At 71.3% G+C, this 57032-nt stretch carries 51 protein-coding genes, 1 tRNA gene and 1 pseudogene (2 of these 53 only partly in view); 20 read left to right on the top strand and 33 right to left on the bottom strand.

All coding sequences use genetic code 11. From position 1 onward, the window contains the following. Positions 1–899 carry the 5' end (the start) of a (Fe-S)-binding protein gene (locus tag FB453_RS19085; RefSeq protein ID WP_145792012.1) on the bottom strand. Its footprint begins 1300 nt before the window's first position, so the window shows 899 of its 2199 coding nt (coding positions 1–899); it begins with the start codon at positions 897–899; the stop codon falls past the left edge of the window. A gap of 206 nt (positions 900–1105) precedes the next feature. Then, positions 1106–1369 carry a cell division protein CrgA gene (locus tag FB453_RS19080; protein WP_112583988.1) on the bottom strand — a complete coding sequence of 88 codons (264 nt, stop codon included), beginning with the start codon at positions 1367–1369 and terminating at the stop codon, positions 1106–1108. A gap of 221 nt (positions 1370–1590) precedes the next feature. Between FB453_RS19080 and FB453_RS19075 the strand changes: the two genes are divergently transcribed. The 5 genes from FB453_RS19075 to FB453_RS19055 all read left to right on the top strand — a co-directional run bounded on the left by FB453_RS19075 (position 1591) and on the right by FB453_RS19055 (position 5385). Further along, entirely contained in the window at positions 1591–2391 is an 801-nt protein-coding gene (locus FB453_RS19075; protein WP_091396339.1) for a DUF881 domain-containing protein, read from the top strand. Further along, positions 2388–4094, top strand: coding sequence for a class E sortase (locus FB453_RS19070; RefSeq protein ID WP_145792009.1), 1707 nt, complete (start codon positions 2388–2390; stop codon positions 4092–4094). The genes FB453_RS19075 and FB453_RS19070 overlap by 4 nt, the downstream gene beginning before the upstream one ends. 4 nt (positions 4095–4098) lie before the next feature. Then, a complete protein-coding gene (locus FB453_RS19065; RefSeq protein ID WP_112583986.1) occupies positions 4099–4380 on the top strand; it encodes a hypothetical protein in 282 nt (93 codons plus the stop codon). A gap of 2 nt (positions 4381–4382) precedes the next feature. Further along, complete coding sequence (locus FB453_RS19060; protein WP_145792007.1) at positions 4383–5033, top strand: aminodeoxychorismate/anthranilate synthase component II; 651 nt, start codon at positions 4383–4385, stop codon at positions 5031–5033. 85 nt (positions 5034–5118) lie between these two features. Then, a complete protein-coding gene (locus tag FB453_RS19055; protein ID WP_145792005.1) occupies positions 5119–5385 on the top strand; it encodes a hypothetical protein in 267 nt (88 codons plus the stop codon). Between the two features lie 620 nt (positions 5386–6005). Here FB453_RS19055 and FB453_RS19050 read toward each other — a convergent pair. Genes FB453_RS19050 through FB453_RS19015 form a run of 8 tightly spaced genes read right to left on the bottom strand, consistent with a single transcriptional unit; the run spans position 6006 to position 15723 of the window. Continuing rightward, on the bottom strand, positions 6006–6701 hold the full coding sequence (locus FB453_RS19050) for an ElyC/SanA/YdcF family protein (protein ID WP_145792002.1): 696 nt from the start codon (positions 6699–6701) through the stop codon (positions 6006–6008). A gap of 18 nt (positions 6702–6719) precedes the next feature. Then, a complete protein-coding gene (gene pknB, locus FB453_RS19045; RefSeq protein ID WP_145792000.1) occupies positions 6720–8537 on the bottom strand; it encodes a Stk1 family PASTA domain-containing Ser/Thr kinase in 1818 nt (605 codons plus the stop codon). Then, positions 8534–9943, bottom strand: a complete 1410-nt coding sequence (locus FB453_RS19040; protein WP_145791997.1) for a serine/threonine protein kinase — start codon at positions 9941–9943, stop codon at positions 8534–8536. Before FB453_RS19040 ends, pknB begins: the two co-directional genes overlap by 4 nt. Position 9944: 1 nt before the next feature. After that, complete coding sequence (locus FB453_RS19035; protein ID WP_145791995.1) at positions 9945–11450, bottom strand: peptidoglycan D,D-transpeptidase FtsI family protein; 1506 nt, start codon at positions 11448–11450, stop codon at positions 9945–9947. Beyond that, entirely contained in the window at positions 11447–12940 is a 1494-nt protein-coding gene (locus FB453_RS19030) for an FtsW/RodA/SpoVE family cell cycle protein (protein WP_112601214.1), read from the bottom strand. Before FB453_RS19030 ends, FB453_RS19035 begins: the two co-directional genes overlap by 4 nt. Positions 12941–12970: 30 nt before the next feature. Then, positions 12971–14446 carry a protein phosphatase 2C domain-containing protein gene (locus tag FB453_RS19025; protein WP_145791993.1) on the bottom strand — a complete coding sequence of 492 codons (1476 nt, stop codon included), beginning with the start codon at positions 14444–14446 and terminating at the stop codon, positions 12971–12973. Then, positions 14443–14928 (bottom strand): FHA domain-containing protein FhaB/FipA, encoded by a 486-nt coding sequence (locus tag FB453_RS19020; protein ID WP_030487599.1) that lies wholly within the window; start codon positions 14926–14928, stop codon positions 14443–14445. The genes FB453_RS19025 and FB453_RS19020 overlap by 4 nt, the downstream gene beginning before the upstream one ends. 6 nt (positions 14929–14934) lie before the next feature. Beyond that, positions 14935–15723: an FHA domain-containing protein gene (locus FB453_RS19015; protein WP_007454122.1), complete on the bottom strand. Its 789-nt coding sequence runs from the start codon at positions 15721–15723 to the stop codon at positions 14935–14937. A gap of 207 nt (positions 15724–15930) precedes the next feature. On the opposite strand from FB453_RS19015, the gene FB453_RS19010 reads away from it, so the two are divergent. The 3 genes from FB453_RS19010 (at position 15931) to FB453_RS19000 (ending at position 17999) form a co-directional block, all read left to right on the top strand. Continuing rightward, positions 15931–16016: transfer RNA gene (locus FB453_RS19010), tRNA-Leu, on the top strand. A 64-nt stretch (positions 16017–16080) separates the two neighbouring features. After that, complete coding sequence (locus FB453_RS19005) at positions 16081–17196, top strand: NAD-dependent epimerase/dehydratase family protein (RefSeq protein ID WP_181518397.1); 1116 nt, start codon at positions 16081–16083, stop codon at positions 17194–17196. Beyond that, positions 17193–17999 (top strand): WecB/TagA/CpsF family glycosyltransferase, encoded by an 807-nt coding sequence (locus FB453_RS19000; RefSeq protein WP_145791990.1) that lies wholly within the window; start codon positions 17193–17195, stop codon positions 17997–17999. The genes FB453_RS19005 and FB453_RS19000 overlap by 4 nt, the downstream gene beginning before the upstream one ends. A 66-nt stretch (positions 18000–18065) precedes the next feature. On the opposite strand, the gene FB453_RS18995 is transcribed toward FB453_RS19000, so the two are convergent. Further along, a complete protein-coding gene (locus FB453_RS18995; RefSeq protein ID WP_145791988.1) occupies positions 18066–19622 on the bottom strand; it encodes a S8 family peptidase in 1557 nt (518 codons plus the stop codon). Positions 19623–19839: 217 nt separating this feature from the next. Here FB453_RS18995 and FB453_RS18990 point away from each other — a divergent pair, with 217 nt between their 5' ends. Then, positions 19840–20439 carry a hypothetical protein gene (locus tag FB453_RS18990; RefSeq protein ID WP_145791985.1) on the top strand — a complete coding sequence of 200 codons (600 nt, stop codon included), beginning with the start codon at positions 19840–19842 and terminating at the stop codon, positions 20437–20439. On the opposite strand, the gene FB453_RS18985 is transcribed toward FB453_RS18990, so the two are convergent. The 3 genes from FB453_RS18985 to FB453_RS18975 all read right to left on the bottom strand — a co-directional run bounded on the left by FB453_RS18985 (position 20407) and on the right by FB453_RS18975 (position 22090). Further along, positions 20407–20805 (bottom strand): hypothetical protein, encoded by a 399-nt coding sequence (locus FB453_RS18985; protein ID WP_112583975.1) that lies wholly within the window; start codon positions 20803–20805, stop codon positions 20407–20409. The two genes, FB453_RS18990 and FB453_RS18985, sit on opposite strands and share 33 nt — an antisense overlap. 212 nt (positions 20806–21017) lie before the next feature. Next, positions 21018–21239 carry a DUF397 domain-containing protein gene (locus FB453_RS18980; protein WP_091396369.1) on the bottom strand — a complete coding sequence of 74 codons (222 nt, stop codon included), beginning with the start codon at positions 21237–21239 and terminating at the stop codon, positions 21018–21020. Continuing rightward, positions 21209–22090: a helix-turn-helix domain-containing protein gene (locus FB453_RS18975; RefSeq protein WP_091396372.1), complete on the bottom strand. Its 882-nt coding sequence runs from the start codon at positions 22088–22090 to the stop codon at positions 21209–21211. The genes FB453_RS18980 and FB453_RS18975 overlap by 31 nt, the downstream gene beginning before the upstream one ends. A gap of 625 nt (positions 22091–22715) precedes the next feature. Here FB453_RS18975 and FB453_RS18970 point away from each other — a divergent pair. Both FB453_RS18970 and FB453_RS18965 read left to right on the top strand, forming a co-directional pair. Continuing rightward, positions 22716–23000, top strand: a complete 285-nt coding sequence (locus tag FB453_RS18970) for a hypothetical protein (protein ID WP_091396374.1) — start codon at positions 22716–22718, stop codon at positions 22998–23000. Between the two features lie 98 nt (positions 23001–23098). Next, complete coding sequence (locus FB453_RS18965) at positions 23099–23560, top strand: hypothetical protein (RefSeq protein ID WP_145791983.1); 462 nt, start codon at positions 23099–23101, stop codon at positions 23558–23560. A 7-nt stretch (positions 23561–23567) separates the two neighbouring features. Here FB453_RS18965 and FB453_RS18960 read toward each other — a convergent pair whose 3' ends face one another. Both FB453_RS18960 and FB453_RS18955 read right to left on the bottom strand, forming a co-directional pair. Next, positions 23568–24443, bottom strand: a complete 876-nt coding sequence (locus tag FB453_RS18960) for a PASTA domain-containing protein (RefSeq protein WP_145791980.1) — start codon at positions 24441–24443, stop codon at positions 23568–23570. 160 nt (positions 24444–24603) lie between these two features. Continuing rightward, positions 24604–25290, bottom strand: coding sequence for a PASTA domain-containing protein (locus tag FB453_RS18955; protein ID WP_145791977.1), 687 nt, complete (start codon positions 25288–25290; stop codon positions 24604–24606). A 122-nt stretch (positions 25291–25412) separates the two neighbouring features. Between FB453_RS18955 and FB453_RS18950 the strand changes: the two genes are divergently transcribed. Then, positions 25413–26879, top strand: coding sequence for a hypothetical protein (locus FB453_RS18950; protein ID WP_486480333.1), 1467 nt, complete (start codon positions 25413–25415; stop codon positions 26877–26879). Between the two features lie 129 nt (positions 26880–27008). Here the strand turns inward: FB453_RS18950 and FB453_RS18945 are convergent, their stop codons facing one another. After that, positions 27009–28487, bottom strand: coding sequence for a glutamate-cysteine ligase family protein (locus FB453_RS18945; RefSeq protein ID WP_112583970.1), 1479 nt, complete (start codon positions 28485–28487; stop codon positions 27009–27011). A 310-nt stretch (positions 28488–28797) separates the two neighbouring features. Then, positions 28798–29379 carry a YceI family protein gene (locus tag FB453_RS18940; protein WP_091396394.1) on the bottom strand — a complete coding sequence of 194 codons (582 nt, stop codon included), beginning with the start codon at positions 29377–29379 and terminating at the stop codon, positions 28798–28800. 99 nt (positions 29380–29478) lie between these two features. On the opposite strand from FB453_RS18940, the gene FB453_RS18935 reads away from it, so the two are divergent. Beyond that, positions 29479–29997, top strand: a complete 519-nt coding sequence (locus FB453_RS18935; RefSeq protein WP_145791975.1) for a MarR family transcriptional regulator — start codon at positions 29479–29481, stop codon at positions 29995–29997. Positions 29998–30226: 229 nt separating this feature from the next. Here FB453_RS18935 and FB453_RS18930 read toward each other — a convergent pair whose 3' ends face one another. The 3 genes from FB453_RS18930 to FB453_RS18920 all read right to left on the bottom strand — a co-directional run bounded on the left by FB453_RS18930 (position 30227) and on the right by FB453_RS18920 (position 35774). Further along, positions 30227–32881, bottom strand: a complete 2655-nt coding sequence (locus FB453_RS18930) for a helix-turn-helix domain-containing protein (protein WP_145791972.1) — start codon at positions 32879–32881, stop codon at positions 30227–30229. A 133-nt stretch (positions 32882–33014) separates the two neighbouring features. Next, the gene (locus FB453_RS18925; protein WP_145791970.1) at positions 33015–34163 is read right to left on the bottom strand and encodes an acyl-CoA dehydrogenase family protein; all 1149 of its coding nucleotides are present in this window, start codon (positions 34161–34163) and stop codon (positions 33015–33017) included. Positions 34164–34241: 78 nt separating this feature from the next. Beyond that, on the bottom strand, positions 34242–35774 hold the full coding sequence (locus FB453_RS18920) for an acyl-CoA carboxylase subunit beta (protein WP_145791968.1): 1533 nt from the start codon (positions 35772–35774) through the stop codon (positions 34242–34244). 168 nt (positions 35775–35942) lie between these two features. Between FB453_RS18920 and FB453_RS18915 the strand changes: the two genes are divergently transcribed. Beyond that, positions 35943–36503, top strand: coding sequence for a snapalysin family zinc-dependent metalloprotease (locus FB453_RS18915; protein WP_112583964.1), 561 nt, complete (start codon positions 35943–35945; stop codon positions 36501–36503). Positions 36504–36558: 55 nt separating this feature from the next. Here the strand turns inward: FB453_RS18915 and FB453_RS18910 are convergent, their stop codons facing one another. The 5 genes from FB453_RS18910 to FB453_RS18890 all read right to left on the bottom strand — a co-directional run bounded on the left by FB453_RS18910 (position 36559) and on the right by FB453_RS18890 (position 44436). Further along, a complete protein-coding gene (locus FB453_RS18910) occupies positions 36559–37479 on the bottom strand; it encodes a hydroxymethylglutaryl-CoA lyase (RefSeq protein ID WP_145791965.1) in 921 nt (306 codons plus the stop codon). A gap of 142 nt (positions 37480–37621) precedes the next feature. After that, positions 37622–38989: an ATP-binding protein gene (locus FB453_RS18905; RefSeq protein ID WP_145791963.1), complete on the bottom strand. Its 1368-nt coding sequence runs from the start codon at positions 38987–38989 to the stop codon at positions 37622–37624. Positions 38990–39060: 71 nt separating this feature from the next. Further along, entirely contained in the window at positions 39061–39660 is a 600-nt protein-coding gene (locus FB453_RS18900; protein ID WP_030331931.1) for a TetR/AcrR family transcriptional regulator, read from the bottom strand. Between the two features lie 100 nt (positions 39661–39760). After that, entirely contained in the window at positions 39761–42646 is a 2886-nt protein-coding gene (locus FB453_RS18895) for a hypothetical protein (protein WP_145791961.1), read from the bottom strand. A 2-nt stretch (positions 42647–42648) separates the two neighbouring features. Beyond that, positions 42649–44436, bottom strand: coding sequence for an HSP90 family protein (locus FB453_RS18890; RefSeq protein WP_145791959.1), 1788 nt, complete (start codon positions 44434–44436; stop codon positions 42649–42651). A 120-nt stretch (positions 44437–44556) separates the two neighbouring features. Here FB453_RS18890 and FB453_RS18885 point away from each other — a divergent pair, with 120 nt between their 5' ends. Further along, positions 44557–45780 carry an MFS transporter gene (locus FB453_RS18885; RefSeq protein WP_145791957.1) on the top strand — a complete coding sequence of 408 codons (1224 nt, stop codon included), beginning with the start codon at positions 44557–44559 and terminating at the stop codon, positions 45778–45780. On the opposite strand, the gene FB453_RS18880 is transcribed toward FB453_RS18885, so the two are convergent. Then, entirely contained in the window at positions 45777–46934 is a 1158-nt protein-coding gene (locus FB453_RS18880; protein ID WP_145791955.1) for an FAD-dependent oxidoreductase, read from the bottom strand. The two genes, FB453_RS18885 and FB453_RS18880, sit on opposite strands and share 4 nt — an antisense overlap. Positions 46935–47039: 105 nt before the next feature. On the opposite strand from FB453_RS18880, the gene FB453_RS18875 reads away from it, so the two are divergent. The 3 genes from FB453_RS18875 to FB453_RS18865 all read left to right on the top strand — a co-directional run bounded on the left by FB453_RS18875 (position 47040) and on the right by FB453_RS18865 (position 49432). Further along, positions 47040–47621, top strand: a complete 582-nt coding sequence (locus tag FB453_RS18875; protein WP_112583959.1) for a TetR/AcrR family transcriptional regulator — start codon at positions 47040–47042, stop codon at positions 47619–47621. A gap of 72 nt (positions 47622–47693) precedes the next feature. After that, positions 47694–48242, top strand: coding sequence for a SigE family RNA polymerase sigma factor (locus tag FB453_RS18870; protein WP_145791953.1), 549 nt, complete (start codon positions 47694–47696; stop codon positions 48240–48242). Next, on the top strand, positions 48239–49432 hold the full coding sequence (locus FB453_RS18865; protein WP_145791951.1) for a hypothetical protein: 1194 nt from the start codon (positions 48239–48241) through the stop codon (positions 49430–49432). Before FB453_RS18870 ends, FB453_RS18865 begins: the two co-directional genes overlap by 4 nt. A 127-nt stretch (positions 49433–49559) precedes the next feature. Here FB453_RS18865 and FB453_RS18860 read toward each other — a convergent pair whose 3' ends face one another. The 6 genes from FB453_RS18860 to FB453_RS18835 all read right to left on the bottom strand — a co-directional run bounded on the left by FB453_RS18860 (position 49560) and on the right by FB453_RS18835 (position 54926). Next, complete coding sequence (locus FB453_RS18860; protein WP_112699498.1) at positions 49560–50462, bottom strand: sulfurtransferase; 903 nt, start codon at positions 50460–50462, stop codon at positions 49560–49562. 19 nt (positions 50463–50481) lie between these two features. Further along, positions 50482–50928 carry an imidazolonepropionase-like domain-containing protein gene (locus FB453_RS18855; protein ID WP_145791949.1) on the bottom strand — a complete coding sequence of 149 codons (447 nt, stop codon included), beginning with the start codon at positions 50926–50928 and terminating at the stop codon, positions 50482–50484. 2 nt (positions 50929–50930) lie between these two features. Further along, a complete protein-coding gene (locus FB453_RS18850) occupies positions 50931–51698 on the bottom strand; it encodes an SGNH/GDSL hydrolase family protein (protein WP_112583954.1) in 768 nt (255 codons plus the stop codon). A 173-nt stretch (positions 51699–51871) separates the two neighbouring features. Continuing rightward, entirely contained in the window at positions 51872–53002 is a 1131-nt protein-coding gene (locus tag FB453_RS18845) for an LpqB family beta-propeller domain-containing protein (protein ID WP_145791946.1), read from the bottom strand. A 227-nt stretch (positions 53003–53229) separates the two neighbouring features. Then, positions 53230–54399, bottom strand: coding sequence for a tolB family protein (locus FB453_RS18840; protein WP_145791944.1), 1170 nt, complete (start codon positions 54397–54399; stop codon positions 53230–53232). Then, positions 54396–54926 (bottom strand): SigE family RNA polymerase sigma factor, encoded by a 531-nt coding sequence (locus FB453_RS18835; RefSeq protein ID WP_112583951.1) that lies wholly within the window; start codon positions 54924–54926, stop codon positions 54396–54398. The genes FB453_RS18840 and FB453_RS18835 overlap by 4 nt, the downstream gene beginning before the upstream one ends. Before the next feature lie 141 nt (positions 54927–55067). Between FB453_RS18835 and FB453_RS18830 the strand changes: the two are divergent. Further along, positions 55068–56836: pseudogene (locus tag FB453_RS18830) on the top strand (proline--tRNA ligase). Positions 56837–56893: 57 nt separating this feature from the next. Beyond that, positions 56894–57032, top strand: the beginning of a protein-coding gene (locus tag FB453_RS18825) for a CBS domain-containing protein (RefSeq protein ID WP_145791941.1). Its footprint extends 287 nt past the window's final position; 139 of the gene's 426 nt are visible here — the first part of the coding sequence; it begins with the start codon at positions 56894–56896; the stop codon falls past the right edge of the window.

Raw genomic sequence — 57032 nt, 5'->3', positions numbered from 1 at the left:
GTGCTGAAGTCCAGGAGGCCCTTCCAGCTGAACTGCTCGACGTGGGCAACGCCGAACTGGTCCTTCTCCGGGTCGGCCTCCTCGAAGTCGAGCGGCTTGCCCTGGCTCGTCATCGGGCGCAGCGCGCCGAGACCGGAGCCGGCCGGCTTGGCCGGCTCCCGCTTGAAGAAGATGTTGGGGAACGCCAGGAAGCGGTGCCAGGCGACGCCCATCGTGACGTTCAGGGAGATGACGATCAGCCACGTCATCGAAATAATGATCTTGATGGCCGCGGCGACGCTGACGCCGTCCGCCCAGTCGGGCAGCACCGCACCGACCGCGTGGCTGACCGGGGTGGCCCAGAACGGGAACTCGAAGTGGTCGGTGGCGACCTTGAAGCCCCGGATCACGAAGCCGAAAATCAGGACCAGCAGCACGATCCACTCGACGAAGTAGCCCTGCCACATTGTCGAGCCGGTGAACCGGGACCGCCCGCCCGGGCGGGTCGGCCGGTTGCGCAGCCGGATCGCCATCAGCACCAGGATGCCGACCAGACTCAGCACCCCGATGATCTCGGTGACCAGACCGAAGATCGTCCAGTGCCCGATGATCGGCAGACCGCCGTCGGTGGTGCCGACCTCGAAGTACGCCTCGAGCACCAGCAGCGACAGCACGACGAAGCCGACCATCACGAACCAGTGCGCGGCGCCCACCACGCCCCACTTGAGCATCCGGGTGTGGCCGGCCGTCTCCACCAGCATCGTCCTGGCGCGGGCGACCTTGTCGGAGAACCGCTCCGGCGCGGGTTGCCCGAGCCGGATGACTGCCACCATCTTCAGGACCGCACGCACCGCAAGCCACACCGCCACGGCGGTGATGGCGGCCGCGAGGATCGTGGTGACGATCTGGACGCTGCCCATCGAGTTGGCCTCCCCGGTCTGCTGCCTGATGACCTCGCTCTGCTAGGTCATGCAGTGCAGCCTACGCGAAGGTTACCCAGCGGTAACGTGAGTCATCTCGCAGTAGGCCGCGCTGCCTGCGCACACCATAGGGGGCCCCACCCGATCCTGCTGGGCAGGGGCTCGACGGGGTGACGTGGGACCGCCGACGCGACGGTCTCCTCGGATCAGCGCCAGCGAGAGAGCAACGCCAGCGAGGCGACCATCGCACCGAAGCCGACGGCGAGGTTCCAGTAACCCCACGCCATGACCGGGTACTCCTGCTCGGACAGGTAGTAGAGCACCAGCCAGCCGATCCCGACGACGATCAAGGCGACCGCGGTGATCGGCAACCACACCGGGCTAGGCTTGCGCGACGACGACGTCGTCGTCGGACGGACGTCCGTCGGCGGGGTGTACACCTTCTTCTTACGGACCTGAGACTTGGGCACGGCGCTCTCCAGAGGGGTGACGACCTCGTCCGGCCTGACAACCGGGCGCGGGGGCGACGGTCCATGGCCAATAATGTTCGAGAGCTAGCGTAGTCCCGATTGGCCGCCTGGACCACGAATGGGGTCAGGCCGGTGCACGGAGTGACCGAAAGAGGCGGGACTGTTCGCATCGCCGGCCCAGCCGGCACGAACCGATCCCCGACACGCGGAAGGAACGCTCGGTGGAGTACACATCCGGCGCAACCTCCTGGCAGAAGGTCCTCCGACGGGCCGCCGCCGGGCTGCTGCCCCGGCGACCGCGCCAACGCCGTCCGGGCTGGTCGATCGGGGTGCCCCTGATCGCCGCGGCGGCCGGGTTGCTCTTCACCACCACTGCGACCACCGCGGGCGGCACCGCTCTCCGGGAGGACCGGCGCCCCCAGCTCAACCAGCTCATCGAGGACCGCCGCGAACAGGTCGCCGCCAGCGAGCGTCGCGCCGCCACACTGCGCGGCGAGGTCGAGCAACGGACCAACACCCTGGCCGGCTCGGACGCCCCGATCAAGGCTCAGCAGAATCGCGCCCAGGGCAGCCTCCAGGACGCCGGGTTCACCGCCCTCAGCGGGCCCGGGGTAACCGTCGAGCTGAACGACGCGCCCCAGCTGGACCAGACGCAGTCGGACGCGAGCAACGACGACCTGGTGGTGCATCAGGGGGACGTACAGGCGGTGGTCAACGCGCTCTGGGCCGGTGGAGCCGAGGCGATGTCAATCATGAATGTCCGCGTGCTCACCACCAGCGCGGTACGCTGCGTCGGTAACACCCTGCTACTTCACGGCCGGGTGTACTCCCCACCGTTCAAGATCGTAGCAATCGGCGATCCCGCTGCCCTCCAGCAGGCCCTCGCCAGCTCTCAGGGAGTCCGGTTGTTCAAGGACGCGGTCGACGACTACCAGCTTGGCTACAAGGAGACGGCCTCCACGGTGCGAGTTCCCGCATTCGAGGATTCCACCGCCCTGCGCTCGGCTACGGTGCCCAAGTGAGCGGGCCGGACGAGCGACGCGACGGGCGACACCGGGACCAGACCGACGAGCCGACCGCCTTCCTGCCCAAGTTCGACCGGCCCGAGTCGGCACCGGTCCGACCCACCCCGGCCAGCAACTGGCCCGAGCCGGTGCTGCAGCCGCCGCGAGCCGAGCAGCCGCAGCGAGCCGAGCAGCCGCCGCCGAGCGCCACTCGGCCCGAGCCGACCGGGACCCCGGGCCGCCCGGGTGCCGAAGCGCCTCCGCCCTGGCCGGGCAGCGCAACTGCCGGGCCGGGCTCACACGGCGGCGCCGGGCTTCCCCCCGCGACCACCCCCGGTCGACCGACCGCCAGCAACCAGGGCACGGTTCGGCCCGCTGCCCCCGGCAACGCCCCGACCCGCCCCCCCGCGCCCAGCGCCGCGTCCACCCGACCGACCGCGCCCAGCGCCGCACCGACCCGACCGCCGGGCACCGGCAACCCACCGGGTGCCACACCGACCCGACCGCCGGGTGCCGCGCCGACCCGCCCGGCCGCACCCGGCGGGATGCCGATGCCGACCCGGCCGGCGGTCTCCGGCACGCCGAGCCGGCCTGTCTCCTCCGGGCCCTCGACGCCGCCGCTGGCCGACTCGCCGACCGCATACATTCCGCAGGTCACCGACCGGTCCGCCCGATCCACCGGCTCCCCGGCCACCCCGGTCTCCCCGGCCGCCCCCGACCGCGTCGCAGCGGCCGGGTCGGAAGGCTTCCCGTCCACCGGGCCGGGCCGGGTCCCGCCGAGCGCCGGCGGGGATCGCGGCGCCGACCCGGCAGCCACCGCGTTGATTCCGGCCGTGCCCGCCACTCCGGCCACCAGGCCGCCGACCATGGACTCGACCGCGTTGATGGGTGCCGTCCCCCGCACCGCCGTCCCGGATGAGCCGGCCAGCGCCAACCCCGCCGACCCTCCCCAACCCCGACGCGGCGAGCGGGTGGTGCAACTCCGGCCGCACCAGACCGGCGAGGGCTACAAGAGCGTCTACTCCGAGCTGACCCGCCCGTCGTTCGGCTCGCGACTGCGCACCGGCGTCCGCGTCACCGGCGAAATCCTGATCACCTTCGGCCTGGTGGTCCTGCTCTTCGCCGGCTACGAGGTCTGGGGCAAGTCGGCCATCGTCGACGCCCACCAGAACGACCTCAACAACGAGTTGGCCCAGGCGTGGGGCCCGACCGACGACCCCACCGTCGCCCCGTCGGTGGGCCCGAGCGTCAAACCCTCCCCACCGGTACGCGGTAAGCCGCTCGCGGGCCTCTACATCCCCAAGCTCGACAAGAACTGGGTCGTCGTCGAGGGGGTCACCCAACAGGACATCCGCTTCGCCCCCGGCCACTACCCGACCAGCGCGCTCCCCGGTCAGGTGGGCAACTTCTCCGTCGCCGGCCACCGCAACCGGGCCACCTTCTGGCGGTTGGACGAGCTGGACGAGGGCGACCCGATCGTGGTCGAGAGCAAGACCGACTGGTACGTCTACCGGGTGTCGCAGTCCCGGATCGTCCGGCCGACCCAGGTCGAGGTGGTGGCGCCGGTGCCCGGCGAGCCGGACAAGAAGGCGACCAAACGGATGCTCACCCTCACCACATGCAACCCGAAGTTCGACAACTACCAGCGCCTGATCATCCATGCCGAACTGGACCGCACCCAACCCAAGTCCGCGGGCCGGCCGGCGGAGCTGGGAGGCTGACCCGATGTACGCGTTCATCTGGCGCAAGCTGCCGTTCGGCGTGGTCGGGAAGTTGACCGGCTCGGTGCTGCTGGTGGCCGCCACAGTGGCCCTGCTGTGGTACGTCGCCTTCCCGTGGGCCGAGCCCCTGCTGCCCTTCGACGACGTGCAGGTCGAGTCCGGCGTACCCGCCGAGACGGGTGGCGGCGGCGACCCGGTGACCGGGGAGACGCCGGCCGGCGACGAGCACGAACTGCCGTACGACACCGACCAGAACAACTCCGCGCCTCCCTCCCCGAGCAGGTGACCATGCGCGTCCTGGTGATCGACAACTATGACTCCTTCGTCTTCAACCTCGTGCAGTATCTGGGCCAGCTCGGCGTGGACTGCGAGGTCCGCCGCAACGACGAGATTGACGTCGCCGAGGTGGGCACGGTTGGCGCCGACGGCATCCTGCTGTCGCCCGGGCCGGGCAGCCCGGACCGGGCCGGCATCTGCCTGGACGTCATCCGGGAGTACGCAGGCAAGCTGCCGATCTTCGGCGTCTGCCTCGGCCACCAGGCGATCGGCGAAGCCTTCGGGGCGACCGTGACACGCGCCCCCGAACTGCTGCACGGCAAGACCTCCGAGGTGCGACACCACTCGGTCGGCGTACTCGCCGGTCTGCCCGACCCGTTCACCGCCACCCGGTACCACTCGCTCGCCGTGCTGCCCGAGACTCTCCCCGACGAGCTGGAGGTCACCGGCTGGACCGGCTCCGGCGTGGTGATGGCGATGCGGCACCGGACGCTGCCCATCGAGGGCGTGCAGTTCCACCCGGAGTCGGTGCTCACCGAGGGCGGTCACCTGATGCTGGCCAACTGGCTGGCCAGTTGCGGTCACCCCGAGGCGCTGGAGCGGGCACCCGTGCTGGCCGCCGAGGTCGACGCCCGTCGTCGGGCGGCCTTCGCCACCGCCTGAGGCAGACGCCGATTCTTCAGAGCCCGTCGTCATCACGGCGAGAATGGGCCTGTGAGGCGGGGCTGCCCAAGCCGCCGGCAGCTGCGTGCAACAGGGAGATGACAGGGGCTGCATTGCGCCTGTCAACGGCCTGCACCAGGTGTCGGCGTGCGACAACGAGGCCGACGGGCATGGCGTGTACGTGGAGGTCGACTGGACCGACGCTGCGCAGAACGAGACGGTCGGGGACGGGAACGGCTCGGCCGCCGGGTGCGGCACCGTGCGCTACCTCGATGCGCCATACCGGTATCGCGTCTGCGAATCGGTCACTGGCCCCGACTACTGTTCAAGCTGGGTCAACTACTACGGATGACACCTGCGAGAATGGGCCATCCCCTCGCCGTAGCTTTGTTGCAACCGAATACAGCCTGTGTTGAAGTCGGCAGCAGTGTCTGAACTGATGTGACTTGTCAGTGTCGAAGATCGAGGTGTAGCGAGGTCTCCGGTAGACGGTTCAGCGACGGTGTTGAATCCAAACCAGGAGGCCTCGCGCACACCATCAGGCCATGTCCTCAAAGGTCCACAACCATTGCAGTAGCGGGGCAATGGCGACGGCAGCCTTGCACGAGGTCGCGGTCTTGTCGTAGCAGGTTCCGCAAGCATCCGGTCGAATGTGCCATTGAAAGCCCACTTGCGGAAACGGGTACAGGTCGACTGCCACAATCCGTAACGGGCAGGCACGCCACGCCGCCCCGGCCCGGCCCGGATCTTTTACACGATCCCCGTTGAGCACCCGCCGGTCATCGAACCGAGGCCAACCACCAGTCACCACGGGTGATCAGTCGGAGGCCGTGAACGAACACCCGGGCTGCCGGTGCCGCCGACGCCAAGCGGCACGGCGACCACGCGCCCGGCCGCCTCCGCCCCTGCCTGAGGCCAGGCCCTCGAGTCCCGCTACCCGCTGACCGGGCGCGGGACCCCACACCGGACTGTTCAGCCACGCAACGCGTTCTGGACCGCCGGATTCGCAGGCGAGCGCACCGCAGGCGGTCGGTCGCGTACCGCGTCCCAGGCCGCCTTGCCACTGGCGAAGTAGTCCCGAACCGACTTCTCGGCGAGCAGGGCAGCGCTGCAACCGTCGCAGCGGGCGGTCACTCCGTCGACGTCGAGCCCCAGCTGCCGGCACAGCGTCACCGCCCGGGACAGGTGGTACGACTGGGTGACGATCAGGGCCCGCTCGACGCCGTACACCTCGCGCGCTCTCGCGCAGCTGTCGTAGGTGTCCAGGCCGAACGGGTCGGCCACCACCCGACGCCTGTCGACACCGCGCTCGGCGAGGTACGTCGTCATCACCGCCGGCTCGTCGCCGGACGCGCCGCCACCGTCGCCCGACACCAGGACGACAGTGGCCCGCCCGCTGGTCACCAGTTCGGCGGCGGTGTCCAGGCGGCCGGCGAGACGGTCACCCGGCCGCTGACGGTCGGCTGCCACCTCGGTGCCGAGCACGATCACCACGTCGGCGGCGGGCGCGTCGGCGGCGGCGTACAGGTGGCCGCGTGCGGCGAGCGTCGTCCACAGCCACGGGGAACTGGCGAGCACCAGCACGACGAGGCCCGCGACGGCCAGCCGGCGCAGGCGTCGAGGCCACCGCCGTACCGCCCCGACCGGGGACGCTGCCGCCTCGGTCATGCCGATGCCCGCAGTGGCCTAGTCCTGGGGTCGGCCCGGCGGGGGCGGGAACGGCAGACCGATGCCGCCCCCGTTGCCGGGAGTGGTCGGCGTGCCCGTCGGCGTGGTCGTCGGCGTGATTGTCGGCGTCGGGTCGGTCTCCGGCTCGGGCTGACTCACCTTGATGATCACCCTCGTGCCGGTGGGCTTCTTCTCCTTGCCGTTCGGGCTCTGGTCGGTGACCTTCCCCGCCTGGTCGGCGGGAACCTCCGGCCCCTTCTGCACGTCGACAGTGAAGCCGTCGTTCCGGAGGACGCGGGTGGCCTCCTCCTGGCTCAACCCGACGACGTCCGGCACCTCGCGGATGTTGCCCCTCGAGACCGTGAGCTTCACCTGCGTACCTTCGGGAACGCTCTCACCCTCAGGCGGGTCGACGCTGAGAACCTCGTCCTGGCTCGCCTCGTCGTTCACCGTCTTGACCTCGTACTTGAGCTTCGCCTCGGTGAGCCGGGCGATGGCGCTCTCCTGCTTGCTGCCCTTGAGCCCGGCGGGAACGCGCACCTCGGGAACGCCACCACAGACCTGAATGGTGACAGTGCCGTTCTCCTTCAGCTTGGTGCCCGCCGCCGGATTCTGATTGACGACGTTGCCCTTCGTGCAGTCACTCGCCAGCTTCGGGTCGAGCACCTGCGGGGAAAGTCCGGCGTCGCGGATCTCGGTGATCGCGGCGACCTGGCTCTTGCCGGTGAGGGTGGGCACCGACTTCAGGTCATTGTCCTTCTGCTGGTCCCAGAGCAGGGCGGCGACCAGGGCGATCACCGCCAGTACGCCGACCGCGCTGAACATCGCGATCAGCCAGGAAGACGCCTTGCGCTGACGGGGGTCGCCCACCCGGGCCGGGATCTGCCCGGTCTGCGGCCCACGGCCCGAAGCCGGATAACCGCCCCCACCGCCGGCCGGGGCCATCGCCACCGTCTCCGCCTCGCGCAGCACCGGGGTGGCCAGCACGGGCCGGCCGGCGGCGGCGCGGAGCAGGTCGGCCCGCATCTCGCCAGCGCTCTGGTAGCGGTTCAGCGGGTTCTTCGACAGCGCCTTCAGCACGATCGCGTCGACGGCCGGGGTGACGTCCGGGTTGATGTCGCTCGGCGTAGGCGGCGTCTCCCGTACGTGCTGGTACGCGACGCTGACCGGGCTGTCCCCGACGAACGGCGGGTGCCCGCAGACCAGCTCGAAGAGCACGCAGCCGGCCGCGTACACGTCGGAGCGCGCGTCGACGGCCTCGCCGCGTGCCTGCTCCGGGGAGAGATACTGCGCCGTGCCGATGACCGCACTGGTCTGGGTCATGGTGGTCGCACCGCTGGCCAGCGCCCGGGCGATGCCGAAGTCCATCACCTTGACCTGGCCGGTCTGGGTGAGCATCACGTTGCCGGGCTTGATGTCCCGGTGGATGATGCCGTGCCGGTGGCTGAACTCCAGTGCGGCGCACATGTCGGCGCAGATCTCCAGCGCGCGGCGCGGTTGCAGTCGCCCCTCGGCGCCGAGGACCTCCTTCAAGGTCCGTCCGTTGACGAACTCCATGACGATGAACGGCAGCGTCTCACCGGTCGGCGCGGTCTCCTCGCCGGTGTCGTAGACCGCCACGATGGCCGGGTGGTTGAGCGACGCGGCGTTCTGCGCCTCCCGACGGAACCGCATCTGGAACGTCGCGTCCCGGGCGAGGTCGGTGCGGAGCATCTTGATCGCGACGTCCCGACCGAGCCGGAGATCGCGACCACGGTGCACCTCGGCCATGCCGCCATAGCCGAGCAGCTCGCCGACCTGGTACCTGCCACCGAGCAGGCGGGCCTGCGCTGTCATCGCGTCTGTCGTCCTTCGCTCGTCGTCGTCCCGCCGTCGTCCGGCTGGAGTCGTACCTCTCGACGGTACGACGTCCGGGTCGGATCGTCGCGCCCGTCGAGTCGTAGCGCGCCGGACGCCACGGTGCGCGGCGCCAGCCCGGCGGATACACCGGCCTGCGACTGCTTCCGCAGGTTGTAGGAAATCACGCCAGAGCAGAGCAGGACCAGCACGGCCAGCAGGATGGCGAGAAGCACCATTCCAGGCCGGGACCGCTGGGGCTGGGGTGACGGCGTCGCCGGGCCGGCCTGCCGGACGTACGCCGGCGGGTGTTCCTGCCGGGGTGGTCCGGACGGCACCGCTGCCGCACCGCGTGGGTAGCCGTTCGGTGCGCCCTGCGGCCGGGCGGGCTGAACGGCCGGCGCGACGGCGGTGGGGCGTGGCTGTTGGGCGGGTGCGACAGCGGTCGGCCTCGCTCCGGCCACCGGCGGGCGGGCAGTCGGCGGTCGCATCTGGTGCGCCTGCGGCACCTGGGCCCGGCCGGGTGCGGCGGGTGAGGCGGGCGCCGCGGAGACCGGCCCGGAGTTGCCGGCGGCCCGGGCCTGCTGGGAGAGCGCGGCCTTGAGCTGACGGGCGACCCCGGCGAGTGCGGCGGCGCTCGGCCAGCGGGCGGCCGGGTCCTTTGCCAACGCCCGTTCGACAAGGGCGCGCACCTGCGGTGGGATGTCGGCCGGCAGTGGCCGGGGCGTCTCCCGGACGTGCCGCATCGCGATGTCGAGGGGGTTGTCGCCCTCGAACGGCCGCCGACCGGCCAGGCACTGGTAGGCGACCACGCCGAGGGCGTACACGTCGGACGCCGGGGTGGCCACGCCGCCGGTGGCCTGCTCCGGTGAGATGTACGAGGCGGTGCCGAGCACCGAACCGGCGGCGGTGAGCTGGCCGACCATGTCGGAGCGGGCGATGCCGAAGTCGGTGAGCACCAGCGTGCCGTTCGGCCGGACCAGCAGGTTGCCCGGCTTCACGTCGCGGTGCACGATGCCCTTCTCGTGGGCGGCGTGCAGCGCGTCGGCGGCCTGCGCGACGAGGGCCATCGTCCGCGCCGGGGTGAGCCGGCCGACCCGGCTCAACGTGGACGACAGGGCGTCACCCTCGACGTACTCCATGACCAGGAAGGCGATCTGCTGGTCGTTGCCGAAGTCGTAGACGTCCACCACGCCGGGATGGTTGATGGTGGCCATGGTGCGAGCCTCGCCGCGGAACCGCTCACCGAAGTCCGGGTCGTCGAGCAGGGCGGGGAGCAGGCTCTTCACCGCGACCGTCCGGCCGAGCACCTGGTCGGTGCCGCGCCAGACGTCGCCCATGCCGCCGCTGGCGATCCGCTCGTCGAGACGGTAGCGGTTGCCGAGCCGCACACCGGGGCTGAGCATGTCAGCGACCCCCTGGGTCGGCGATGGCGGCCTTCATGATCTGGCCGGCGATCCGAGCGGCCTCGCCGCTACCGCCGGGGCCGGCCTGCTCCAGGACGACGCAGACAGCGGAGACCGGGTTGCCGTTCTTGTCCATTGCGAAGCCGATGAACCAGCCGTGGTCGGGCCGATCCGGGGCGGACTGGGCGGTGCCGGTCTTGCCGCCGACCGTGTAGCCGTTGATCGCGGCCTTCCGCCCGGTGCCGTTCTGCACCACGCTGACCATCATCTCGCGCAGGTCGGTGGCGACCTGCGGCTCGACGGGCTGGCGCAGCTTCCGCGCATCGGCAGTGTAGTAGCTGGTGGTCCGGTCGGGAGCGAGCAGCTGCCGCACCAGGTACGGCCGCATCTGGCTGCCGTTGTTGGCGATCGAACCGGCGATCATGGCGCCTTCGAGGGGCGTCATCCGAACGTTGTTCTGGCCGATCGAGGACTGGGCCAGTGCGGCCGGGTCGGTGCTGCCGTCCTGGTTCTGCATGGTCCCGGTCCGACTGGCAGCCGTGGGCAGGCCGCCCTCGCCGAGCTGGCCGACGGTCAGGTCTTCCTGCTCAAAGCCGAACTGCCGGGCCTTCTCCTTGACAGTCTCGGCGCCGAGCCGCACGCCGAGCTGGGCGAAGCCGGTGTTGCACGACTCGGTGACCGCCTCCAGCAGGGTGACCTGCCGGGTCGGGCAGATCGACGGATCGGCGTTGCGGATCGGAGTGCCCGAGGTCGGCGCGGTGTAGCTGGGACCGGCCGGGATCTGGGTGGACTTGGTGACGCCATTCTCCAGCGCCGCCGCCGCCACCACGATCTTGAAGGTGGAGCCCGGCGGCAGCGTCTCGGCCAGCGCGCGGTTCTTCAGCGGTTCGGCCGGGTCCTTCTCCAGCTTGTTGTACGCCGCCGCTGCCTCGTTGGTGTCGTGGCTGGCCAGCGGGTTCGGGTCGAAGCTCGGCATGGAGACCAGCGCCTGGATGGCACCGCTGCGCGGGTCGATGGCGATCGCCGCGCCCCGCTTCGCACCCACCTCGTTGTTGCGCAGCTGGTCGTACGCCACGTCCTGGGCCCGCTTGGAGAGTGTGAGCAGCACGTTGCCGCCGCCGGTGTCGTCGCCGGTGAACATGTCCTTCAACCGGTCGCCGATCAGCTGGTCGCTGGTGCCGGCCAGGAAGTCGTTCTCCACCTGCTCGATGCCCTGGTCGGCCAGGTTGACCGGCTTGTAGCCGAGCACGTGGGCGTACTTGGCGCCGCTGGGATAGGTGCGCCGGAACTTCAGGTTGCCGGTGGTCTCCTTGCTCGTGGCCACGGCCGTGCCGCCAGCCTCGATGTTGCCGCGCTTGCGGTCGTACTCGGCGACCTGGACCCGACCGTTGTAGTCGCTGGTCCGGTATTCGTCCGCCTTGTAGGCCTGGATCCAGTTGAGGTTGGCGAAGAGCAGACCGAACAGGACCATGACGACGACGCCAACGCGGCGCAGGGGTGCGTTCACGGCTTGATCACCTCCGTGGGAGCACCGTGCAGCTGCTCGGGCGGGCCGCCGCTGGGACGAGCCGCCTTGCCGCCGCCTCCTCCGGTCACCGGTCGACGGGCGCCGTCGGAGACCCGCAGCAGCACTGCGATGAGCAGCCAGTTGGCCATCAGCGACGACCCGCCGGCGGACAGGAACGGGGTGGTCTGACCGGTCAGCGGGATGAGCTTGCTGATCCCACCGACGATCACGAAGACCTGGAGGCCGAGGGTGAACGCGAGACCGCCGGCGAGCAGCTTGCCGAACGAGTCCCGTACCGCCAGCGCGGCGCGCAGCCCGCGCTCCACGATGAGCAGGTAGACGACCAGCAGCGCGGACAGGCCGAAGAGGCCGATCTCCTCACCGATGCCGGCGAAGATGAAGTCGTTCTGCACCTCGGGCAGGATCTCCGGCTGGCCGCCGCCCGGCCCCGCACCGAAAAGCCCGCCAGTGCCCAGGGCGAGCAGGCCCTGCACGAGTTGGTAGCCCTTGTTGGTCGGGTCGGCGAACGGGTCGAGCCAGATCTCCGCCCGCACGTAGAAGTTGGCGAACGGCCCGCCGACCGTCGAGCCGAGGACGTAGGCGAGGTACGCGCCGCCGAAGAAGAGGACCAGGCCGATCAGCAGCCAGCTGACCCGTTCGGTGGCGATGTAGAGCGTCACCACGAACATGCCGAAGTAGAGCAGCGAGGTGCCCAGGTCCTTCTCGAAGACCAGCACCAGGACGCTGATCAGCCAGACGCCGACCACCGGCCCGAGGTCGCGGCCGCGCGGGAAGTCGATGCCGAGGAAGCGCCGGCTGGCCAGCGACAGCACCTCACGCTTGCGCACCAGGTAGTAGGCGAAGAAGACCAGCAGCGCCAGCTTGGCGAACTCACCCGGCTGGATGGAGAAGCTGCCGACCCGGACCCACAGCTTCGCGCCGTTGATCTCGGAGATGCTCGACGGCAGCACCGCCGGAATCATCACCAGCACGATGCCGGCCAGCCCCAGGGTGTACGCGTACCGCGAGATCGACCGGTGGTCGCGCATGATCGCGAGCAGGGCGGCGGCGAGGATCACCGCACCGAGCGTCCAGGCCAGCTGACGCCCGCCCTGCCCCGCGAAGACGGCCAGGCTCTCCCGCTCGGCCACCGGGGCGTCGCCCAGGTCGATCCGGCGCAGGAAGCCCACCCCGAGCCCGTTGAGCAGGGCCACCGCCGGCAGCAGCGCCGGGTCGGCGAACGGGGCGAGGAACCGGATGACCAGGTGCAGGCCGAGGAAGACCGCGCCGAGCGCGGCGGCCGGCATCCAGAAGTCCGGGGTGACCGTGTCCAGCAGGTTCGCCTCGACGGTCGCCCCGTACGCGGCCACCAGCACCATCGCGAGCAACAGCAGGTACAGCTCGGCGTTGCGGCGCGACCGCGCCAGGCGTACGCCGGATTGCTCGCCCGCGGTGGCGGGCGAGGGTGCCGGTGTGGCCGCTACGGTCACGGGTGGGGTCCTCAGGATCTCAGCCGACGCTCACTCAGGAGACCGGCAGCCGGCCGGGTCGAGCGCCGGCGTGGCCGAGTCGGAGGGCGTGACGTCGGGTGTGGTGGTCGCGCCGGCCCCACCGAGAGCGGTGGTGGCACCGGCGGTCGGGCTTGCGCTGACGACCCCGTTGGGGGTCGGCGACGCGTTGGCGCTCGGGCTGCCGTTCGGGGTCGGCGTCGAACCGACCGGGGTCGGCGTCGGCGTCGGCGTGTTGACCCCGGCCGCGGTCGGGTCGAGCGGGCAGAGCGGCTTCAGGTTGGGGTTGCTCGGCGTGTCGCTGGTCAGCTCGGCGAGCTGACGCTCGGCGTCCGGCTCACTCTTGGCCCTGATGCCGACCTTGACGGTGTCCTGTGCGGCGACCGTGAGGTCGTCCAGGCGGGTGCCGCTGCGGCGGTGCACGCTGGACAGGTCCATCCCGGCGATCTGACCCTGGACACCGCGGAAGACGGCAACCTGGCCCTCTTCGGTGGCTCCCACGTAGTACTGCCGCTGGGTGTAGGTCCAACCACCGAACGCCGCACCGCCGACGATCACCAGCAGGGCCAGCGCCATGGCGGCGGTCCGGACCGGGCGTCGCTTGGGCCGGTCGGCGTCATCGTCGGAGACCGCCGGCTCCTCGGGCGCGGCCGGACGCGGCGCGGAGAGCGCCGAGGCTCGGGCGGCTGGAGTCGAGTCGTCGGCGGAGGTCGCCATGCCCCGGTCCCGGGCGGCGGCGCCGCCCACGATCGGGGTCGCCTCGACGATGTCCTGGTCCGTTGCGTCGGCGATGATCACCGTGATGTTGTCCGGCCCACCGCCGCGCAGCGCGAGCTGCACCAGCCGTTCGACGCACTGCTGCGGGTCGGTGTACTCCCGCAGGGTCTCGCCGATGGTTTCGGCGCTGACCACGCCCGAGAGGCCGTCGCTGCAGATCAGGTACCGGTCGCCGGGCATGACCTGGCGGACCGAGTATTCCGGGTCGATGTCCCGACCGTCGAGGGCGCGGGTGAGCAGCGACCGCTGCGGGTGACTGCTCGCCTCCTCGGCGCTGATCCGGCCTTCGTCGACCAGCATCTGGACGTAGGTGTCGTCCTTGGTGATCTGCGCGAACTCGCCATTGCGCAGCAGGTAGGCCCGCGAGTCGCCAATGTGGACCATCCCCAGCTTGCTGCCGGTGAAGAGGGTCGCCGTCAGCGTGGTGCCCATCCCCTCCAGCTGTGGGTTGGCGTCCACCGTGTCGCGGAGTTGTTGGTTGGCGGTGCCCACGGCCGAACGCAACGCATCGACGAGAGCGTCCCCCGGGACGTCCTCGTCGAGCGGCGCCATGGCACCGATGACGATGTTGCTGGCGACGTCACCGGCGGCCATACCGCCCATGCCGTCGGCAACGGCGAGTAACCGCGGCCCGGCGTAGACGGAGTCTTGATTGCCGTCTCGGATCAGACCGCGGTCGCTGTGGGCCGCATAGCGCAGGGTCAGAGTCATGGCCGTAATTCGAGGGAAGTGCGGCCGATCCGGATCGGCACGCCGAGGGGGACGGGGGTTGGTCCGGAGACCTTAGCGCGATCGAGGTACGTGCCGTTAGTCGAGCCGAGGTCCTCGACGTACCACTGCCCTTCACGCGGCACGAGCCGGGCGTGTCGCGCGGAGGCGTAGTCGTCGGTGATGACCAGGGTGGAGTCCTCAGCCCGACCGATGGTGATCTGCGCTTCACCGAGAGTGATTTTGGTGCCGGCCAACTGACCGGCCGTCACCACCAGTTGATGCGCCGCTCTGCCCCGTTTCACCTTCGCTGGCTTGGCCGCCTGCCCCGTCGAGGCGCCCACGGCGCGCGGCGCGGCCACCAGACGACCGGACCGGGCGCCCGCGAAGAGGTCCCTGCGGATCACACCGACCACCGTGAACACGAAGATCCACAGCAGGATCAGGAACCCGAACCGGGCAACGGTGATGACCAGTTCCGGCAAGGCGGGTCAGCCGTCCACGCGGAAGGTCAGCGTCGTCGTCCCGAGCTGGACCATGTCACCGGGGTTGAGCGCGACGGCGGAGACCCGCTGCCCGTTCACCATGGTGCCGTTGGTCGAACCCAGGTCGGTCAACACGACCTGGCCGCCGTCGAAATCCAGCCGGGCGTGTCGCCGGGAGATGCCGACGTCGGGCAGACGCAGGTTGGCCTGGTCGCCGCGACCGATCACCGTCGACCCCATCTGGAGGGGGTAGGTGCGCCCGTCGCCGGAGACCAGCCGCACGTTGCGACCGCCACCGTGCCCGGGCGGCGGGCCGTAGCCACCGCCCTGGTCGTACGCGGGGTAGGCGGGCGGGCCGGCGTCGTAGCCGGGCGCCGACACCGGGGCGACCTCGCCACCGGTGTAGACCTCGGCCGTGACACGGAACATGCCCGTGTCCAGACCCTCGCCTCGCTCGATCTCGACGATCACGTCGCCGTAGACCGTCCACGCCTGCTCGCCGATGAACTCCGCCTGCGACTGGGCCAACTCCTGGGCCAGCGCGGCGGCGTACGGCGCCAGCCGACTGTGGTCGAACGGCGAGAGATCGATCACGTAGCGGTTGGGCACCAACGTGCGCCCACCGGCCAGGATCGCCTTGTGCGCCTCGGCCTCCCGCTGCATGGCGTTGAGGATCTCCACGGGGTGGACCACCCCTTTGAAGACCTTGGCAAAGGCCCCTTCGACCAGGCCTTCCAGACGCTTCTCGAAGCGTTGCAGCACGCTCACCGGCTCCTCCTCGGGTCCCGAGGACATGATGGTATCCGGCCGGCGCGCGCGCAGCTCACACGCCGCTCGGCCGGCTGCTCTCGACCCGTTCGGAAGGGCCGCGACTGTCGTGCTAATCTTTCGTCCGCCACGAACGGTAATCGCTCGTGGCGAGCGCCAGGGACAGCGTAGTATTCCCGAGGCCCGTTGGAGACAGCGGGGGCCGGGCGGCTAGAGTGTTCCGGGTTGTGCCACGGGGATGTGGCGGAATGGCAGACGCGCACGGTTCAGGTCCGTGTGCCCGAAAGGGCGTGGGGGTTCAACTCCCCCCATCCCCACCAACGACGAGGGCTCCGCTTTATGCGGGGCCCTTCCGTCATATCGGGGCGTGCTGGACGTCACGCTATGCTCCGATGGATTCTGCCTCCGATGGACCAGGAGTGGCGTGTGAGTGTCGCGTTGGTGACAGGGTCGGGTGGTCTGATCGGCTCCGAGGCGGTCCGGCATTTCGCCGGCCTCGGTCTGGATGTCGTCGGCATCGACAACGACATGCGCCGGTACTTCTTCGGCGAGGACGGCTCCACCTCGTGGAGCCTGGAACGGCTCGGCCGTGACCTGGGTAACGCGTATACCCACTTCGCGGTGGACATCCGGGACCGGGACGGCCTGGAGCAGGTGTTCAAGAAGTACGGCTCGGACATCGCCGTGGTGATCCACAGCGCTGCCCAGCCGAGCCATGACTGGGCAGCCAAAGAGCCGTACACGGACTTCGACGTGAACGCCGGCGGCACGCTCAACATCCTGGAGAACACCCGCCGGCACGCGATCGACGCGCCGTTCATCCACTGCTCGACCAACAAGGTGTACGGCGACCGGCCCAACAGCCTGCCGCTCATCGAGCTGGAGACCCGGTACGAGCTGCCCGAGGACCACCGCTGGTACCAGGGCATCACCGAAGAGATGTCGATCGACCACTCGCTGCACTCGGTCTTCGGCGCCTCCAAGGTCGCCGCGGACGTGATGGTCCAGGAGTACGGGCGCTACTTCGACATGAAGACCGCCTGCTTCCGGGGCGGCACGCTGACCGGCCCGGCGCACTCCGCAGCCGAGCTGCACGGGTTCCTGGCCTATCTGATGCGCTGCGTCATGGAGGGCCGGACGTACAACCTCTTCGGCTACAAGGGCAAGATGGTCCGGGACGCGATCCACTCACACGACGTGCTGACCGCGTTCGAGGCGTTCTTCCGCTCCCCGCGATCCGCGGAGGTCTACAACCTCGGTGGCGGCCGGCACTCCAACACCTCGCACATCGAGGCGTTCCGGATCGCCGAGGAGATCACCGGCCAGGAGGCGCGGATCAACTACGTCGAGCAGAACCGCACCGGCGACCACCAGTGGTACGTGAGCAGCATGGCCCGGTTCGAGGCGCAGTATCCGGACTGGGAGATCACTTACGACGTGCCGATGATCCTGCGGGAAATCTACGAGGCCAACGTGGACAAGTGGGTGGCCCAGCCATGAGTGCCCGGACGAAGCGCAACGTGCTCGGCGTCCTGGTCGACGCCACCGACTACGCCACAGCGACCGACGCGGTGGTGACCGCGGCACACGAGCGGCGTCCCCTCGCGCTGACCGCGTTGGCCGTGCACGGTGTGATGACCGGGGTGCTCGACCCTGCGCACAACGCGCGGCTCAACTCCTTCGACGTGGTCACGCCGGACGGGCAGCCGGTGCGGTGGGCGCTCAACCTGCTGCACCACGCCGGGCTCAGCGACCGGGTGTACGGGCCGACCCTGACCCTGCACGTGCTGTCGCGCTTCGCTGACGAGGGGCTACCGGTCTACCTGTACGGCTCGACCGAGGAGACCCTCGCCCGGTTGATCCCGGCCCTGGAGCGGATGTTCCCGGCGCTGAAGATCGCCGGGGTGGAGCCGTCCAAGTTCCGTGCCGTCCAGCCCGGTGAGGACGCCGAGATCGCCGACCGGATCCGGTCCAGTGGTGCCCGGTTGGTGCTGGTCGGGCTCGGCTGCCCGCGCCAGGAGGTCTTCGCGTACGCCATGCGGCCGCTGCTCGACATGCCGCTGATGGCGGTCGGCGCGGCCTTCGACTACCACGCCGGCCTGCTGCGCCAGCCCCCGCCGTGGATGCAGCGTGCCGGCCTTGAGTGGTTCTGGCGCCTCGGTCTGGAGCCGAAGCGGCTCTGGCGCCGCTACGTCATCCTCAACCCGGCCTACCTGAGCCGGCTCGCCGCCCAGAAGATCGGCCTGTGGAAGGCCCGCCCGCCGGCCCCGGCCGCCGAGCGGCCGGCCACCTTCTCGGTCTGAGCCCGATCCGTACGACGCGAGGCCCCACCCGGCGTGCCGGGTGGGGCCTCGGTCGTGGAAGACCGGTCAGACGGTCAGGGTCCAGGTGTTGATGTAGCCGGTGTCGGCCGAGTAGGTGTCCCGCACCTGGAGCCGCCAGATGCCGTCGGCGGCCTCACCGGAAACGTTGGCCGTGTACGTGGCGTTCACGTTGTCGGCGCTGTCCGAGGTGCTGCTGTTCTTCAGCCGGTACGAGCTGCCGTCTGGGGCGAGCAGGTCGATGACCAGGTCACCGCGGTAGGTGTGCACGATGTTCACCGCCACGGTGGAGGCCGAGGAGGCGTTGCGACCGCAGCCGGAGATGGTGATCGAGCTGGTCACCGCCGAGCCGGCGTCCGGGATCGACACGTCGGTGCCGTTGGTGCCGGTGCAGCCGGTGGGCGGCGGCGGGGTGCTGCCGGTGCCCACGTAGAGCAACAGGTTCGGCGAGCCCGAGCCGGGGTTGCTCACCACGTTGGGGGTGGCGTTGGCCACCAGTTGGTTGCGGACCTGAGCCGGGGTCCAGCTCGGGTTGGCGCTGGCCACCAGGGCCGCCGCTCCGACCACGTGCGGGGTGGCCATCGAGGTGCCGCTGATGGTGTTGGTAGCGGTGTTGCTGTTGTACCAGGCCGAGGTGATCGACGAGCCGGGCGCGAAGATGTCCAGGCAGGTGCCGACGTTGGAGAACGACGACCGGGCGTCCGTGTTGGTCGTCGAGCCCACCGTGATGGCTTCCGTGGTACGCGCCGGCGAGGTATTGCAGGCGTTCGCGCCGTTGTCGTTGCCGGCCGCCAGGCCGTACGTGACACCCGAGGCGATCGAGTTGCGGACGGCGTTGTCCAGTGAGCTGTTCGCGCCGCCGCCGAGGCTCATGTTCGCCACCGCCGGCTTGATCGCGTTCGCGGTGACCCAGTCGACGCCGCCGATCACACCCGCGTTGGTGCCACTGCCGGAGCAGTTCAGCACCCGTACGCCGACGAGTTGGACGCCCTTGGCCACCCCGTACGCGGACCCGCCGACTGTGCCGGCCACGTGCGTGCCGTGCCCGTTGCAGTCGTCGGCCGACCCGCCGTCCACCGCGTCGTAGCCGGAGGTGGCCCGGCCGCCGAAGTCGTTGTGGGAGAACCGGATGCCGGTGTCGATGATGTAGGCGTGCACGTTGCTCGCCGTGTTCGGGTAGGTGTAGGAGCTGTCCAACGGTCGGTTGCGCTGGTCGATCCGGTCGAGGCCCCAGGAGGGCGGGTTGGCCTGCGTGCCGGAGATCGAGACGGTGTGGTTCTGCTCGACGTACGCCACCGCCGGGTCGGCCGCGATCCGCGCCGCCGCGCTCGCGTTCACAGTGACCTCGAAGCCGCGCAGCGCCGCACCGTAGGTGCGGGCCACCGTGCCGCCGTGGCGGCCGGAGAGCCGCTTCGCGGTGTCGCCGACCCGGTCCCGGGCCACGGCGCTGTCCTTGAGTACGACGATGTAGCTGTCCGGCACGGCGGTGGCTCCGCCGGCGGCCCGAACCACACCCACGGGTTCCGCGGCCAGGGCTGGGGTACCGACGGCGAGCACGGTCGCCGCGGCCACCCCGATCAGTACGGACCTTCGTGGAAGACCCATTTCCTACCTCCCTCTGACCGGCAGTGGAACGTGACCACCGGTCCCAACATCAATCGACACTCGCCGATCTAGCTGAGGGTAAGTCAGGCGTCGGGCAGTTGAACATGTCGAAACGGCCATACCTTCGAGTGATGACCCCCCTACGGGCCCGGCGTCCGGGGCGAACGGGGGACACGCCCGGATTCGCCTCGCCAGGATTCGGGAAAGACTCTCGAACATGGAGAGTCAGCTCACCATCCTGCTCCCGGTCGCCGCCGTCTGGCTGGCCGCCGGCGTCGTTGCCGACGGCCTTCCCCGGCTGCGCAACACCCGCATGCTGCGTCGGCGTACCGGATGGTTGCTGTTGCTGGCCCTCACCGGCGTGGCGCTCACCGCGGCCGTACTCGGCGGCGGGCTGCTCAGCGCCGGCACCGCGCCGGTCGACCGGGCCGCCGCCGGGCTCACAGTGGCCGCAGGCCCGGCGCTCGTGGCGACGGTCTGCTCGGTACGACGGATCCGCCGGCTGTGGGCCGGTGCGGGCGCGTTCGCCAGTGCCCCCGCCACCCCCGCGCCGCACGGGCTGCGCGCCGCCGCGGCCCACCCGCTCGTCGGGCTGCCACTCCAGGTCACCGCCCTTGCCACGGTGCCGGCGTTGATCGCCGCTGCCGGCGCCGACCTCGGAGCCGACCCCGGCGTCACCGGGCCGGCGATCACCGTGGGCGCGCTCGCGGTGATCGCCATCGGGGTCCGGCACGCGCTGCGCCACAACCGCTTCGCGGAGCGGGCCCAGCCCTCCGTCGCAGGATCAGCGCGGGCGGCCGGCGCTCTGCACGTATAGCAGCTCCAGGATCGACCTGGTCGCCTCGAACCAGCGGTCCAGCCAGTCCTGCGAGGGCACTGTGCCCTTCGGCGGCAACTCCATCAGCAGACCACGCAGCAACGGGTGGTCAGCCAGGGACTGGGGCGGCTCCATCGGCCAGCCCGTCGGCGGGAACGACGGCTCGATCAGCGGGTTCGGGTCCAGTGAGGGCAGCGAGAGCGGAGGATCCGTCGTCTCGGAAGCACCCTCCCGCCCGCTCAACTCCTGGTCGGTCGAGACCACCTCGGTCAGAACCGTGTCCCGACGAGCGCCGCGGTACTTGCCACCGAACCGCTCCGGCTTGGCCGGACCGGTGGTGAGGTTGTCTGAACCGATCGTCGTCATCCGTCTCGCCTACTCGCTCGGTTGCGGGTCGGTGCGGCGGGTCGTCGACCAGCGCCGTACCGACCGGTTCAACGAGACGGGGACGCTCTGGCGACGGGAATCCCGACGGAACCTCGCCGCCCCGGCCGCGGCGCGACCGTCAGCCGCGCCTACTGCGGACACGACAGAGTCCCCGTCCGGCGAACCGGACGGGGACTCCAATGACCAGTCGGTCAGACCGCGCCGAACACACCACCCCGGGTGCCGGCAACGAAGGAGTGCCAGTCACCCGGTGCGAAGACCAGGGCGGGGCCCGCCTTGTCCTTCGAGTCCCGCACTCCGACCGCCCCCGTCACGTACGCCACCTCCACGCAGTTGTCACAGTTCGGCCCGCTCTTCGAGCTCTTGAACCATGCTGCCTGCGTCAGGTCCACGGGGAACCCTTTGGTCGCCATTTCCACAACGGCTCCTCTGCCAGTTTTGCGATGTGTGCGACGGACTCCTCCGGACGTATGGCCGCAGCGCGGATGTGATCGAAGATGAAGCTGTACTTCTGTAGTTCGTCGCTCTTCTCGAGGAAGAGCCCACCCGTGGCGTTCTCCGCGTACACAACATCCGGATCACCGGGCTCAGGGAAGCTGAGGATCGTGAACGTGCCGTCCATGCCGGCATGCGCACCCACCTCGAAGGGCAGGATCTGCAGCGTCACGTTCGGCAACTCGGCCACCTCAACCAACCGCTTGAGTTGACCGCGCATCACCTCGTCCCCGCCCACCGGCCGACTTACCACCGCCTCATCGAGCACCACCCACAGATCGACCGGATCGTCCTGGGTCAATAACGACTGACGGCCCAAACGGACACGCACTCTTTGATGCACCTGATCGGCGGTGAAGTCCGGCCGAGCGGCACGGATCATGGCCCCGGCGTACTCCTCGGTCTCCAGAAGACCCGGAACGACCTGCTGTTCGTACGCCCGGATCGAACTGGCCGCCGCCTCCAGCCCGACGTACGCGCCGACGAGCACCGTGCTGTAGGGGTGCCACCAGCCCTTCTGGCGGGCCTCCCGGGCGATCTGCACGAGCTCGTCGCTCTCGGCGCCCACCACCCCGTAGATCCGCAGCATGTCCCGCACGTCGCGTGGTGTGGCAGTGGTGTGCCCGGTCTCGATCCGGGAGACCTTCGACGCCGAGCACTCCAACTGTTCGGCGACCACCTCGATGGTGATCCCGGCGGACTCCCGCTGGCGGCGCAGCTCGGCTCCGAGCCGCCGCCGTCTGATGGTGGGACTGCGCCGCTCACTCATCGCGCAACCCGTGAGTCACTGGTCCCCGCCGCTGGCTGCTCGACCCCACTCGGGCTACCTCCGGTAACGCGCCACTGGGTGACACCCGCCGGGGGCGCGACCGTCGACCGGCGAGCGTTCGCGACGAAGGGGATGGTGCCGGTCCTCGGCCGGCCGCGACGGGCGAAACCGGCCCCCAGTCTGCCGCCCGGACGCGGATGGCTTCAATAGGCCTTTCGCGCGACACGCTCACGTATCGGCAAAAGTCGACGTGCAACTTGCATCAAGCACGTCCCTGATGCAGTCTGTCCGTATGGCACGGATCACTCAGCGTCTCCGTTCGGTCCCTCGGAGTGGTGACCCCACCGCTCTGCGGAAACCGGGCACGGCGCGGGCCCGGCCGACGACAACGCGACCTGCTCCGGGGTAAGGACCCCGCCGCTGCAAGCCGGCAAGCTGCGGCGGCGGGCGCGTTCCCGGAAGCAACCGGGTGGTGGTCGGGTGGCGGCACGTCACCAGCGAGGTACGGCCCGACCACCGCCATCCGCACCACCGGTTCACGAGGCACGACCCCGTCACCGGCCGAGACGTCCCCCGTTCAGGCACCGCCGGCGCAACCGCCGGCCGATCCTCCCCAGGAGCCCATGTGCTTCCCCGCACCGGTGACGTACTGCACGTGACACGCGCGGCGAGTGTCCAGTTCCTCAGGCCGATCAAGTTCCGGGTGATCCGGGTGCTCGACTGGCCGACCTATGACGGCTGGCTCTGGCTCGACGGCTACGAGTTGAACGCCGCGGGTGACGCGGTCACCCGACGGTCGATCTTCGTCCAGCGGGAAGGGCTGCAGCAACTGCAGGCCGCCCCCGAACCCCGCCCACACACCGTGCGGGCCCGCCGCCCGGTCGCGCGTACCCCGCTCCGGGTGGGCTGACCGGCCCGAACCGCCGCCGGTGGGCGTGCCGTCGCCATAGAATCGGTACGCCCACCCCGGCACCGTTCCACCCGCTCGTCCAGGACCCTGACCCTGGGATGGTCATGGTCAATCAGCCCGCCCTGCGGCGGCACCACCGCTCCCGTATCGCCTATGCCTTCGGACTCCTCGCCCTCCTCGGGGCGATGGCGACACTCCTGGTCCTCGTCCGCGACCCGGCGATGTCGTCCACCCGGCTGACCGCACCGGTGCCCGCACCGGAGATCACCGTGCTCGACTCCGACCCGCCGACGGGCGACGGTCAGTCGGTCTACGAGGAACCCGGCTGGATCGACACCGACTCCCCGGCCGACCACGCTGGTGGCGCCGACCCGACCGGGCCGGTGTCCGGCCTTGGTGCCGGCGGCCAGTCCGACGGCCGTCAGGAAATCACCGAAGCCGCCCCGGCCGGGCACAGCGCCACGGACATCCGCCGCTCCCTCTTCTGGTCCGGCGTCTTCGGCCTCGCCATCTCGCTGGCCGGCATCGGCCTCGTCGGCACCCGCCGCCGGATGTGGTGACCAGCGGTCACGGCGTGCTCGTCACAGTGGGGCTCAGCGTGGTCGGGCTCGCCCCGGTCGGCGGCTCGGCCTGCGAGATGATCAACAACACCTCGTCGTCGGTCGACACCGACGTGCCCGCCTCCGGCTCGGTTCCCACCACCGTCCCCGGTGGCAGCTCCGACGGGCGGTACACCACCCGGTAGGCCAGGCCGAGCCGAGCCAACAGCCCCTCGGCGGTGGCCTGCGGCAGGCCGGCGAGCGGTGGCACCGGCAGCTCGTCCGGCGCGTCCGTCGTCGGCGAACTGCTCGGCGACTCGCTGGTGGGCGCCGCCGACGTGGGGGCTGCGCTGGTCGGCGGGGTGCTGGGGGCACTGGTCGGCGGCCCGGACGGGGTGGACCCCGGATCGTCCGGGTCGTCATCCTGCTGGGAGCGCACCAACCAGAGCGCGCCCCCGAGCAGGGCAGCGAGCAACAGCGCCAGTACGCCCCACAGGATCGGCAACCACCACCGCCGACCACCCTGCTCCTCGACGTACCACTCACCGCCGGCGTCATCCGGTCGGGGCGAGCGCACCTCGGCCCGACCGGACCACGCCGGTGGTATCGGCGCCGTGCGGTCGGCCGGCGGACCCGGCCGGGTGCCGGCGGACCGGTCGATCGGCATGGTCTGGTCGGGCGACTGGTCGGGACGAGCCGGGACAGTCCGGTCGATCGGTGCCGTCTCGTCGGCGGCGGCTGGCGTCGGCTGCGTCGGCTCCGGGCCGTCGACGGCGGGGCCGGGCGGGGCCGGGCGGTCGGCGGCGGGCCCGGTCGGGGCCGGCCGATCAGCGGCGGAGGGCAGGGGCCGGGTCCGGTCGTCGTCGTGCTCGCCGGCGGGCGGCTCCTGGCGGTCGTCGCTCATCGCACGTCCCTTCCCGAACCCGGACGGGCGTCACGGCCCTCGACCGCCAACCTAGTCGCCTACGCCGCTATCAGTGGGGATCAGCGTGCCGAGCCGCGCCGGCTGCTGTCGAGGCAGAGCGGCGGGTACCCGCCGGGAGACCCGACCCGCCGGCCCGGAATCAGGGCGTGGGTCTTGTGGTCGGCTGGTCGCCAGAATCCGCCCCACACCAGATGCTGACCTGGTCGTTCCACCGGGCCGGGCCGTCCTCGGCGGGCTCCTGCCGGTTGACCTTCCCAGTGCGTCCGCTGACGTAGCGCGGGTAGAGGCCCTCGTCGACCAACTCGTCGGCGGCATCGGCGCAACTCTTGCCGACCACGTCCGGCACCTCGGCGGCCGGCGCCGGCCCGGCGACCTGTAGCTGCACAGTCGTCCCCCGGGCGACCTCGGTGCCCACGTCCGGTGTGGTGCCCTCGACCGTACGGCCGACGCCGCCACCGAAGACCAGCCGCCAACCCAGCCGCTGCTTGCGCAGCGTCTCCCGGGCCTGCTCGAAGTCGGTGCCGATCACCGGCGGCACGGTCAGGCCGGCCCCCTTGGTCGAGGTGGCGGAGGTCTGGACCGCCGACGGTGCCGGTCGGCCGCTGCTCGGTCGGGGTGCGGTGCTCCGGCTGGTCGGCGTGCCAGCCGTGGTCGCGACGGCCACTGGATCACCAGAGGGTGCGTCGTCCTCGCCGGCCAGCAACCAGCCGCCGGTCGCGCCCACCGCGGCGAGCAGCACCGCCGCCAACCCACCACCGAGCACGACGCTGGCCCGGCCCGCACCGCCACCGGCGGCACCCTGCTGGCCCGTGTTCGTATCCGTCATAACGCCCACCGCCTCATCACCGGCGACCGTACCGCCCGCCGCCCAATCCGCCGCACCGGCGGTCCATACCGGCGGGTCGTTGCGACTCGCCGCGCCGACGACGGGACGTTACGCTGCCCGGCATGGCCAGACAGGGCTGGGGAGTGTCGATCGCGACGGCGATCGGGGTCGCTGCCGGCGCGGGTGCCGCACAGCTGGGCTTCGGCTACGGGCTCGGCGTCATCACCTGGACGCCCACCGATGCCGGTGCGACCGATACAGCCTGGGCGGACGGCCTCGCCTGGGCCACGTGGCTCGCCGCCAGCTCGACGGTCCTCGGCGCGGTCTGCGCGCAGCGGCTGCACCAACGGAACGTCCCGGCGAAGAGCGTGATCTCTCCGGAAACGTCGCCCGCCGGTGTTGCCCGCCACGAGGGCCCGCAGCTCGACGATCGGAGGTCGGCGTACGAGAGCCCAGTCGACGGGCCTCCACCGGCCGTCGACACCGACCGGCCGGAGACGGTAGACACGCCACCACCGGTGGCCGAGCCGCCGGTCCACGACCGAGGTGGCCTGCTGCGCCGGGTGACCCTGGCGCTTGGCGCCGGGCTGGGCGGGCTGGTCACGGTGCTGTTGATCGCGGTACCCGCGCGGGTCGCGACCGGCGCGGACACCGGCGCCCCGCAACGGACGGCCGCCGTACAGGCGACGCTGGGCATCCTGATCGGCGTCCTCGTCGCGATCTGGGCGCTTCGCTCCCGAGCCGCCGCTGTCAACGTGACCGCCACGGCCGCCTGGCTCTGGCTGCTCGCGGTGATCTCCGTGATCGACGGGGTACGCGTCGGACGAGGGCTGACCGGCGCGCAACTCGGCACCTGGCAGTTCGACCCGGACCACGCCCGGTACTGGATCGGGGGCCAGCTCTACTGGCCCGGTGCGCTGCTGGCACTGGTGCCCGCGCTGCTGATCGGCGTACTGGCCGCCCGGCGGTCCGCCCGCTCGGGCGGGCACCGCGTGGGTGCGGCGGCTTCCGGCGCGGCGGGCCCGGTGCTCGTCGCGCTCGCCTACCTGACCACCCTGCCGCACTGGTCGACGCTGGGCCCCGCGCAGCTGTCCACCCAGCTGATCGCCCCGTACGCGGTGATCGCCGGTATCGGCGGCTCGGTGCTGGCCGCCCGCCTCGGCGAGCGAAGCGAACGGAACCGCCCGGCCGGACAGAGCCGCTCGGCCGAGCTGAGTGCGGTGGCTCGGGACACGGTGGCCGACCCGGCCCCGATTGCCGAGAGCGAGCCCGCGCCGCCGGTCTCCGGCTCGACGGCCGAAACCGCAGCCTCGACGGCCGGCTCCACGGCCTCGACGGCCGGCTCCACGGCCTCGACGGCCGGAACCTCAGCGCGTCGCAGAAGGGCCGACGCCCCCCCGCAGACACCTCGGACGGGCTCGCTGCCGGGCGATGCCACCGCCGTACCGCAGGTTCCCGCCCCGCGTACGGACCCGGACCTCGCGGATCCCGCCGGCCGTCCCACCGAAGCAACGGCGGCAGAGGACCTGACCCCCACCAGCCGGCGCACCCGAGCAGCTCGCCGCACCACCCGCCCCACCACCGACTAACCCCCGACCCACCCTGGGCCCCCAACCCACCCTGCGCCCCCGACCCACCCTGTTGATCATGAAGTTATTGCCACCTCGCTCGGCGTGTCATGGCAATAACTTCATGATCAACGCGTTCGAGGCGGGGGGTCAGGTGGTTGGCCAGGTGTGGACGGGTTGGTTGGTGCGCTGGAGTTCGGCGTAGCGCTGGACCATGTGGTGTAGCGCGGCCGTCCGGTCCATGCCGTGGTGCCGCTCCGCCGCCCACACCGCCTCGGTCTGCCACGCGGCGCCGTTGCGGCCGGTACGGCAGCGCTGCTCGATGATGCCGAGCAGCCGGTCCCGCTGCGCCGGGGCGACACCGAACCCGTCCAGCCCGGTGGCGGCGGTGGGCAGCAGTTGGTCCAGGACCAGCTTGGTGACCGGCACGTCGCCGAGCCCGGGCCAGTGCAGCACGGCGTCGAGGCCACGTCGGGCGGCGGCGTGGAAGTTCTCCTCGGCGGAGCTGAAGGTGAGTTGACTCCAGATCGGGCGGTCGGCCTCGGCCAGACCGCGTACCAGCCCGAAGTAGAAGGCCGCGTTGGCCAGCATGTCCACCACCGTCGGGCCAGCCGGCAGCACCCGGTTCTCCACGCGCAGGTGGGGGCGGCCGTTCATGATGTCGTACACCGGACGGTTCCACCGGTAGACGGTGCCGTTGTGCAGCCGCAGCTCCCCGAGCTGTGGCACACCGCCGGCGTGCAGGACCTCCACCGGGTCCTCGTCCTCGCAGATTGGCAGCAGCGGCGGGAAGTACCGCACGTTCTCCTCGAACAGGTCGAAGATCGAGGTGATCCACCGTTCGCCGAACCACACCCGTGGCCGTACGCCCTGGGCCTTCAGCTCGTCCGGGCGGGTGTCGGTGGCCTGCTGGAACAGGGCGATCCGCGTTTCGGCCCACAGTTGGCGGCCGTACAGGAAAGGGCTGTTCGCCCCGACCGCCACCTGCACCCCGGCGATGGCCTGGGACGCGTTCCAGTAGTCGGCGAAGCTGTCCGGGGCGACCTGGAGGTGGAACTGGAGGCTCGTGCAGGCGGCCTCCGGGGCGATCGAGTCGGTGTGCGTGCGCAACTGCTCGACGCCGCGAATGTCCAGCTCGATGTCCTCGCCTCGGGCGCCGACGATCTGGTCGTTGAGCACCCGGTAACGCTCGTTGGTGGAGAGGTTGTCCTCGACCAGGTGCCCCTCGGTGAGGGTGGGCAGGATACCGACCAGGACGATCTTCGCGTCGGACCTGGCGGCACGCTCGTCGGCCCGGGAGAGGCTGCCCCGCAGGTCGTGCTCGTAGTCGGCGAAGCCGGTGCCCTCGATCAGTCGGGGCTCGGCGTTGAGTTCCAGGTTGAACTGCCCCAACTCGGTCTGGAAGAGGGGGTCCGCGATGTCGGCGAGGATCTCCTCGTTGCGCATCGCCGGCTCGGCGGCCGAGTCGACCAGGTTGAGTTCGATCTCCAGGCCGGTCATCGGCCGGTCGGCGTCGAAGCCGAAGTCGTCCAGCATCAGGGCGAAGACGTCCAGGCATCGCCGCACCTTCTGCCGATATCGGACGCGATCATCCCGGGTGAAGGCGCCCTCTGAGACGTCCCTGCCCATGTGTCCTCCCGACAGCCGGCGCGGTCGGGATCCTGCCGTCCCGGAAGCGCTTTGTGAAGCATCCACGGTAAGAGCGCCCACCTGACCGGGGCCAGAGGCCGACGACGGTGATCCGACGTCGACCGGGGCGGACGCGCTCGTGGCGCCATCTGTACCCCGTCGTCGACCGGCTGGACCCGATTGCGGTGCGAACAAGCCGTGACAATTACCACCAGTGGGAACGACGCAGGGCCCGCGCCGACGTGCGGCGCGGGCCCTGCGTACCGGATCGCCGGGAGGATTCCCCCTGCCCTCCGGCGATCCTCGGGGATCAGGCCTGACGGACGGCCTCGCCCTCGATCTCGATCTTGATCTTGCGGCTGACCAGCACGCCCCCGGTCTCCAGGGCGACGTTCCAGGTCAGGCCGAACTCCTCGCGGTCGATCTCGGTGCTCGCGGAGAAGCCGAAGATGTCCTGGCCGAACGGGCTGCGGCCGACACCCTCGAACTCCACCTCCAGCTCGACCGGGCGGGTGACGTCCTTGATGGTCAGCTCACCGGTGAGCACGAACTCGCCGCCGCGGCGGGACTTGACCCCGGTGCTGCGGAATTCGAGCGTCGGGAACTTCTCGGCGTCCAGGAACTCGGGGCTGCGCAGGTGCGCGTCCCGGTCGGCCTGGGTGGTGTCGACGCTGGCGGCCTGAATGGTGGCGACGACCGACGACTGCAGCGGGTCCTCGGCGACGGTGATGGTGGCGGTCGCCTCGTTGAACTCACCGCGAACCTTGCTCACCATCATGTGCCGGGCAACGAAGCCGACCCGCTTGTGCGCCACGTCGAGCGCGTAGGTGCCGGCCGCCGGGATCGTGAGGCCGTCCCAGTCGCGGGTAACCGCATCGATGCTGCTGGTCATGCTGCTGTCCTCCAGGAGATTGTTTAGTAGCCCAACGACTGCTTGAGCAAATATAACCTCAACAACATTCCCCGTGTCAAGCACTGGTATGATGAACGGGTGACCAACGTCTTCGACGATCCCCGGATCACCGCCGTCGGCCTGCTCTTCGAGGCACACGCCGGGCTGTCAGCCCGGTTCAACGCCCAACTCGAGGAGCACGGCCTCTCCGCGGTCGAGTTCGAGGTCATCACCCGACTGGCCCGCTCGCCGGGCAACCAACTACGCATGACCGACCTCGCCGCACAGACCTCCCTGTCGACCAGCGGAGTGACCCGTGTGGTGGACCGAATGGAGCGCGACGGGTTGCTCACCCGCCGGGCCTGCCCGAATGACCGACGCAGCTCGTACGCGGTGGTCACTGCCGCCGGGATGCAACGCCTGAACGAGACGCTGCCCGGGCATCTGCAGATGATTGAGCAGTGGTTCACCGGGCAGCTCGACCCCGAGGCGCTGGCGGCCCTCCTCGACGGGTTGCGGCGGGTCCGCGACGCCGCGCATCCGTGCGCCACCGCCGGCAGTGTCGACGTCAGTCCGGAGCAGGTCGCCGCCACCGACAACGCCACCCGACGGCACTGATCAGCACCCGCCGTCGGGCGGCGGCAGCGGCAGAAAGACCGGCAGAAATGACCCAGCCAAGCTGGAGGATTCGGTCCAAGCCGACTTTCTGCCACCGCGCCGGTGGCAGGCTTCCCGCACCGGGGATCACCGGGGGGTGACGGCGCGGGCGATCAGCGAGGGGTAGCACCAAAGGGGGCTCTTCGCCCGCGCCACTCTCCCGTCGCGATCTGCTCGGGGAGAGCGCAGGCTACTGAGCCGGTCCGCCTCGGGCGGCGATCAGCGCGTAGAGCAGGCCCGACTCCTGCGGCAACAGCCGGATGCCGCAGTCCGCACAGACCCGGTCCAGTCGATCGAGCACTGACGGGTCCGCAGTGCTCGCCGCCAGCCCAACCAAAGCCTCCACCACGTCGCGGCGATCCTGCCCCGCATGGTCGGCGGCGGCCGCGAACCACTCGGCAGCCAACTCCCGGTCGCCCCGGTGCAGCGCCAGGTTCCCCTCGATCAGCGCACAGAGCCCGGCCTCCGGCCCACCCCAGGCCAGCGCCGCGTCGTCCGAGCGCTGCCGCGGCACGGTCGGTCGCGCCGGCAGCGCCTCCACGCCCCCGGCGCGCAGCTCGGTCAGCACCTCGGTCGCCTCAGCGGCTCGCCCGTCCTGGGCGAGCGCCAGCCCGACGGTCCCGAGCACCCGACGGCGACGCCCGGGATCACCCAACTCGGACAGGGCCGCGATCGCCCGCCGGCCACGATCGATGGCGTCCGCGTACCAGCCCTCCAGTCGGGCGACCTCGGCTCGATTGGCCCAGCCCAGCACCCGCAGTCGCTGCTCCCCACTCTCGGCGGCGAGTCGGTCCACCGCGGCGAGCCGGCGGCGGGCGGCGGCCAGATCGCCCACGCGGATCTCGTGCCAGGCGAGGCTGTTCTGGGCCACCGCCAGGTCCCGGGTCCGCCCGTTGCGGGCCGCCAACCGCAGCAGCGCCTCGGCCTGCTCGCGAGCCTCGTCCTGCAGCCCGACGGAGATAAGCAGGGTGCCGAGCACGTTTCGCGCCTCCAACTCTCCGGTGACGTCGCCAGCCTGCCGGAAGGTGTCCAACGCCGCACGGGCCGTCGACAACTCCTCGGCGCCCGCGCCGTGCTCCGCCGCGAGCCGGGCGACCCCGAGGGCGGCCCAGGCACGCAGAAGAGAATCGGCGTCGGCGGTCCGCGGGTCCGCCAGCAGCCGCCGTAACCACTGCCGCCCGACGACGTCGCGTCCGCGGAACCGCCACCACCGGGTCAGGCAGGCCGCCAGCCGCAGCGCGGTCAACGGGTCGTCGGTAGCCGCGTGGGCCAACGACGAGCTGATGTCGCTGCTCATCTCGTCCAGCCGGCGCACCGCGTCGGGTAACCGTGGGCCGATCAGGTCGGTGGCGGTACGGGCCACCAGGCGCGCGATGACTTCCGCGTGTCGACGGCGGATGCAGGTCAGCTCACCTGCACCGGCCGCCTGCTCGACGGCGTAGTCACGGACCGCGTCGAGCAGCCGGAACCGGAACGACCCGGTTCCGCGTACGCTCAGCAGTCCCAACTCGACGAAGCGGTCCAACAGTGGAACCGGGTCGATCGCCACAGTGCCGTCCCGGTCGGCCTCGTCGGCGAGCATCTCCTCGGCCAACTCGACCGACCACCGGTTGCCGAAGACGGCCAGTTGCCGCAGCGCGGCCTGTTCGTCCGACGCCAACAGGCGGTAGCTGAACGCCACCGCATCCCGCAGGGTGACGGCGACCGAGACCGCCGCACGGGTGTCGGGTCCGCTCGTCCGGCTGCTGAGCGGCTCCGGTGCGTCCCAGGCCGGGTGGGCGGACGCGTCGGCGGGAGTGGCCAGGTCGAGCACCCGGTCGCCGTACCGGTCGAGCAGTTCGGTGAGGTCGAGGAGACGGCCCCGGGCGGCCATCAGCTCGATGGCCAACGGCAGCCCACCCAACCGGCGCACCAATGCGGCGAGCGCAGGCAGCTCAGCGGGGGTGGGTGGCTCGCGGCGGACCTGAGCGAGCCGGGCGGTGAACAACGCGACCGCCGGCCACGATTCGAGCCCGGAGTGCTCGGCCTCCGCTGGTGGCACGTCGAGCGGTGCGACCGGCCAGACCCGCTCACCGGGCAACCCGACCGGGTGCCGCCCGGTGACCAGCACCCGCAGCGAGGGCAGTGCGCCGAGCAACCGGTGCACTGTCGCGGCCACCGGGCCCGGGGCGCGCTCCACCGCGTCCATCACCAGCAGCGTCGGCCGCCCGGCGAGCAGCGCCACGAGTTCGGACAGGCGTGCCACGCCGAGCATGGACATCGAGGCGGCGAGCACGTCCGGACCGTCTGCGCCTTCGCCCACCAGCACCCCGGCGACACCGGCCGGGTGAGCGGCGGCCACCCGGTGCGCCACCGACGTCGCCAGGGCGGTCTTGCCGACGCCGGCCAACCCGACGAGGCTGACCAACCGGGGTCCTCGCTCCGCGGTCAGCATTCCGGCCAGCTCGGTGAGGTCGCGCTCCCGGCCGATCAACGCGACCGGCGGCGGGAGCGCGACCGACGGGTCGGCGGGTGCGGCCGCCGACGTGGCGTTGCCGCCGACCGCGAACGTCGTCGAGGTGGCGTCCGGCGAGGCTGGTTCGGCACCGGCGCCGCGGGCCGCTGCCAGGAACGCCGCCCGACTGGTGCCGGTCAGCGCCAGCGCCCCGGCGAGCAGCTCGACAGTGGTGCGTTGTGGCCGGATCGACCGGCCACGCTCCAGATCACGCACTGTCCGCACACCCACCCCGGCCCGGGACGCCAGCTCGGCCTGGGTGAGGCCGGCGGAGCGTCGATGCCCGCGGAGCAGCTCCGGCAGAGTGGTACGTCCAGCCGGGCTCCGCGACCAGTCATGATCCGGAGTCATGGGCACGAAGAGTACGGATGGACTCCGACCGTCGGCAGTCGAACGTCGGGCTACTGACGCCCGCTCGCCGAAACCCGACAGCCGTACGGACAGTCCGTCCGGGACGACCGGCCGATCAGTTCGGCTGGGCCACTCAGAGGCCCAGATCCCGGGCGATGATCATGCGTTGCACCTCACTGGTGCCCTCGCCGATCTCCAGGATCTTGGAGTCACGCCAGAACCGGGCCACCGGATACTCGTTCATGAAGCCGTACCCGCCGTGGATCTGGGTGGCCTCCCGGGCGTTGTCCACAGCGATCGTGCTGGCGTGCAGTTTGGCGATGGCGGCCTGCCGCTTGAACGGCTCGCCGGCCAGCATCCGCGTGGCGGCGTCGTAGTACGCCAGGCGAGCGGTGTGTGCCTTCAGCTCCATGTCGGCGATCTTGAACTGGATGGCCTGGTTGGCGCCGATCGGCTGTCCGAAGGCGTGCCGCTCCTTCGCGTACTTGATCGACTCGTCGACACAGCCCTGCGCGAGGCCGACGGCGAGCGCGGCGATGGCGATCCGGCCCTCGTCGAGGATCCGCAGAAACTGCGCGAAACCCCGACCCCGCGCGCCGAGCAGGTTGGCGGCCGGCACCCGGCAGTCATCGAAGGTCAGCTCGTGGGTGTCCGAGGCGGTCCAGCCCACCTTGGAGTAGCCGGGCGCGACGGTGAACCCGGGCGTCCCGGTCGGCACGATGATCGTCGACAACTCCTTGGAGCCGTCCGGGTTCGTGCCGGTCACCGCGGTGACCGTGACCATGGCCGTGATGTCGGTCCCCGAGTTGGTGATGAACGCCTTCGACCCGTTGATCACCCACTCGTCGCCGTCCAGCACCGCCCGGGTCTGCGTGCCGGCGGCGTCCGAGCCGGTGCCCGGCTCGGTGAGACCGAAGCCGGCCAGCGCCTCGCCGCTGAGCAGCCGGGGCAGCCAGGTCGCCTTCTGCTCCTCGGTGCCGAAGCGGTAGATCGGCATCGCGCCCAGTGAGACCGCCGCCTCCAACGTGATGGCCACGCTGGAGTCGACCCGGGCCAACTCCTCCAGGGCCAGGCAGAGCGCGAAATAGTCGCCGCCCATGCCGCCGTGCTCCTCGGCGAAGGGCAGACCGAACAGGCCCATCTTGCCCATCTGCCGGATCACCTCGTACGGGAAGGTGTGCTGCTCGTAGTGCTCGGCGATGACCGGGGCGATCACCTCGCGGGCGAACTCCCGCACGCTCTCGCGCAGCGCCGCTTGTTCGTCGGTGAGCCGGAAGTCCATCTCATCCTCCTGTAAGGACGGTCCGCCTCGGCGCTCGTGACACCGGGGGCGGGTCGCTGTGCGGGCCCGAGTCGATGATCAGACCGGGGTGACGCCGTGCCGACGGCGGGAGAAGTGCCGATCCTTGGTACGCGCCGCCGCGAATCGACGGACCAGCTCGGTGCGCAGGTCGTGCGGCTCGACGATGGCGTCCACCACCAGCTCACTGGCCAGCCGGACGACGTCGATGTCCTGCTCGTACTCGGCCCGCTTGGCGGCGACGAAGGCCGCCCGCTCGTCCTCGTCCGCAATCGCGGCGATCTTGTTGGCGTAGACCGCGTTCACTGCAGCCTCGGCGCCCATCACGGCGATCTTCGCGGTCGGCAGTGCGATCGTGGCGTCCGGCTCGAACCCGGGGCCGGCCATCGCGTAGAGACCGGCGCCGTACGCCTTGCGGACCACCACGCAGATCTTCGGCACGGTCGCCTCGGAGATCGCGGTGATCATCTTGGCGCCGTGCCGGATGATGCCCTGCTTCTCCACCACGCTGCCGACCATGAAGCCGGGCACGTCGCTGAGGAACAGCAGCGGCACGTTGAACGCGTCGCAGAGCTGCACGAACCGGGTGGCCTTGTCGGCCGAGTCGACGAAGAGCACGCCGCCCTTGAACATCGAGTTGTTGCCGACCACGCCGACGACCTGACCGTCGAGACGGCCGAAGCCGATGGTCAACTCCTTCGCCCAGAGCGCCTGGATCTCGAAGAACGAACCCTCGTCGAGCAGGCCCTTGACGTACCGCCGCATGTCGAACGCCTGCCGCTCGCTGGCCGGCACCAACGCGGCCAGGTCGGCCTTCGCGGACGCGCCGACCGCCGGTGCGGTCGGCGGCGCCTGCGTCCAGTTCGCCGGCAGGTACGACAGGTAGGTCTTCACGACGTCGAGCGCGTCGGCCTCGGTCTTGCAGAGGAAGTGCCCCACGCCGGATTCGGCGGTGTGCACCTTCGCCCCGCCCATCGCCTCCAGGGTGGTCTTCTCGCCGGTGACCATTTCGACCATCCGGTCGGAGCCGAGGTACATGCTGGCGTTGCCGTCGACCAGCGCCACCACGTCGCAGAACGCCGGGATGTACGCACCACCGGCGGCGCTCGGGCCGAACAGCGCGCAGACCTGTGGGATCGAGCCGGAGGCGCGAACCTGGTTCCAGAAGATCTTGCCGGCGCCGCGTCGACCGGGGAAGAGATCGACCTGGTCGGTGATCCGGGCGCCGGCCGAGTCGACCAGGTAGACCATCGGCACGCCGGCGCCGTACGCCCGCTCGATGATCCTGATGATCTTCTCGACGGTGCGGGCGCCCCAGCTGCCGGCCTTGACTGTGGAGTCGTTGGCCATCAGGCAGACCTGTCGGCCATCGATCGTGGCGGTGCCGGTCACCACGCCGTCGGCGGGCAACCCCTCGGCGAGCGCGTTGGCGTAGAGGCCGTCCTCGACGAACGAGCCCTCGTCGACCAGGAGCGCGACCCGTTCACGGGCGAAGAGCTTGCCCTTGGCCGCGTTGGCCGCGTGGTACTTGTCCGCGCCGCCGGACCGGGCCCGCTTGCGCAGCTGCTCCAGTGCCTCACCGTCGAGCGTCACGCCGACTCCTCCGCCATACTGACCTGAACGATCGTTAGGCTAGCGCATCGGCGCGGTTGTCGGCGACCTACGAGCGAACCAGACAGCGAAGCCGAGAGCAAGACATTGAAAAACGTGAATACATATCGCTAGGCTCCTGGCACCCCTCCTCCCAGATCGGAGTCAGCGATGACCTCACGACTCAACCGGCTCGCCGTCGCGTTGCTCGCGACGACACTCGCCACCCTCGGCATCACGGTCGCCAACCCGTCGCCCGCGTCCGCCGCCATGACCATCTGCTACAACACCAGCCAGGCGGGAAGCTACGCCAGCGTCGCCAACCAGGCCGCCTCGATCTGGAACAACGCCACCGTCAACCTGACGCTCTCCGCCAACTGCGGCTCCAACCTGCGCATCTACCGGATCACCGGCGGCGGCTCGTACGCCCAGCGGACCAGCCTCGGCAACGGCCGGGTCTACATCGACACCCAGCAGGCCGCCCAGTACAGCGTGCTGCGGATCATGACCCACGAGATCGGGCACATCCTCGGCCTGCCGGACAACTACAACGGAAACTGCGCCCTGCTGATGTCCGGCGGCAGCGCCGGCACCAGCTGCACCAACGCCTACCCGAGCTCCGCCGAGGCGAGCCGGGTGAGCAACCTCTTCGCCGGCACGTTCAGCGCCACGGACCGCAGCGCGGACATCTTCCGCGACAGTTGGCCGAGCGCGCTCACCTCAGTGAGCTGATCGACCTGGCACGTGGAAGGGGCCGGCGCGTGCGTCGGCCCCTTTCGTCGCGCCTTCAGCCAGGCAGCGGCGTCAGCCGGGTACGCGGGCCGGCCCGCAGCACACCGGACGGCAGCTTCTTGCCGAGCAACTCCTCGGCCAGCTCCGCCGCCTCGATCAGGGCCGGCAGGTCGATGCCGGTGTCGATGCCCATGTCGTGCAGCATGTGCACGGCCTCCTCGGTGGCCAGGTTGCCGCTCGCTCCCGGCGCGTACGGGCAGCCACCGAGGCCACCGACGCTGGCGTCGAACTCGGTCACCCCCAGCTCCAACGCGGTCAGCAGGTTGGCCAGCGCCGTACCCCGGGTGTTGTGGAAGTGCAGCAGGACCGGCACGTGCGCGTTGCTGTCGCGTACCGCGGTCAGCAGCTCGCGGACCCGACGTGGGGTCCCCATGCCGGTGGTGTCGCCGAACGCGACCCGGTCCGCGCCGTCGCGGACCACCCGGTCCACGATCCCGGCCACCCGCTGCGGGTCGATGTCCCCCTCGTACGGGCAGCCGAAGCTGGTCGCCACGATCACCTCGACCCGCGCCGACGCACCGTGCAGCAGGTCGATCAGCTCGGCGATGTCGTCCAGCGACTCGTCCGTGGACCGGTTGACGTTGCGCCGGTTGTGGGTGTCGCTGGCCGAGACCACCACCTCGATCTCGGTGAATCCGGCGGCGAGGGCCCGCTGGGCGCCTCGGGTGTTCGGCACCAGCGCGGAGTACCGCACCCCGTCGGCCTTCACCGCCCGCTGCCACACCTCGTCGGCGTCGGCCATCTGCGGGATCGCCTTGGGGTGCACGAACGACACCGCCTCGATTCGGCGTACGCCGGTGCCGGAGAGGGCGTCGAGCAGCCGCACCTTGGCGTCGGTCGGGATCGGGTCCTCGTTCTGCAACCCGTCCCGCGGCCCAACCTCGCGGATCGAGACGGAATCTGGCAGGTCCGCCATAAGGGGTCACCTCACTGTGACGAAAGCAGCGCTTAGGGGGTCCTCCCAGCATGCCACCCCACTGTTGATCAAGAGGTTTGCGTCATCCGCGGCGCAAATCCTGACGCAAACCTCTTGATCACCGCGGGTGGGCGGGGGGCGGTCAGCGCATGCGGGAGACGATGCCGGTGTCGTAGGCGCCGGAGAGGAACTCGTCGTTGGTGAGCAGCTCGGCGAAGAAGGGAACGTTGTTCTTCGGGCCCTCGATCTGGAAGGCCGCGACGGCTGCCTTCGCGCGATCGAGCGCCTCGTCGCGGGTCGCGCCGCTGACGATCAGCTTGGCCAGCAGGCTGTCGTAGAACGGGGTGACGGTGTTGCCCTCGGTGTAGCCGGAGTCCACCCGGACCCCCTCGCCCGTCGGCTCCACCCACGTCCTGATCACACCCGGGCCGGGCAGGAAGCGCTTCGGGTCCTCCGCGTTGATCCGCATCTCGATGGCGTGCCCACCCGGGGTCAACGCGTCCGGGTCGAACGTCGGCGCCAACCCGGAGGCCACCCGCAACTGCTCCTCGACCAGGTCGATGCCGTAGACGTACTCGGTCACCGGGTGCTCCACCTGCAACCGCGTGTTCATCTCCAGGAAGAAGAAGTCTTCGGAGCCGGGAGCAGTGCCAGCAGCGTCCCGCTCACGCGGGACCAGCAGGCACTCCACAGTGCCCGCGTTGCGGTAGCCGACCGCCTCGCCGGCCCGCACCGCCGCCGCCAGCAGCCGGGATCGCAGCTCCGGTGAGACCGCCGGCGACGGGGACTCCTCGACCAGCTTCTGGTTGCGCCGCTGCACCGAGCACTCCCGCTCGCCGAGCGCCACCACCCGGCCATCGGCCAGGCCGAGGATCTGCACCTCGACGTGCCGTACCCGGGGAAAGTACCGCTCGATCAACACCGAACCGTCGCCGAACATCCGCTCGGCGAACGCGCGCACCTTGTCGTACTCGGTGCGCAGCGCCGCCTCGTCGACGGCCACGCCCATGCCCATGCCGCCACCGCCGGCGGCGGCCTTGACCATCACCGGGTAGCCGATCTCGGCCGCGGCCGTCACCGCAGCGTCCAGGTCGGCGGCCGGGTCGGTGGTACCCGGTGCGACCGGAACACCGGCCGCCGCCATCAGGTTCCGGGCGTTGATCTTGTCGCCCATCGCGGTGATCGCGTCCGCGTCGGGTCCGACCCAGATCAGGCCGCTCGCCTCGACGGTACGGGCGAACTCGGCGTTCTCCGACAGGAAGCCGTACCCGGGGTGGATCGCCTGCGCGCCCGCCGACTTCGCGGCGGCGAGGATCGCCTCGGTGTTGCGGTAGCTCAGCGCCGGGTTCGGTGGGCCGATGAGGACCGCCTCGTCCGCCTCCGCGACGAACGGCAGGTCGGCGTCGGCCTCCGAGTGCACCGCGATCACGCGGATGCCGAGCCGCTTGGCGGTCCGGATGATCCGGCGGGCGATCTCGCCCCGATTGGCGACCAGCAGTGACTCGATCATGTTTCCTCCCGGCGTCCGGATGGTGGGACGATGTCAGGGAATCATGACCGGCACGGTTCTGACGAGTCGGCTCAGGCGAGCAGCGCGGCCAGGGTCGCGCCGCGCAGCAGCTCGGCCCGGCGTCGCCGGTCCACCTCACCACCGAGGAACGGCGTCGAGTTCATCAGGCCGAACGCGGCGTGCGCGAGCACCCGCGCCTCACCGTCGGGCATCCCCGGGTGCAGCGCGGTGAGCACTGTCACCCACTCCTCGACGTAGAGCCGTTGCAGGCGACGAATCCGGCGCCGTGGCTCCTCGGGCAGGCGGTCCAGCTCGTGCAGGTGCAACGCGATCACCGCCGGGTTGGCCAGGGCGAACTCGACGTGGAAGTCGATCAGCGACTCCAGCACGCCGCGCGGGTCGTCCGAGCGCCCGGCGGCGCGTTCCCGCCCACCGGCCAGCAACCCCTCACTGACCGGAATCAGCGCGGCGGCCAGCATGGCTTCCTTGCCGGCGAAGTGGTGGTAGAGCGCCGGACCGGTGACCCCGGCGGCCGCGCCGATGTCGTCCATCGACACGCCGTGATAACCACGCGCCGCGAACAGACCTACCGCGATCTCCAGGATCTCGTCCTTGCGGGACCTGCGCCGGCCCGCACCCGCCGCACCCCGTGCCTGCTGCTCCACCGTCACCGGGCAAGCCTAGACCGCGAGGAGCCCGCGATGGTTGCCGGTCAGTTCCGTCCGCCCCGGGCCTGGCCGCCCCTGACCTGGCCAGGGGCGGCCGGCGAGGTCAGTCGTCCTCGTCCAGGTCGTGCTCCGCGCGCAGCGCGGCGGCTTCCGCGGGTCGATCGAGCAGATCCAGTGCCCTAGCCAGCAGCCAGGCCGTCTGGCGGACCTGCCGCGAAGCGGCCGGCAACCCACCGAGCACGCGGCGCAGCAGCGGTTCCGCCTCGGCCGGCCGGTCCAGGCGCAGCAGCAGCTCACCGATCAGGGCCTCCACCTGGGCGGCCTCGCCGAACGCCTCGATCGAGCGCAACCGGTCCGGTACCCCGGTGAGCCGGCCCAGCGCCTCGTCCAGTCGCTCCTGCCCGGTGAGCACCCGCGCTCCGGCCTCGGCCGCCATCGCCAGCTCGTACAGCACCGGCGGATCGGCCTGCCCGGCCAGCTTCGCCGCCAACCCGTCCACCATTTCGACGGCGCGCAACGCCGCGTCCCGGTCGTCGGCCCAGAACCAGGCGTACGTCTCCCGTCGGCGAGCACGCAGCTCGTCCAGCGGCAGATCACCGAGCCGGTACGCCTCAGCCGCCGCGGCGAACCGCTCGCCCGCCGCCGCGTCCCGGTCGGCGTCGTAAAGGATCCCGCCGGCCTCCTCCAGCACCTGCGCCCGGTGCGGAAGGTTGTCCGGTCCGTCCAGGTTGCTGGCCAACTGCTCCAACAGGGCCAACGCGGGATCGATCTCACCAAGTCCGGCGTAGACGCCGGCCAGCAGGTGCCGGCAGCGGTCGGCCTCCGCCTGGGCGCCCAGCCGATCCAGACCGAGCACGGCCTCCTCGGCGACCTCGGCGGCCTCGGCGAGCCGGCCCACCATCCGGTACGCGTTCGCCAGCTCCCACCGCAGGAACGCGTCCCCCTCGGCGCCCCGCTCCACGCACAGCGTCACCGCCTCGACGAAGTCGTCCACCGCGTCCGGGGCCCGGCCGGCCGCCAGCAACGCCCGGGCGCGAGCGACCCGGACCGGCAGCTCCGCGTCCGCCGGTGCCGCCTCCAATGCCTCGTCGCAGGCGGCCACGGCGTCCGCCGGATCGTCGACCAGCCGCGCGTACGCCAGGCCGGCGCCCGTGACCACCTCGCCGACACCCAACTCCCGGCCGATCCGGCGTGCCTCGTCGACGGCGGCGCGGGCCTCGTCGACGCGGTCCACCTGCTCCAGCAGGTGCCCCCGGTGCAGTGCGATCCGGGCCGCCAGGTGCCGATCGCCGCCCGCGTCGGCCGGTACCCGGTCGAGCGCCGCGAGCGCGTCCGCCCAACGCTCGCGGTGCAGCAGCGCCAACGCCACCCGGTCGTGTCCGGCCGCCCGCTGCCGGGCGTCGCCGAGCCGGTCCAGGACCTCGGCCGCCTCCCGGACCAGCAGCAGGCCTTCCTCGGTTTCCTCGTCGGACCGGGTCAACAACACGCCGAGCCGCCCGGCAACCGTCTGGGCGGCCACCTCCTCGCCCGCCTCCCGGTACAGCTCCACCGCCGCCCGATTCAGCTTGATCGCACCATCGATGTCGTCCTCGTCGCCACGCTCCGACGCGCGCAGCGCCAGCCGGTGCGCGGACGTGCGGGCGGACAGCTCGGCGGAGCCGAACCGGTCGTCGAAGGCGACCAGCGCCGCCCGGAAGGTGGCCCGGTCGTGCCGACCCCAGCTCTGCTCCGCGAGGTCCAGCAGATCGTCCGGGCCGGCGTCGACCGGCAGGGTCACGGCCTGTGGTTCAGCCCCGCCGCTTCGCACTCGCCGGGCCCGGTCGGCTGACGACGCTGGTGTGCCCGCCCCGACGACCGACTGATCCGCGAGCGGGCGGGTCGGGCGGCGACGGACGCTCGCCGACAGCGGCACATGCTCCCCGCTCGCCTGCGCGGCGAGCCGACGAGCGATCCACTCCGACTGCTGGCTCGTGCCGTTACGGGCGTCGAAGCGGTCGGCCAGACCGGCCGCCGTCTCGGCCAGTTCGTCCGCCAACGACGCCGCCGACACCTCGGCGGCCGGCCGGCCCTCGGCGACCCGGCGGTACACGGTCGACGGCCCGGCCTGACGCAGCGCTGCGGAGGCCGCCGCCGCGAAGTGCATGGCGGCGGCCGGCGACGGCGGCCGGTCCAGCCAGTCCAGGTGCCGCTCGACCAGCTCGACCGCCCGCGCCTCGTTGCCGGTCAGCGTGCAGAACTCGATGTGGTCCGCGATGTCCCACAGGTCCGCGAGGTTGCCGCGCAGCCGGCGGTACGCCTCCCGGTGCGCGTCCCGCGCCTCCTCGGCCCGCCCGGTGCGCAGGTACGGCAGGAGCAGCGCGGTGAGGATCGCCTGCGGCTGCTCGGTGCAGGTGAGCCGACCGGCGAGCACCGGCTCGGCCAGCGCCACCGCCTCGGCGTCCCGGCCGGTGTCGGCGAGGTAGCTCACCTGGCTCGTCGGATCACAGCCGGCGCAGTCGGAGAGTTCGTCGCGAGGAGTGGTCTGCCAGAGCCGGTACCAGTGCGCGGCGGCCTCGACGTCGCCCACGTGCTCGGCAACCCGGAACCGGTGCTTGTGCACTGCCTGAAGGCTGTGCCCGCCGGCCCGGTAGCGCCGCTCCATGTCGTCCAGCACCGCGTACGTGCGGTCCAGTGGCACCTCGGGGAACTTCAGCAGGCCGGACGCCATGTACTTGAAGTGCCACAGCAGCTGGTGCAGGTGGCGCTGATGGTAGGGCTGCGGGTCCCTGTCGAACTCGGACAGACACCAGGAGAAGGTCACGAAGGACTTGGCCGGCTCACCGCCGTAGATGTAGCCGGTGGTGGCCTGCATCCGCGTGACGAACGCGAGGTGCCGGTCGTCGGCGGCGTCCACCCGGCGCAGCAGCTGCTCCAGCGCGGCAATCTGCCCCGCCCCGTACGGCATGTCGGCGATGCCGCGCAGCACCCGCCACAGATCCTCGTCGCTCATGCTCACTCCCGTCCCGGGACAGCCCGGCCGAGCAGGCCGAGGAAGGAATCGTTCAGCAGCGCGGCGTCGGCCGCGCGGATCGGATGGTGGCCGAGCAGCAGCGCCTGCCCGTACAGCGCCTCGATGGCGAGACCGACCAGCTCCGGGTCGCTCAGCATGGTCACCCGTCGTACCAGCGGGTTGCGGTGGTTGAGCACCAACTGCGGACGGTCCGGCGGGGCGGTGGCGGCGAGAGCGTCGAGCACTCCACCCCACAGCTCGTCGGCCCGGTCCCGGCTGGCGGCGAGCTGGTCGTTGAACGCCGCCGACCGGCTGACCAGGTAGAGCGCGGGCAGCGAGACCGGGTCGTACGCCCTGATGACCACCTCGCAGCCGGAACGCTCGACGGCCCGCTGCGCCGCCGCGAGGAACGGTCGCAGCGCCAACTCCACCTGCGGGTCGAGCGCGTCGAACCGGGTGGTCAGGTCGCTCGGCTCCAGCCGCTCGATCAGCACCGAGCGGTCCACCACCGGCAGCCGCTCGATCAGTTCGGTGTCGTACGTGTAGCCGGCGTTGACCACAGCCAGGTCCTGCGCGGCGGCGACCGCGGCGAGCTGACGGAACTCGTCGAGGCTGGCCGCGTAGCGGACCACGCCGTGGCGTTCGCGAAACTCGGCGAGGGTGAGCGTGCCGACGTTGGTGTCCATGGGCCACCACCGGTCGACCAGCCGGAGCATCTCGTCGTCGTGCAGCGCCAGGGCCTTCACGCCGAGGTGGTGCACCTGGAGGAACTCGGCCAGCCGGTGCGGGTCGTGCCGGGCCAACCGGACCAGCCAGCCGCGCACCTGGTCGCCGAGCGCCTCCCGGGTCGCCGTCAGCAGGGTGTCCTCGTAGAGGGCCTCCCGGCTGGCGGTCGGGCGCAGCTCGGTCGCGTCCACCACGCAGTGCGCGAAGAACGCCCACTCCGGCAGCAGCCCGTCGGCGTTCTCGGTGAGCAGCATCCGCTTGAGGTAGACGCGGTGCCCGGCCCGGGCCGCCGGGTTCACCGGCGTCGGCAGGATGACGGCGACACCGGTCAGCCCGGCCTCCGGCACGGCCAGCGGCAGGACGTCGAACGGGTCCACGCCGAGCGTCTCCCGGGCGTAGCGGATCAGCGCCGCGCGGTCCAGTGGCGCACCCGGCGTGGTCGGCCAGGGCGGCTCCCCGGTGGTGGTGACGACGTCGCCGATGCGGACGGTGACGGGCAGCAGCGCGCCGAAGAGCCGGGCCAGGTCGGTGACTGTCGCTGTGGTGAACCACTGGTCCGCGTCGCGGCGGGGCACCAGCGTGACGGTGGTGCCCGGCTCGGCGCGGGCGGCTTCCGGCGGGGCCACCGTCACCGCGTAGCGGCCGTCGGCGTACCCGGTCCAGCGAACCGTGGGATTGTCGCCGTGCCTGGTGAGCACCTGGATCTCGTCGGCCACCAGGAAGCAGGAGAGCAGACCGATGCCGAACTGGCCGAGGAACTCGTGCCGGGAGAAACCGAGCTCGTCGCGCTTCGAGCTGCGGCCGATGGTGGCCAGCAGCTCGTGCACCTGCGCCTCGGTCAGACCGATGCCGGTGTCGTGCACCCGTAGCGTGCCGTCGCCGGTGCTGTCCGGGGGTTCGATGCGTACCAGCGCCGGCGCGTCCGGCTCGGTCCTGCGTCGGGCGGTGATCGCGTCCACCGCGTTCTGGAGCAGCTCGCGGACGTAGACCCGCGGGCTGCCGTAGAGGTGATGACTGAGCAGGTCAACCACGCCACGTAGGTCGACCTGGAAAGTGTGGTCCACGCCTGATGTCTCCCCGGTCCCGATGCCGGCGCTCACCGTACCCATGATCACCGACAGGCGCGGTCCCCTTCTGCCCGGCGGCTTGACCCTCGACCCGGTCGAACCGGCACGGTCGCCGGCATGACTTCCTCCGCTCTGGGCCGGGACTTCCGGCTCCTGTGGTCCGCGGCCGTCTCGTCCCGGTTCGGGGACGCGCTGCGTACCCCGGCACTGGCCCTGCTGGCCGCGACAGTGACCCGTGATCCGCGGATCATCGCGGCGGTCACCGTGGCCGGGCAGTTGCCGCCGCTGCTCTTCGGCCTGCTGGGCGGTGTGTACGCGGACCGCTGGGACCGCCGTCGGACGATGGCAGTGGTCGACGGGGTACGCGCGGCAGTGGTGGCGGCGCTGGCCGTGGTGGTCGCGCTCAACCGGGTCAGTGTGCTGGTGCTGCTGGTGGCGGCGTTTCTGCTCGCCACCCTGGGCACTCTCTTCGACTCGGCGTCGTTCGCGCTGCTCCCCGCGTTGGTGCCGCCGGACGCGCTGCCCCGGGCGAACGGCCGGCTCCAGGCGGGGTCGGCGGTGGCCGGTGGCTTCCTCGGAGCGCCCGCCGCCGGTGTCCTGTTCGCCGTCGCCCCGGCCCTTCCGTTCGCCCTCGACGCCGTCACCTTCGCGGCGGCCGCCCTGCTCGTGCTGGCTCTCAGTCCGCCTCTCGCGATCACCCCGGGGACTGCGCGGCGGCGCGGCTCGGTGTGGAGCGAGATCGTCGAAGGGCTGCGTTGGCTGCGCGCGCACCGGACCCTGTGGCGGGTCACGCTGCTCACCGCCGCGAGCAACCTGGCGATCAGCGGAATCATGGCGGTGCTGGTGCTCTACGCGCTGGACGTGCTGCGGGTGCCCCCGGCCGGGTACGGGCTGTTCACCGCCGCCGCCATCGTCGGGGGCGTGGCGGGGGCGCTCGGTGCGGGGCGGCTCGCCGCCCGGCTCGGCACGGTGCCGGCGCTGCGTGCGGTGCTGGCCGTGGAGACCGTGGCGCTGACCGGGTTCGCGCTGGCTCGGCATCCGGTGTCGGGCGGGGTCGCGCTGGCCGTCTTCGCCGCCGGCACCGTCGTGTGGAACAGCCTGTGGGCGTCGTACGGGCAGCGGCAGGTGCCGAGCGAACTGCTGGGCCGGGTCGGCGCGGCCCAGCGGATGGTCGGTCTGCTCACCGCACCGCTCGGGGCGGCGCTCGCCGGGTTGGCCGCTGCGGCGTACGGCACGGTGCCGGTGGCGGGCGCGGCGGCGGCGACGTTCGCGCTGGTCACCCTCGCCGCGTGGTGGACACTGCGACCGACCGCGCCCGTCGTGATGAGCCGCGCGGGCTAGCCCGGCGTCCGCTCCCGGTGCGACAGCCCGGACAGGCGCAGCGCGATGCGCCGACGGGCCGGTGGGACGGCACCGAGCAGCCGGAGCAGCACGTCGCGGGCGGGCCGACGAGCCGGGGAGACGCCGGCCAACCTGGTCAGCCCGGCGGCGAAGCTCAGCACGTCCTCGGCCATCGGCCGCTGCCGGGCGCTGTAGTCGTCGAGCAGCGTCTCCGGGCCGCCGTCGAGCACGTCCGCCACTGCGGTGCCGAGCGTGACAGCGTCGCAGATGCCGAGGTTCATGCCCTGCCCACCGGCCGGGCTGTGCACGTGCCCGGCGTCGCCGGCCAGCAGCACCGGCCCGGCGCGGAAGGTGTCGGCGATCCGGTGGTGCACCCGGAACCGGGAGCCCCAGAGCACCTCGGTCACCCGGTCGGGTCGTCGCGCCGGGCCGCGCTCGTCGAGCAACGCCTGGAGGTAGGCCGCGTCCGGTTCGGCCGGGGCGCTCGCCACGGCGGCGACCAACCGGACCACCCCACCGGGCAGTGGTGCCCAGACCAGCGGTCCGGGCCGGGCGAGGAAGAGCGCCGCCTCGTCGCGGGGCAGCACACTGTGCACCCGCACGTCGGCGAGCACGAAGGACTCCTCGTCGCTGCCGCCGGTGAAGCCGATGCCGGCCAACTGCCGGACCGTGCTGTGCAGGCCGTCCGCGCCGACCACGAACCGGGCCCGCAGCGCCTCGTCGTCGACCTGCGCGAGCATGCCGTCACCGGCGCGGCTCAGCCCGGTGAGCTGGCACGGCCGTCGTACCTGGACACCGAGTTCGGCCAACTTCTCGGTGAGCACGGCCTCGGTGACCGCCTGGGAGACCAGCAGCGCGTAGGGGAAACGGGACGGCAGCTCGTGGAACGGCACCGACAGCAGCACCCGGTCCCGGTCGCGCACCGTGAAACGCGGCGTCCGCACCGCCTGGGCGATCAGCGGCGCCGCGGCGTCGATCCCGTCCAGCACCTCCAGGGTGTATGCGTGCACGACGGCGGCGCGGGAGGTCGTCGGCGGCGCGGCCAACCGGTCCAGCACTGTCACCTCGACCCCGCGCCGGGCCAACGTCAACGCGGTGGCGAGACCGGTGGGGCCGGCGCCCACCACCAGAACGTCGGTGCTCGTGGGCAGCATGGCCACCTCCAGAAACCATTGCCAACATTTGTTGGCAAACACTTGTTGGCAACGCTAGGGCCCTCCTGATTGCGTGTCAACACCTGTTGGCCTACGGTCGTTGGCATGACCCCGTCCGCGCAGTCGACCCAGCCCCGCCGCTCCGACGCCACCCGGGCGGCGATCCTGCGAGCGGCCCGGGAACGGTTCGCGGCCGACGGCTACGAGCGCGCCACTATCCGGGCCATCGCCGCCGACGCCCAGATCGACCCGTCGATGGTGATGCGCTACTACGGCAGCAAGGAGGGGCTCTTCGCGGCGGCGGCCGAGTTCGACCTACGCCTGCCCGACCTGACCTCGGTGCCGCCAGCTCAACTCGGTGAGGTGCTGGTCCGGCACTTCCTCGCCCGCTGGGAGGGCGACGAGACGCTGGTGGCGCTGCTGCGGGCCGCCAGCACCAACCCCGGTGCGGCCGAACGCATGCGCGGCATCTTCGCCGACCAGCTCACCGCCGCCGTGGCCACGTTCGGCAGCGACCCGGCGCTGACCGCCCGACGGGCCGGCCTGGTGGCCAGTCAGGTCCTCGGCCTCGCCTTCACCCGATACATCGTCCGCCTGCCGCCCATGGTGGACACCACGCCGGAAGAGCTGGTCTCCTGGATCGCGCCGACCCTCCAGCGCTATCTGACCGGAACGCCACCGAGCTGACCCAACCTTTTCCCACCTCCCGTGCGTCTGCCAGATGACGCGTACAGCGCGACGGCCGGGGAGGGGGGGCGGATGGCGCCGACGAGGGACGACGGACGCGACGGCTACCTCGCCTTCGTGGAGAACCACCAGCACCGGCTGCTCCGCGCGGCCTACCTGATCTGCGGCAACCGGCATCAGGCCGAAGACCTCCTCCAGGACGCGCTGCTGAAGCTGGCGCTGCGCTGGTCCTCGGTCCGCGACGGCGACCCCTCCGCGTACGTGCGCGCCATCCTCTACCGCGACTCAGTGTCCTGGTGGCGTCGCCGACGGCGGGAATGGCTCAGCGCCGCACCGCCGGACCAGGTGGCCCACGACCGTGACGGTGCGTTACGGCTGACCATGCACGACGCGCTGGGCCTGCTGCCACCGCGGCAGCGGGCCGTGCTGGTGTTGCGCTACTACGAGGACCTGACCGAGGTCGCCACCGCCGAGGCGCTCGGGGTGACCGTCGGCACCGTGAAGAGCCAGTGCCATGCGGCGCTGCGCCGCCTCCGCGAGGTCGCCCCGGACCTCGCTCGCGATGCCCGACCGAGCCAGGGCTCGGCTGATCTGGCCAGCGGTCTGGAGGTGAACCCGTGAACGAGCAGGAACTACGCCGGCTGCTGACCGTCAGCGTCGAGGACGTGCTCCCCAGCCAGCCGGCCGCCGCCGGATGGGAGCGGGCCCGCCGTACCCGGCGTACCCGGCGCGCCGTCGCAGTGGTCGCTCTGGCCGTGGTGCTGGTCGGTGGTGGCACTGTGGCGGCGCTGCGACCGCCCGCCGACCCGGCGCCGGCCCCTCCGGTCGGCCCGACGGTGACCCCGACCGTCGACCCGTCCCACGCGGGTCCGGTGCAGAAACCGCCCGCCGAGCTGACCTTCCCGCCCGATCCGTTGGCCAGGCTCGGCGACCCGGCGACAGTGCCGCTCTCCGAGCGACCGGTCCAGCGGGCACTGGCGTTGTTCCAGCCGCTGACCGAGGAGGGCAGCGAGGACGGCCCGGTTCGGGTGCTCGGCAACGACGGCGTGGTGCGCAGCCTCGACGTGGTGGCACTGGCACCCACCCGGGACGCGGGCGGCAACGAGGCAACGGCCCTGAAGCCGGGAGTGCTGTCGCCGGACGGCCGGTCGGCCGCGTTCGCGCAGACCAAAGAGCTGATCATGATCGACCTCACCACCGCAGCCGTTCGCCGGATACCGCTCGACGGCTACCTGGAGCAGGTGGTGTGGGCGCACGACCGGGTGCTGGTCGGGGGTGACGACCGGACGTACGCGGTGGACAGGGTCACCGGGGCGGCCAGCACGATCGACGTGTCGACCTGGGAGTTGATCGCCCCCGACCCGGCCGCTGGCCGCGAGGCCCCGTTGATCGACATGTACGGCGAGGGGGCCAGCCTGAAGCTACGCACCCGGACCGCCCGGGAGGGCGAACTCCGCTCCGAACAGCCGGTCACCGCCGCGGCGCTGCCCTCGCCCTACCAGGTCAACGAGTTCTACGGCCGGGGCTGGCTGCACGGCGAGCGACTGGCGCGGGCAGCCTGGATCACCAGCAGCGAGATCGACGGTGCCGAGGGAGCCGCGGTGCTGGACGCGCGGACCGGGGCCGTGCTGCACCTGCTCGACCTGGGCCGGGATCGCAGCAAGGGCTGCTGTGTCGTGCTGGGCTGGGACAACCAGGGCGCGGTGCTGCTCCGGCTGGAACCGGCCGCCCTGGCGCGCTGGCACCCGGAGACCGGCGAGATCACCGGCATCGTCCGCGACCTGCGCGGCGTGTTCGCACTCGCCAGCTGACAAGGGTCGCGTCGTCTCGACGTGATCGACTCGGGTTCGTTGATATCGCGATGTCCGAGCGAGCGGGACGGCCCGACATCAGGAAACCCGAGTCGATCACACGACGACCGACCGGTGGCCGGCTTGGTCAGACGGCCAGGCCGCCGGGCTGGTCGCCCTTGACGACTGGTGCCCGGACCAGGTTGCCCCACTCGGTCCACGAGCCGTCGTAGTTGCGCACCTGCGGGTAGCCCAACAGGTGCCGCAGCACGAACCAGGTGTGGCTGGACCGCTCGCCGATCCGGCAGTACGCGATCACGTCGTCGTCCGGGCTCAGCCCGAGCTGGTCGGCGTAGATCGCCTTCAGCTCGTCGGCCGACTTGAACGTGCCGTCCTCGTTGGCGGCGGACTTCCACGGCTTGCTGAGCGCGCCCGGGATGTGTCCACCGCGCAGCGCACCCTCCTGCGGGTAGTCCGGCATGTGCAGCATCTCGCCGGTGTACTCACCCGGCGAACGGACGTCGACAAGTGGCCGACCGGAGGCGACGTGCGCCATGACCTGCTCACGGAAGGCCCGCAGCGGCGCGTCGTCGCGCAGCGGCACCGGGTAGTCGGCGCGCGGGCGAGCCGGCTTGTCCCGGGTCACCTCGCGTCCCTCGGCGATCCACTTCTGCCGGCCGCCGTCGAGCAGTCGCACATCGGCGTGACCGAAGAGCGTGAAGACCCAGAGGGCGTACGCGGCCCACCAGTTGAAGTTGTCGCCGTAGAAGACGACAGTGTCGCCCCGGCCGATGCCCTTCGCGGCACACATCTCGGCGAAGCTCTTGGCGTCCAGGTAGTCCCGGGTCACCTGATCGTTCAGCTCCAGGTGCCAGTCGACCTTGACCGCACCGGGAATGTGACCGGATTCGTAGAGCAGCACGTCCTCGTCGGACTCGACGACGACGAGGCCCTCATCGCCCAGATGCTCGGCCAGCCACTCGGTGGTGACCAGCCGCTGCGGGTCCGCGTACGACTGGAGGCGGGGATCGGGATCGTTCGGCACAGACATGATCCCCAAGGTACGCCGTTCAGGCGCGACGGTGGGCGATCCGACCAGCGACGACGGTCACCAGACAGGTCCCGTCGACGCCGTGCACCGCGAGGTCGGCCCGCCCGGCCGACCGCAGCCTCGGCGCCACTGCGGTGCCCAGCACCAGCAGGTCGCCGCGCTCGGCGGCGGCCCGCAGGGCGGGGTCGGCAAGGTGTTCCGCCAGCACCGCCGTCACCCCGGTACGCAGCAGCGCGTGCACCCGCTCACGCGGGGTTGGGGCGGGCGGCAGCGGACGGTCGTGCAGCAGACCCGGCCCCAGCGTGCCGGGCCAGCGGCGAACCCGGGCGTTGGCGTACGCCGAACTCAGCTCGGCCAGCGGGCCGACGGCCTCGATCCGGTCGCCACTGACCAGCACGGCGTGGTCGGGCACCGACTCGCCGTCCCGGTCGCGGCGCAGCAGGGCCGCCGTGTGCAGAGTGAGCATGCTCAGTCGACGAGCGGGCCGAGTTGCGGGCGCTTCGCCGTCACCGTGTCGCCGGACGACCGACCGGTCAATCGCCGCTTCACCCAGGGGGCGAGGTACTGACCGGCCCACCGCAGGTCGGAAGCGCGGGCGGCCAGCCACGGCGACGGCGCCGGGTGCGGCGGAACCATCAGCCACTCCTCATCGCAACCAACCCCGAGGGCGTTCAACACCTGCCCGGCGACCCGTCGGTGCCCGGCCGGGGAGAGGTGCAGCCGGTCGGTGCTCCAGAGCATGGGGTTGAGGAACGTGTCGTCGGCGTACAGGTCGACCATGATGGCGCCGTGCCGCTCGGCGGTCTCGCCGACCGCCTGGTTGAGCAGCTGGACCCGGGGGGCGACGAGGCGTTGGCCGGGCAGTCGGGCCATCACGTCCGCAAACCGGAAGAGGAGCACGTCCGCGCCACCCGAGCGCAGTTGCCGGACCACCTCGTCGAAGCGGGCGACAAGCGTGTCCGGGTCGAAGGTGCGGCGCAGCACGTCGTTGCCACCGGCCGCGAAACTGATCAGGTCCGGCTTCATCGCCACGGCGGAGGGCACCTGCTCGGCGACCACGCTGGGGAAGAGCCGGCCCCGGATGGCCAGGTTCGCGTACCGGAAATCGGGCCCCGCGTCGGCGGCGAGCCGGGTCGCCACCAGGTCCGCCCAGCCCCGGAAGGTGCCGTCCGGGTACGCGTCGTCCATACCCTCGGTGAAGCTGTCCCCGACCGCGACAAAACTGCGCCAGCGCACCCGCGCCTCCCTCACGCCACTCGTTGCCTGCGGCGACCAGTCTGTCACCGCAGGAACGCCCGGCACCGCCCCGAATCCAGTACGTGTCGGAGGTCATTGCGCAGACGACGGGCGGAACCGGCCACCCCCGTGAGTGGCCGGTCCCTCGTACCCGGTGACGCCGCACCGGGAGCTCAGCCCAGCAGACCGCCCCACGGCTGGCCGGCGGGCACCGACGCGGTGGCCAGCACCCGGCCGCTGGCGGCGTACCGGACCAACCGGTACGCCGGCGCACCGTCGGCCGGCGTCGCCGCGTTGACCTGCACCACCGAGCCGCCGTCGGCCAGGACGACCCCGTCGATGGCTTCGCCGTGCCCGGTCGGCTGCTTCCACGCCGGGTCCAACGGCGCCAGCTCGGTGACGGCCCCGCTGACCGCGTCGAGCCGGTAGTTGCGGAACCGCTCGCTGCACCCACATCCCCCGGGGCTGGTCGTGTGGGCGCTGATCACCAGCGTCCGGCCGTTGCCGGAGATCGCCGCCACCCCACCAATGACGAGGCCGGCGGGGAGGCGCGGGCTGATCGCACGTCGGACGCCTCGCTCGTCCCCAATCGCCACGGTCTGCGCGCCGACCTGGGCGATCCATCCGCCGGACACCGTCGGACACTTCGGGTAGTGGGTGGCGAGCACCTTCTGCCCGGTCCCGTCGGCGTTGACGGCGATGAGGGTTATCTCCTTCTCCCGGCCCAGGCCGTACAGCACCCGCCCGGAGTCGAGCCAGCTCGGCGCGCAGGTCTGCTGGCCCTGGGTCGGGATGACGTGCCGCTTCGTACCGTCGAACCCGCTGATCACCAGCCGGCGGGCCGGCCCTTCCACCCAGGCCACCCGTCGGCCGTCGGGAGAGACGGCGAGCGGGCCGTTGAGGGCTTTGCCGTTCTCGGGACGACCCGAACGCACCAACTCCCACGTCCCAGCCGGGGTACGCCGCCAGATCCGGGCCGGGTCGTTCTGCTTCTGGCCGTGCTCCTCGGCGGTGTACCAGGTGAGCTGCGGCCACTGCGTCGAGCCGACGGCCGGGCGGGCCGGCGCGACGGCCGGTGCCGCATCCGGCACGGAGCCGCCGGTGCCGGCGGCCGAGGTGTCGCCGGCCGAGGGAGCGGCGGTGGCGGTGGCCGATTCGGCCGGAGCGGGCGCGGTCTTCGGGTCGGCGGTGCCGCAGGCCGCCGCACCGAATGCCAGGAGCAGCAGGGCGGCGGTACCGGCGAGCGCGCCGGAACGGCGGGCCGAGGCGGGACGGGTGGTGTGGGTGAACGGGCCGAGGTTCATCGTTTCCATCCTTTGTGGAGGCTTACCGTGCCTGACACCACCCAAGACGAGCCCCTGGCCCTGGCGAGTTGCCGCCGCGGCGCGCTACTACCTGACAGTCGGATCCGCTCGCACCGGCAACCTTTTCCGCAGTTCACCGACCGTGATCAACACTGGGCGGTCGACGGTTCGCAGACGCAGAATGGGCGGGTCACCCAAGGGTGACCCGCCCATCTCGCGCTGATCGGTCAGTCGACGACGGCCAGGATCTGCATGTCCTTCAGACTCGCCGGCTCAGCGGTCTCGGCGATCTTCCTGCCGTCCTCGTCCACCAGCAGCACCGCATACCCGCTACCGGACTGGACCCGCACGACCATCGACCCGTCGGTCTGGAAGTAGACCTGGTGCAGGGTGCGCCCACCCAACGGCAACGAGACCTGCTTGCCCGTACGGGTGTCCAGCACCACGTTGACCCGCAGATCGCGAGCCACGTCGCCGGCATCCCCATCCGGCTTGTGCCGCAGCAGCGCGACCAGCGAGCCATCCGGGGAGAGACTGACGACGTCGTCGGTTTGCCATCCGTCTTCGGAGAAGCCGGGGACGACTTCCTTCTTCGTGCCGTCCGCACCGTAGAGCGTGACCCCGTAGTCGATGGTCATGGCGATGGTCTCACCGTCCGCCGACCAGACGGCGTTGCATGCCTCTGGTCCGGTGGTCCACCAGCGCACGGTCTTTTCCGCCGAGCGCATGTTCAGCATGCCGAACCGACCGGGTCCGCCGGGTTCTGCCAACTCGCGGAACAGCAACTGCCGCCGGTCCGGCGACCAGGCCGCACCGACGCAATACGCACTGACATTCGAGCGGATCTTCTGCTTGTTCGAGCCGTCGGCGTCGGCGACGACAAGGTCGTTGTTGTCCTCCGCCCATGCCACCCGGTGGCCGTCTGACGAGACGCTCATCTTGCCCCTGAACGCGATATCGGGCAGTGCGAGAAGCCGCGTCGTACTGCCGCCGGGGCGCCAGGACCGCAGGTTCGCGGTCTTTACCCGGGCCACGCTGGCCGGGCCGTAGAAGAGCTTGCCGAACTGCACGGATGGGGTGTTCGTACCCGTCCCGCCGCTGGGCGGAGCCCCGGGGGTGTCGCCGGCGCTGGTGGACGGCGTCGGGGTGGGAGTCGGCGTCGGCGTCGCGGTGACCGACGGGGTGTCAGCCGGCAGCGGGGTCGGGGACTGGTCCGGTCGGATGGCGAAGGCGGTACCGGCCGCCGCGGCGATCAGCACGAGCGCGGCTGCCGACGTGGCCACGGCCCGTTGGATACCGAGCCGGCGGGACGTGCGCAACGTACGATCCCGCAGGTCGACCGCTGTGACCTCGTCGGCCAGGGCGGTCAGGTCGAGCCGGAGGCGCTGGTCGTTCATCGGGTACTCCCTTCCAGGACGTACAGCTCGGCGAGTTCGGGCGCAACGGTGCGCAGCCTGGCCAGTGACTTGGCCGTCTGGCTCTTCACAGTGCCGATCGTGACGCCGAGCAGGTCCGCCGCCTCCGCCTCGGTGCGGTCCTCGAAGAACCGCAGCACCAGCACGGCACGTTGCTTCGGGGAGAGCTTCGCCAGTGCCGCCCGCAGGGTGAGCCGCAAACTGGTCTGGTGGGCGTGGTCCGGGGCCGAGTCGCCTCCGCGTGGCTCGGGCAGGTCGCCCGGCATCGACTCGGGTACCCGGCGCCGACGCCACCAGGACACCTGTAGGTGGTACATGGTCTTGCGGGTGTACGCCTCGGCGTTGCCGCTGTGATGCAGGCGGTTCCAGGAGCGGTGGGTCCGGGCCAGGGCCGACTGGACGAGGTCCTCGGCCAGGTGCTGGTCGCCGGTGAGCAGGTAGGCCGAGCGCAGTAACGCCGGTGTGCGGGTACGGACGAACGAGTCGAACTCACTCAGCAGAGGGTCCACACGGGCCAATCCTTCAGGTCGGGGTACGAGGGCTTGGTGTCCTTGCAGACGCCGGCGACGGCGCCGATGGTTGCCGGTGTTGGGCCCGGTTCGGATCGAAATGGATCGCTCATCCTGCCGCACCGGCCGTAGGCTGCGCGGATGCTGCTACGCATGTCGACCCTGTTGCTGCGGACCCTGCGCGAGGATCCGGCCGACGCGGAGGTGCCGAGCCATCGGCTGCTGCTGCGCGCCGGCTACATCCGTCGTGCCGCACCGGGCGGCTACACCTGGCTGCCGCTGGGCAAGCTGGTGCTGGATCGGATCACCGAGGTCGTACGCGCCGAGCTGGTGACGATCGGCGACCAGGAGGTGCACTTCCCGGCGCTGCTGCCCGCCGAGCCGTACCGCACGAGTGGGCGGTGGACCGAGTACGGCGACGACATCTTCACCCTCGCCGACCGGCGCGGTGCCGAGCACCTGTTGGCGCCCACCCACGAGGAGATGGCGGCGCTGCTGGTCAAGGACCTGTTCACCTCATACCGGGACTTCCCGGTGACGCTGTTCCAGGTGCAGACGAAGTTCCGCGACGAGGCGCGGCCGCGGGCCGGGTTGCTGCGCGGCCGGGAGTTCCTGATGAAGGACGCGTACTCCTTCGACCTGGACGAGGCGGGGCTGCGGGAGGCGTACGGGCGGCATCGCGCCGCGTACCAGCGGATCTTCGACCGGTTGGGGCTGGACTACACGGTGGTGCAGGCGATGTCCGGCGCGATGGGCGGATCCGCGTCGGAGGAGTTCCTGGCGGCAACGCCGGTCGGCGAGGACACCTTCGTGGGCTGCACCTCCTGCGACTTCGCGGCGAACACCGAGGCGGTGGCCACACGGGTGCCGAGCGCCGGTGACCCGACCGCGCAGCCGGCCGTCGAGGTGCACGACACTCCGGAGACTCCGACGATCGCGAGCCTGGTGGAGTTGGCAAACGCGCGCCGGTTGGGCGGCCGGGACGGCTGGACCGCGGCCGACACCCTGAAGAACGTCGTGTTGTCAGTTCGTCAGCCGGGTGCCGACTGGGCCGAGCTGCTGGTCGTCGGGCTGCCCGGTGATCGGGAGGTCGACCTGAAGCGGGTCGGTGCCGCACTGCACCCGGCACAGGTGACCGTCTTCGAGGAGTGGGCCGAGCATCCGGAGCTGGTTCGCGGCTACATCGGACCGCAACTGCTCGACAAGCTGGGCATCCGCTACCTGGTCGACCCTCGGGTGGTGGCCGGGTCTGCCTGGCTGACCGGGGCGAACGAGCCGGGCCGACACGCGACCGACGTGGTGTGCGGACGGGACTTCACCCCCGACGGCACCATCGAGGCGGCCGACGTCCGCGCCGGCGCCCCTGCCCGGACTGCGAGGTGGGCGAGCTGACCATCCGGCGGGGCATCGAAATCGGGCACATTTTCCAGCTCGGCCGCCGCTTCACCGACGCCTTCGCTGTCGACGTGCTCGGGCCGGCCGGCAAGCCGGTCCGGCCGACAATGGGCTGCTACGGCATCGGGGTTTCCCGGGCGGTGGCGGCCGTCGCCGAGCAGCACCACGACGACCGAGGGCTGGTCTGGCCGGCGGCGGTCGCGCCATGTGACGTACACCTGGTGGTTGCGGGCAAGGGCCCGCAGCTCGACGCGGCGCTGGAGCTCGGCGGGCGTCTCGCCGCCGCCGGCCTGCGGGTGCTTGTCGACGACCGCACGCACGTCTCGGCCGGGGTCAAGTTCACCGACGCCGAGCTGATCGGCATCCCCCGGGCCGTCGTGGTCGGCCGCCGGCTCGCCGACGGGTACGTCGAGCTGCGCGAGCGGGCCGGTGACGGGCGTGCCGAGTTGCCGCTGGACGGTCTGGTGGATCGACTCGTCCACGAGGTACGCCACGAACGTGCGAGCCTGGTGTAGCTGTCGCGTCACGGGGTAGTGCAGTCGGATCGGGTGGAAACGTCTTCGGAGGCTCTCATGACCGGTTACCGGGTCAGTGACGTGATGACCAAGCAGGTCGTGTACCTGCCGGCCGAGACCACCCTGGACGAGGCGGCCAGAGTGATGAAGGAGGCCGACATCGGTGATGTGGTGGTCACCGACGGCGCCAGCCTCG

It is taken from the genome of Micromonospora sp. CNZ322 (assembly GCF_007827755.1).
Note: the sequence above shows the minus strand (reverse complement) of the source record. Positions and strands in the feature narration are given on the sequence as shown.

Excerpts from the sequence above, each read along its gene's own strand:
- FB453_RS19065 (WP_112583986.1), top strand. The coding sequence starts at position 4,099 with ATGTACGCGTTCATCTGGCGCAAGCTGCCGTTCGGCGTGGTCGGGAAG.
- FB453_RS19060 (WP_145792007.1), top strand. The coding sequence starts at position 4,383 with ATGCGCGTCCTGGTGATCGACAACTATGACTCCTTCGTCTTCAACCTC.
- FB453_RS19050 (WP_145792002.1), bottom strand. The coding sequence starts at position 6,701 with ATGACCGAGGCGGCAGCGTCCCCGGTCGGGGCGGTACGGCGGTGGCCT.
- pknB (WP_145792000.1), bottom strand. The coding sequence starts at position 8,537 with ATGACAGCGCAGGCCCGCCTGCTCGGTGGCAGGTACCAGGTCGGCGAG.
- FB453_RS19040 (WP_145791997.1), bottom strand. The coding sequence starts at position 9,943 with ATGCTCAGCCCCGGTGTGCGGCTCGGCAACCGCTACCGTCTCGACGAG.
- FB453_RS19025 (WP_145791993.1), bottom strand. The coding sequence starts at position 14,446 with ATGACTCTGACCCTGCGCTATGCGGCCCACAGCGACCGCGGTCTGATC.
- FB453_RS19015 (WP_007454122.1), bottom strand. The coding sequence starts at position 15,723 with ATGTCCTCGGGACCCGAGGAGGAGCCGGTGAGCGTGCTGCAACGCTTC.
- FB453_RS19005 (WP_181518397.1), top strand. The coding sequence starts at position 16,081 with ATGCTCCGATGGATTCTGCCTCCGATGGACCAGGAGTGGCGTGTGAGT.
- FB453_RS19000 (WP_145791990.1), top strand. The coding sequence starts at position 17,193 with ATGAGTGCCCGGACGAAGCGCAACGTGCTCGGCGTCCTGGTCGACGCC.
- FB453_RS18995 (WP_145791988.1), bottom strand. The coding sequence starts at position 19,622 with ATGGGTCTTCCACGAAGGTCCGTACTGATCGGGGTGGCCGCGGCGACC.
- FB453_RS18990 (WP_145791985.1), top strand. The coding sequence starts at position 19,840 with ATGGAGAGTCAGCTCACCATCCTGCTCCCGGTCGCCGCCGTCTGGCTG.
- FB453_RS18985 (WP_112583975.1), bottom strand. The coding sequence starts at position 20,805 with ATGACGACGATCGGTTCAGACAACCTCACCACCGGTCCGGCCAAGCCG.
- FB453_RS18980 (WP_091396369.1), bottom strand. The coding sequence starts at position 21,239 with ATGGCGACCAAAGGGTTCCCCGTGGACCTGACGCAGGCAGCATGGTTC.
- FB453_RS18975 (WP_091396372.1), bottom strand. The coding sequence starts at position 22,090 with ATGAGTGAGCGGCGCAGTCCCACCATCAGACGGCGGCGGCTCGGAGCC.
- FB453_RS18965 (WP_145791983.1), top strand. The coding sequence starts at position 23,099 with ATGGTCATGGTCAATCAGCCCGCCCTGCGGCGGCACCACCGCTCCCGT.
- FB453_RS18960 (WP_145791980.1), bottom strand. The coding sequence starts at position 24,443 with ATGAGCGACGACCGCCAGGAGCCGCCCGCCGGCGAGCACGACGACGAC.
- FB453_RS18955 (WP_145791977.1), bottom strand. The coding sequence starts at position 25,290 with ATGACGGATACGAACACGGGCCAGCAGGGTGCCGCCGGTGGCGGTGCG.
- FB453_RS18950 (WP_486480333.1), top strand. The coding sequence starts at position 25,413 with ATGGCCAGACAGGGCTGGGGAGTGTCGATCGCGACGGCGATCGGGGTC.
- FB453_RS18945 (WP_112583970.1), bottom strand. The coding sequence starts at position 28,487 with ATGGGCAGGGACGTCTCAGAGGGCGCCTTCACCCGGGATGATCGCGTC.
- FB453_RS18940 (WP_091396394.1), bottom strand. The coding sequence starts at position 29,379 with ATGACCAGCAGCATCGATGCGGTTACCCGCGACTGGGACGGCCTCACG.
- FB453_RS18930 (WP_145791972.1), bottom strand. The coding sequence starts at position 32,881 with ATGACTCCGGATCATGACTGGTCGCGGAGCCCGGCTGGACGTACCACT.
- FB453_RS18925 (WP_145791970.1), bottom strand. The coding sequence starts at position 34,163 with ATGGACTTCCGGCTCACCGACGAACAAGCGGCGCTGCGCGAGAGCGTG.
- FB453_RS18915 (WP_112583964.1), top strand. The coding sequence starts at position 35,943 with ATGACCTCACGACTCAACCGGCTCGCCGTCGCGTTGCTCGCGACGACA.
- FB453_RS18910 (WP_145791965.1), bottom strand. The coding sequence starts at position 37,479 with ATGGCGGACCTGCCAGATTCCGTCTCGATCCGCGAGGTTGGGCCGCGG.
- FB453_RS18905 (WP_145791963.1), bottom strand. The coding sequence starts at position 38,989 with ATGATCGAGTCACTGCTGGTCGCCAATCGGGGCGAGATCGCCCGCCGG.
- FB453_RS18895 (WP_145791961.1), bottom strand. The coding sequence starts at position 42,646 with ATGAGCGACGAGGATCTGTGGCGGGTGCTGCGCGGCATCGCCGACATG.
- FB453_RS18885 (WP_145791957.1), top strand. The coding sequence starts at position 44,557 with ATGACTTCCTCCGCTCTGGGCCGGGACTTCCGGCTCCTGTGGTCCGCG.
- FB453_RS18880 (WP_145791955.1), bottom strand. The coding sequence starts at position 46,934 with ATGCTGCCCACGAGCACCGACGTTCTGGTGGTGGGCGCCGGCCCCACC.
- FB453_RS18875 (WP_112583959.1), top strand. The coding sequence starts at position 47,040 with ATGACCCCGTCCGCGCAGTCGACCCAGCCCCGCCGCTCCGACGCCACC.
- FB453_RS18870 (WP_145791953.1), top strand. The coding sequence starts at position 47,694 with ATGGCGCCGACGAGGGACGACGGACGCGACGGCTACCTCGCCTTCGTG.
- FB453_RS18860 (WP_112699498.1), bottom strand. The coding sequence starts at position 50,462 with ATGTCTGTGCCGAACGATCCCGATCCCCGCCTCCAGTCGTACGCGGAC.
- FB453_RS18855 (WP_145791949.1), bottom strand. The coding sequence starts at position 50,928 with ATGCTCACTCTGCACACGGCGGCCCTGCTGCGCCGCGACCGGGACGGC.
- FB453_RS18845 (WP_145791946.1), bottom strand. The coding sequence starts at position 53,002 with ATGAACCTCGGCCCGTTCACCCACACCACCCGTCCCGCCTCGGCCCGC.
- FB453_RS18840 (WP_145791944.1), bottom strand. The coding sequence starts at position 54,399 with ATGAACGACCAGCGCCTCCGGCTCGACCTGACCGCCCTGGCCGACGAG.